This is a genomic window from Mycobacterium sp. NGS69 (assembly GCF_059812165.1).
Genome location: NZ_JCALCD010000004.1, coordinates 230,686 through 288,356, shown reverse-complemented (window position 1 = coordinate 288,356; position 57,671 = coordinate 230,686). Strand labels below are relative to the sequence as shown.

The following is a 57,671-nucleotide window of genomic DNA, read 5'->3' as shown; positions in this document are numbered from 1 at the left end:
GATCGACCCGGTGCACTCGTCGATCAACTTCTGGGTACGTCACCTGATGGTCAGCAAGGTACGAGGCAGCTTCGATAACTTCAGCGGCGCGATCGTGATCGCCGACGACGGCACGCCGTCAGTCCGGGCAGAGATCGCGGTGGATTCCGTCAACACCGGCAACGGCCAACGCGACGCCCACCTGAAGTCGTCCGACTTCTTCGATGTCGACAAATTCCCCGTCGCGACATTTACTTCCAGCTCGGTGGAGTCGAACGGCGACAGCTACGTGCTCCGCGGCGACCTCACCATCAAGGGCGTGACCAAACCGGTCGCCTTGGACCTCGATTTCTACGGTGTGAATCCGGGCATGGGCCACGGCGAAGTCGCTGGCTTCGAGGCCTCGGTCGTATTGAACCGCAAGGACTTCGGCATTGACATCGACCTGCCGCTGGAAACCGGAGGCGCGGTCGTCGGCGACAAGGTCACCGTCACACTCGAGATCGAGGCGCTCAAGCAGGCCTGACACCGCGCTGGTGAGGACGCCGGGCCGGGAATTCACGTCGAATGATCGGCCCGGCGGCTCCAGAAGCGCCTAATGTGGGCGCATGCCGGGTATTCACCACACCGCGATCTGCACCGCGGACGTCGAACGCTCGACGAAGTTCTGGCGCGACGGCCTGGGCTTTGCCGAGCTGTTCGACCACACCTTCGCCGGGGACTGGCCGGAACTGTTCGGCGCCAAGACCGATCGCCTGCGCTCGATATTCCTCGGGGATCCGCGGACCCCCGACACCGGGATCGTCGAACTGGTCGTCTTCGAGGGCGGCCCGGACGCCGACGACGCCCCTGCCGCCCCCGAACGCCCGCGGCACGGCTTCTTCCTGCTCTCCCTGCAGCGCGAGGTCGACGAGACTCTCACGGCCTTGGCGGCATTGGGTTTCGCCGACGGCGTGCGTCGCATCAGCGTGCCGGCCCCGGGCGGCAAGACCGTGCCGATGGCGGTGATCACGGCGCCGGACGGTGTGCTCGTCGAGTTGATCGGGCCCCCGCAATGACGGCGCTGGTGACCGGCGGCGCGTCGGGGATCGGACGTGCGGTCGCGGCACGGCTGCGCGAGGCGGGTCACGCCGTCGTGGTGTGGGACCTGTCCGGCGGCGACATCGCCTGCGACGTCAGCGATCCCGACGCGGTATCGGCGGCGATGGAACAAACCGTGCGCGACCACGGTGTGCCCACCCGCATAGTCACCTGCGCCGGGATCGGAGCGTCGGGCATGCTGCTCGAACAGCAACCCGCGGCCTGGGAACGGGTGTTGGCCGTCAACCTCACCGGCACCTGGCTGACCATCCGCGCCGGGGCCCGGGCCATGATCGACGCCGGCGCGGGCGGCTCCATCGTCGCGGTCTCGAGCATCAGCGGCACCCTCGCCGACCGCGACATGGGTGCCTACTGCGTGTCTAAGGCCGGCGTGGACATGCTGGTGAAGGTCGCCGCGGTGGAATGGGGCGTGCACGGCGTCCGGGTGAACGCCGTGGGGCCGGGCGTCACGCGGACACCGATGCTGGCGAAGCCGGAGCAACTCCCGGGCTGGGTCGAAGGCCTGTCCGAGCGGACGGCGTTCGGCCGCCTGGGCGAGGCCGCCGACGTGGCCGGGGCGATCGTCGGAGTCCTCGAATTGCCTTGGGTGACGGGTCAAGTCGTGCACGCCGACGGCGGCTTGGCGCTGCACAGCCCGATCGACGCGTACGGTCAGATGCAGCGGGTGATCGGCCGCAAGGGCAATTAGTTGCGCCGAGAGTGCGTTCAGGATTTTGAATGTGCGGTGGCGGCTTTCGGCGTGTGCTCAGGGCGGGGTTTCGGCGATTTGTCCGCCCAGCACTCACTTACAGTGCCCACGATTCACAATCAACGTGATGGGCCGCAGGGATTAGCTGATCCCGTAATCGATGATGCCGCGGACGATCTTGCCGTTGAGGAGGTCGTCGTAGGCGTCGTTGATGTCGTCGAGGCGGTAGCGCCTGGTGATCATTTCGTCGAGCTGCAGCTGGCCGGTCTCGTAGAGCCGGGCCAGCCTGGCGACGTCCGCCTTGGGGTTGCAGGAGCCGAATATGGTGCCGGCCAGGGTCTTGTTCATCAGGATGAAATCCTGCAGGTCGATCTTGACCGATCGGGTCAACTGCGAGGTCATGCCGGTGAGCACGCAGGTCCCACCCTTGCGGGTGAGCTGCACCGCGTCGCGCACGTCCTCCGGCGTGATCAGTGACGGCGACAGCACGACGGCGTCGGCCATCACGCCGTAGGTGAGGCCGCGCACCAGGTCGAGCGCTTCGGCGACCGTCGACGCGCTGTGCGTCGCGCCGAATTGCAATGCCGATTTCTGTTTGAACTCAACGGGATCCACGGCGACGATCTGTGCGGCGCCGTTGATTCGGGCGCCCTGGATCGCGCCGGTGCCGATGCCGCCGACGCCGATCACGACGACGGTGTCGCCCGCGCGCATGTTGGAGCGGTTCGCGACGGAACCGTAGCCGGTCGGGATGGCGCACGACAGCAGCGCGCTGGGCGCCAGCGGCAGGTGCGGTTCGATCTTCACGAGCGAATTCGTCGACACCACGGTGTGTTGCGCGAACGCACCGACCTTGGCGATGTGGCCCAGGTTTCGACCGTCGGCGGTGTGGTGGCGAAAGGTGCCGTCGGTGGGCATCCCCGGGACCATGGTGCCGATGCCGACGTCGCAGAGGTACTCGACGCCGGTCGCGCACCAGCGGCATTGCCCGCACACCGCGACGAACGACATCACCACGTGGTCGCCCGGCTCGAAATCGGTTACGCCCTCGCCGACTTCACGCACGATGCCCGACCCCTCATGGCCGCCGATCATCGGGAACATGGTCGGCAGGCCGAGGGATCGCATCACCTCGTTGGGCGCCGACATGTCGCCCTTGAGGATGTGGTCGTCGGAGTGGCACAACCCGGCGGCGGCCAGCTGAACCAGGACTTCGCCGGCGCGCGGCGGGTCCAACTCGAATTCCTCGACGGACCACGGGCCGCCGACGTCGTGCAGGATCGCGGCGCGGCTTCTCATGCGGCCGGGGCGAAGGTGACCGGAAGCTTGTTGGGCGAGCGGAAGGTGAGCCCGACGATCCTGGACTCCTCGCCGCTTCCGTCGTCGGGCAGCAACGCCAGATTCTTGACCCGGTCGAACAGGCTGTTCAGCATGACCCTCGTTTCCAGCCGCGCCAGGTGCATGCCGAGGCACATGTGAATGCCGGCCGCGAAGGCGATGTGGGCGTGGCGCGGGCGGTGGACGTCGAACGTGTTGGGGTCGGACCAACGGCTTTCGTCCCGGTTGGCCGAGCCCATGCACATGTCCACCTGTGCGTCGGCCGGGATTGTCTTGCCGCCTATTTCGATTTCCCGGGTGGTGGTCCGCATGACCATCGTCAGCGGAGTTTCCACCCGCAGGCCCTCCTCGATCGCGGCCGGAATCAGCGACCGGTCCCGCTGGACCATCGCCAGCTGCTCGGGGTGGGTCAGCAGCAGGTACAGCAGGTTGCCCGACGAGCGATATGTGGTTTCCAGGCCGGCCGGCAGCAGCAGGCGTAGGAACGCGATGATCGCCTCGTCGCTGAGCTTCTCGCCGTCGATCTCCGCGGCGACCAGGTCGCCGATGATGTCGTCGGTGATCTTGCGGCGCCGCTGCTCCACCTGATCGAGGAAGTAGCCGTGCAGCTCGGCAGCCGCGTTGAGCCCGGCCACGATGTCGGTCGGAATCGAGATCAGGTCGAGCGACAAACGCCGGAACATGTCGAGATCCTCAGGGGGCAGCCCGAGCAGCACGGAGATGATCCGGGTGGGAAATTCGAACGTCAGCGCCTTGACCAGGTCGGCGTGGCCTTCATTCTTGATCTCGTCGATCAGCCGATCGCACACCGGCCCGATGACCGACGGCTCCCACCGCTCCAGCGCGGTGGCCCGAAAGGCCTTGGCCACCAGGCTGCGATGGTCGTGGTGTTCCTTGCCGCCCATCGCCAGGATGGTGTGGCCCATCACCAATCCAATGGTCTTGTCGTAGCTCGCCGAGGTGAAGACGCGGTCGTCGCGAAACGCTTGGAACAGGCCGTCGTAGCCGAACAGGACCCATTCGTCGTTCGGCCGCAGCTCCTCCGGCATCTGCGAGTGGTCCGCCAGGGAACCGTGCCAGACCGGATCCGTGCGCCTCATGTATTCGAAGAACGGGTAGGGGCTGGTTTCCCCGGTGAGGTCGAGGGTGACGGGCTGGCCGTCCGGGTCCGTGCCGAGCGTCATTCGCGCTCCTCCTGAGCCACCGGTAAGGGCGGATACGTGTGCCGAGGGAATATCGCTATCATAATATAAATAGCAACGAAGCCCAACGGCTTGTGGTCTTTACCGTAATGCGCACAGTATTGACCCGAGGAGGCGGTGATTCTCAGGTGCCCAACCGGCGATTCGTGTGCACGCTCGACGAGCTGCCGCCCGGCGGGATGAAACTTGTCGACGTCGGAAAGTTCGGCGTGGGCGTCTACAACGTGCGCGGTGAGCTCTACGCGATCGTCAACTACTGCTCACACGAGGGCGCCCCGTTGTGCCTCGGCCTGATCGGTGGCACCAACGAACCGGCCCCCGAATCGCCGGACGGGATGCGCCGGGTTCGTGACGGCCAGATCGTTCGATGCCCTTGGCACAATTGGGAATTCGACGTCACCACCGGTCAGAACGTCGCCGATCCTCGGCGTCGCGTCCGCACCTACCGGGTCGATGTCACCGACGGTGAGGTGTATCTGACGGCATGATTATCGACGCATGCGTGCAACCGCACTTCCGGTCCAACGCCGAGATACGCCGCTATCTCCCGGCCGCGCACCAGCTGCGGTCGATCCCCGACGTCGAGCAGCAGTGGTATCAGGCGCCCGGCGGCGACTACCGGGAGGACCTCTACGGCGAGCACTACCCGGGTTCGGATCCGGAGACCGTGAGCCGGCACCTGTTCGATGACATGGGCGTCAATTACGCCATCCTCAACCCGCTGACCCGGGGCAACATCGCCGATTACCTGCTCAACAGCCGAATCTGCGCCGCGGTCAACGACTGGTTGCTCGACCGTTGGCTGGAGCCCGACACCACCGAGCGGTTCCGCGGCACCATCCGCGTCAACCCCGAGGACGCCCGGGGCGCGGTCGCCGAGATCGAGCGCCTCGCCGGCCACCCGAAGCTGGTGCAGGTCGGCGTGCCCATGCAATCCCGCGAGCCGTACGGCAAACCGATGTTCGAGCCGATCTGGGAGGCCGCCGCCGCGCACGGGCTGCCGGTCGCGGTGCACATCAACGGCGGCAACGGCGTCGACCACCCGCCCACCTTCGCCGGCCACGCGCACACCTACCCGGGATACGCGGCGTTCATGCCGCTGAACTACTTCGTGCACCTGGCCACGCTCATCATCGAGGGCGTGTTCGGCCGGCACCCCGATCTGAAATTCGTGTTCGCCGACGGCGGCTACGACATCCTCACCCCGCTGATGTGGCGGCTGGACACGTTCTGGCTGTCGATGCGCGACCAGACGCCCTGGGTGGACCGCTATCCCAGCGAATACCTGCCCGGCCACGTCCGGTTCTGCTCGTCGGCTTTCGACGGGCCGACGGAGGCGGACGCGGTGCAGCGCTGGATGGACTTCACCGGCAAGTCCGACCTGCTGATGTACGGATCGAGCTATCCGCACTGGTCCACCTCGGCGCCGGACGCGATCGCCGAGGGGCTGGATGCCGCCCAGCGTGACAAGGTGTTGTGGCGCAACGCCAGTGAGCTCTACGGGCTGAAGGAGCGTGTCTGATGACAACGATCGAGCGACTCGACTCGCCAACCGGTCAAGAAGACGAGATAGCGGTCACCATCGTCGACACCGATGTGCACCCGTTGCCGGTCTCGAGCGACGTGCTCAAGTCCTACGCGCCCGCCGAATGGGTGGACCAGATCTGGCCGACGGGCAACGCCGTCAGCCCCGTCCCGCATTTCTACGACACCCCGGATTCGTACAAGACGTCGTCGCTACGGATGGACGCGTGGCCGCCCAATGGCGGAGCCGCCGGCAGCGACCCGGATTTCGCCGCCAAGCAGTTGCTGCTCGATGCCGGTGTCAGCATCGCGACGCTGGAGCCGATGTGCGACGCGCAACTGCCGCAGGCCGAACACGTGCTCAAGTCGACCTACAACGACTGGCTCGCCGACGTCTGGCTGGACAGGTACAACTGGCACGGCCGCTGGCGCGGATCGATCAGCGTCAGCGCCCAGACCCCGGAGCGGGCCGCCCGCGAAGTGGAACGATGGGCGGGACACCCGTACATGGCCCAAGTGCTGATGACACCCCAGACGCGTGGAATCCCCTTCGGCAACCCGCATTTCGACCCGCTCTACGAGGCGGCCGCGCGGAACGGGTTCCCCATCGCCACCCATTTGATGGGCCAGACTCCTTTCGAACTGATACCGCTGTACCCGGTCGGCAACCCCGCGCACTGGCACGACTTCTTCGCATCCTGGCCGCTGCTGTACGTCTCGCACCTGATGAGCCTGGTGTTCGACGGCGCGTTCGATCGGCACCCGGACCTGCGGGTGGTCTTCGTCGAAGGCGGCTTCACCTGGGCGATGCCGGTGATGTCGCGGATGGACCGGATCTGGGAGGCGCGCCGCGGCGACCTGCCCCACGTGCGTCGCCTCCCGTCGGAATATGTGCGCGAACACGTCCGGTTCACCACCCAGCCGCTGGAAGACGCCGACACCGTCGAATTCCGCGAGTACCTGGAGATGATGGACTTCGGCGACAACCTGATGTTCTCGACGGACTACCCGCACTGGAGCTACGACTCGCCGACCTACGCGATCAACCGGTTCCCCGCCGACCAACGGGAGCGGATCATGCGCGGCAACGCGACGGCTCTGTACGGGCTACCGGCGACCGTGAAGGCGCTTCCCGGCGAACGGTGACACGGTGGCCGATCTGACGCAGACCAACATGACGCGGCCGCAAGGTCTTAACCGGATCGACCCGGTGCTGCGGGAGGCAGCGATCGAGCTGGGCGTCGTCGAGTTCCGCGCCGAGACGCTGGCCGTCGAGCGGAAAGAGGCCAATGCCCGCGCCGCCCAGCGGGCCGCGGCCGCCGAAACCGACGGTGTCACCGTGGAATCGCGAGCCATCGCCGGCCCGGGCGGCCAACCGCTGCGCATTCGGTTGTATCGTGGGGGCACGGGATCCCGGGCGCCCCTGGTGGTCTACGCCCACGGCGGTGGCTTCGTGACGGGAAACCTGGACACCGATCACGCGCATTGCGTGGAGCTGGCCCGTGCCGCCGACTGCCTTCTGGTCTCGGTCGACTACCGGCTCGCACCCGAAAGTCCATGTCCGGCCGCGCTTGACGACGTGGAAGCGGCCTTCCGCTACGCCGTCGACAACTGCGCCGACCTGGACGTCGACCCCAGCCGCATCGCGGTGATGGGCCGGGACGCGGGTGCGGCGCTGGTCGCGAGCCTCACCCAGCGCATGTTCGACGAGGAAGGGCCGCCGGTGCTGGTGCAGATCCTGCATCAGCCGATGCTCGATTCCGATGCCACCCCGTCGCGACGAGAGTTCCAGCGCACGCCGGGTCTCAACGGTCCGGCAGTGAGCCGGGCCTGGGGCCACTACCTCGGCCACGCGACCGCGAGCGGTCAACACGTCCCCGCGCACCGGGCCAACCTCGAGGGGCTGCCGCCCACGTTCGTCAGTTGCTCAGAGATCGACCCGTGCCGCGACGAAGCCATCGACTATGCCAACCGGCTACTGCACGCCTACGTCCACACCGAATTACACGTTATTGCAGCGACATTCAACGGCTTCGATTCACTGGTTCCCGATTGGGTTGTTTCCGAGGAGAACCGGGCGCTGCACGCCCAGTCGTTGCGCCGCGTGTTCGCCATGTAGCGGCCGCGTCTAGACCGGGGTGAACTTGGTGATCAGCCATTTGCCGTTGATCTGGGACATCCGCACCAGGATGCTGCTGACGGCCACGGACGGTTGGGCGCTGTCCTTGGTCGTGGTGACCTGGTCGACGAAGACCAGAACGGCGGCCGAATCGGGATGCAGTTCGGATACCGCGGCGCCGGTCACCTTGGCCTTGGTCTTCATCGACTTCTGCCTGGCCATCGGTGCAACCGTCTGCTGACTGAATTGGTCGAAGTACGAAAGGAATTCCCCGGCGAGGTGTGACTTGGCGGTGGCGAAGTCCTGGTCGAGTGAGTCGGCCGAATAGGACAGCACCGCGGTCGTTGCATCCGAGGCGGCGCTGGCGACCGAGCGGGCGACGGTCGCATCGGTCTGCTGATCGGGCCGGTACCACTCGAAGTACAGCCAGGTCGCCACGACCCCCGAGACCAGCAGGAGCACAACCAGCACCGCCGCAATGACTTTGCGCGCCCTGGGCGAGAGGGCACGGCGCCGGCGCTCGGTCGGCGCGGCCTCGTCGGCCTCGGCGTCATCGGCCTCGTGGGCCTCGTCGTCGGCGCCGTCGTCGATGGGCTCCTCGGCCACGGAGTCTTCTTCGGCTGGTTCGGTGCTGGGTTCCGTTCCGGCCGAATCGATGTCGCGCACGTCTTCGGTCACGGCACGTACTCAACTTTCGACATTTTGTACTTCCCGCCTACGTCGGCGACCGTCACCCTGAGGCGCCACATTCGCGGTGGTTCGTCCTTTCCGGGCGGGGAATTGGTGACTTGCGATGTCGCCGAAACCAATACCACCGCCGAGTTGCCGTTGAGGGACTCCAGGGCGGCGGCGTGCACCGTTCCTTCCGTGACCGCCTTCGATGCGATGACCACCGATATGAAGTCGTTGGCCCGCTGCTGGAAATCGGCTTGGAATTCGCCGGTGGACCCGTCGATCACGCGCTGGACATCGGCTTTGGCCTTGTTGAAGTCCAGCGAGATCATGTTGAGGACACCCTGCTTGGCACCTGCGACGAACGCCGCTTCCCGCTGCTGGTGCTCGGTGGTATCGCGATGTTGAAGGACCATGTACGCGCTGGAGCCGGCGAAAGCGATGATGCCGATGACGGCGGCGATCGCGGCGAGCAACGGCATCCGTCGTCGCCATCCGGCTTGCTCGGTTACGGACTCGTCGTACTCGTCCTCGTCCCAATCCTCGCCGTATTCTTCGTCGTCCTCGTAGTCGTCCTCGTCCTCGTCCTCGGCGTAATCCTCATCCGCGTCGTCGTACACGTCGGGGTCCGGCAAGCCGAGGGCCTCGCGTCGCAGCCGGGCGGCGCGGGCGCGGGCTTGGGCCGCGGCGGCAAGCGCCGCGGCCGCGGCGGCCTCCGCCTCGGCCTCTTCGAGCAACGCCTGCGCGTCGGCCTCCGATGGGGCCGAATGATCGGGCGTTTCGTTGGCCTCAGCCACCGCGATTACCGCTCGTCATGGTCATTATCGATTGGGCTCCGGTATCTCTTACCGTACTGCTCATTGCTAACATCAGAATCCCCAGTGAACTCCGACGAGAACCGACCAGGCGGATGACCAACCTCGCACACTTCCTCCCGAATCCTCCGGCATCATGACCGCTGTCGACTCTCCCGAAAAGATACTCTTTGCTTCCACAACCCAGGCCTTTCTGCAAAAAGAAGCGCCGCTGAGCCGCGTCCGCGAACTGCACGCCGCGGGACTGTCCTTCGACCCGGCGTGGTGGCGGCGCGCCGCCGAACTCGGGTGGACCGCCCTGCTCGTTCCGGAGGAACTGGGCGGCGGCAGCGTCTCGGACAGCGGCGTGGTGGATCTGGCCATGGTCGCCGAGCAGCTCGGCAAGACGGTGGCGCCCGGACCGCTGTATCCGGTCAGCGTCGTGGTCGCGGCGCTCGCCGAGTGCCCGGATCCGCGGGCGCACGCCGAGACCATCGAATCGCTGATGTCCGGTGAAACCGTGGCCTCGTGGGCGGTTTGCGAGCCGGGCAGGGGCTGGGCGCCGCTGGATCCGTCGGTGACGGCCACTCGGACCGAGGCCGGCTTCCGCATCGACGGCGCCAAGGACCGCGTCGAGGCCGGCGCCCAAAGCGGGGTGCTGTTGGTCGTGGCGCGATGCGACGAGGGCATTCGTCAGTTCCTGGTGCCAACGGACGCGCCGGGTGTTCGGATCGCGGCGCAGCAGTCGGTCGACCTGGTCAAGCAATACGCGAGGGTGGATTTCGACGGGGTGGTCGTGGAACGGTCCGCCGCGGTCGCCGGCCCAACCGAGGCCGCTGCCATGATCGGTCGGCAGAGTCAGCTCGCCCAGGTGCTGCAGTGCGCCGAGGTGGTCGGCATCCTGCAAACGGTCTTCGACCTCACGGTCCAATGGGCGCTGGACAGGCATACATTCGGCCGCCCGCTGGCGTCCTACCAGGTCCTCAAACATGGCTTCGCCGACATGAAGTTGTGGCTGGAAGCGTGCCGTGCCACCACGTCGGCGGCCGTCGCCGAGGTTGCCGCGCGCTCGCCGAAAGCGGGCTTGTCGGCGAGCATCGCCAAGTCGTATGTCGGCGAGATGGCGGGCCGGATCGTTCAGGCCTGCGTGCAGATGCACGGCGGCATCGGCGTCACCTGGGAACACGACCTGCACCTGTACCTGAGGCGGGTCACGTTGTACCGCTCCATGTTTGGCACGCCCGAGGAGCACAACCTGAGGGTATACGAGGCGGAGAGAGCGGCCCGATCGGTGACGAACGCCCGATGACGACGCCCTCTGAGTCGATTGCCGAATTCGCCGCCCGGGCCCGAGTGTGGTTGGCGGACAACCTGCCCGCCATCGACCCCGAGTTCCCGCCGCCCGCGCCGCGCGACGACGAGAGATCCTGGAACCGGGCCCGCGAACTGCAAAAACGGCTCCACGAAGGGGGATTCGCCGGCATCTGCTTTCCCCGTGAGTACGGTGGCCTGGGCCTGGACTACGAATACCAGAAGGCATTCGACGCCGAATCCCTCGGCTACGAGATGCCGCTGATCCTGAACACCCCGACGTTCACCATCTGCTGCGCCACCCTGCTCGACACCGGAACCGAGGAGCAGAAGAAGCGCCACATCGCCGCAGCCCTGCGCGGCGATGAAGTCCTGGTGCAACTGCTGTCCGAGCCCAGCGGCGGGTCGGACCTGGCCGGTGTCATCACCCGGGCCGAGCGCCAGGGTGACCGTTGGATCATCAACGGCGCAAAGACGTGGAGCACAAGCGCTTTCGCCGCCGACTATGGATTGTGTCTGGCGCGCACCGACTGGGACGCGCCTAAGCACGAAGGCCTGACCATGTTCCTGGTGCCCATCGGCCACCCGGGAATCACGTTGCGGCGCATCACCATGCTGAGCGGGTCCACCGAGTTTTGCGAGGAGTTCCTGGACGGGGTGGACGTCGGTGACGACGCCGTCGTCGGCGAGGTCAACGGCGGCTGGGCGGTCGCCTCGCGCCAGCTGTACCACGAGCGCCGGGCGGTTGGGCAGGGTTCGGAGTTCGCCAGCGGCGCCGGCCACGAAGGCGGCCACACGACGCCGGTCGACTACGTCGCCCTTGCCGAGAAGATGGGGCAGGCCGACAACGAACGAGTCCACGAGATGGCCGGCCGGGTGCTCGTGCAGCGCGCGGTGGGCGAGCAACTGATCGATCACGTGTACCGCAATGTCCGAGATGGCGTGCTGCCCGCGGCCGCGGGAACCCTCATCAGGCTCTTTCACTCCGAGACGGTGACCATGGACATGGACACCGCGTTGGCGATCACGGGAAGCGCCGGTGTGGTGGGAGAAGTCGGCGAAGGCCTGGAGGCCGGACTGCGGTACCTGTCCCGGCAGAATGTCGCCATCGGCGGTGGCACCACCGAGATGGCCCGCAACGTGATCGGGGAACGGGTGCTGGGCTTCCCCCGCGAGTACGCCGCCGACCGCGGGGTGCCGTTCAGCCAGGTTCGGCACGGCCAGGGCCGCTGACCAGCCTTAAGGATCGCTGTTGGCCACCGGCATTTGGACCAGTGACAAGACGTGGTGCGCCGGGGTCCCGGGCGCGGCCACCAGCACGAGGCCACCACCCTGCGTTTGGGCTCGGTCGCGGGCGGCGGCCAGGGCGCTGACGCCCGCCGACCCGAGGTGGGTTACCCCGCTGAGGTCGACCGTCAACGACGCTATGCCGGAACGGCTTTCGACCGCGATCTGTCGGTCCAGGGTAGCCGCGGTGGCCGCGTCGACGTCCCCGCTGACCACGATGCGGCCGGCCTCGCCGACCATGGCGACGAATTCGGCGTTGACCGATCGTGGGCGGGTTGAGCGACTGACGGTCGTGTCGGTGATGAAGTTCGCCGGCCGCGACAGGCGGTGCGTCAGGGTTGCCGTCGTCCCGCCGTCGCCATGGGTGACCTGAGCCCTGTCCACCAACGCTTCGGCCATCGCCAGTCCGCGCCCCCGGCCCCCCTCGCCCTCGCGGTGGTCCTTCCACCGCCCCTGGTCGACAACCGAGGCGTGCAGGTTGCCGTCGCCGGTCAGCGCCGTCTCGACCACGATCCATTTCGAAAGCCGGTCGGAAACCGTTGTCGCGTAACCGTGCTCGATCGCGTTCTCGACGAACTCCGAAACCGCGTGGACGACGTCACAGATGTCGTCGAGGTCGGCGCCGATTTCCGACAGCCACTCACGAAGCTCGGCGCGGACGGCGCGCGCGGCATGGATAGTCGCGTCCAGCGTGATCCGCAGAGGTTCGGGCGGTGTGCGCCGTTGCGCCGCAAGCAGTGTGACGTCGTCCTTGTAGCCCGTCGACCGGAGCAGCAGTTCCAATGTCTCCGAACAGATGCGGTCGATCGGCCGGCCCGGCGCATCGATGACGAAGCCGCCGGTGCCGCCCGCGATGGTCGCGGTGAGCTCGGCGAATTCCGCGGTGCTGGCGCCCAGCCGCCGGCCGGGACGCTCGATCAGGCCGTCGGAATACAGCAAGACCGAGTCGCCCACCTCGAGGACCTCGGTGCGCACCGGGAATCCGGTGCCGCTGCCGAGCGGACCCGCACCCGTCGGCTCCGCGTACCGCGAGCTCGCGCTGGCGCTCACCAGCAGCGGCGGTGGGTGTCCCGCTGTGCAGTACTGGAATTCGCCGGTGGCGAAATCTAGCGAACCGACGCACACGGTGGCCGACTTCGACCCCGGAACCTGTTCGTGAAAGCGGTCGACCGCCTCGAGCGCTTCAACGATGCTGTGGCCCAACAAAATCTGCATCCGCAGCGCGGTGCGCAATTGCGACATCACCGCGGCGGCTTCGACGCCGTGGCCGACGACGTCGCCCACGACAAGCACCAGCCGATCACCGAGGGCCATTGCGTCGAACCAGTCGCCACCGGCCGCGGTGTCCTCCGCGGCGACGAGGTACTCCGCGGCGATGTCGGCGCCGGGAACGATCGGCACCGACGGAGCCAGTAACGCCTGCTGCATCACGGTGGCCGAATCGCGGGCGTTGCGGTAGCGCTGGGACAGCTCCTCGATGCGCTCCTCGGCGGCCAGCCGCGCCCGCACCCGGCCGGTGACATCGTCGAAGACGATCTGCACACCGTCGACCGATCCGTCGTCCCCACGGCGAGGCGTGACGACGAAGTCGAAATACCGCTCCTCGATTCCCGATCCGTCATAGTCGGCCTGTAGCCGCCACTCCGTGCCGGTTTGCGGTTCGCCGGTTACGTAGACCCGGTCGAACATCTGGTAGATCTGCTGGCTCTCGAGCTCGGGGAAGACCTCGCGCGCAAGCTTTCCCACGGGATTGCCGGTCGGGTTGAAGCTCCGGTAGGCCGCGTTGACCGCGACAAACCGGTGATCTGGCCCCTTCAGCCCGACCAGCATTGCGGGGACATTCTCGAAAATGCGGCGAACCTCGTCGGCCGCCCCAACGGTTTTGTCCCAGTCCTTTTCGGCGACCACCCGGCCGTCCCTTCTCGGGAACCCTTTTTACGGAGCCATAACCAGAGTCACATAACCCGTCGAAATACATGACGTCCGCACACTTCTATACCCAGATTATCAACGCGCGGTAGGAGTCGACGGCAACAGTTTGCTAACAGCTGCCGCGGGCGGCGTCACCCTCAGGCAGGGAACCGGCCACGCTCAGGCTGAAACGGGCTTCTTCGAGGACACCTTCATCAGCCTCATCAGGTTGCCCCCCATGATCTTGGCGACGTCTTCCTCGTCGAAGTCGGTCAGCTCGTCGACGAAGCTGATGGGGTCTTTCAGGCCCTCGGGATGCGGCCAGTCCGACCCGAACAGCACCCGGTCGGTGCCCACCATCTTGACGATCTCGGTGAAGCGGTCCTCCCAGAACGGGGTGATGTAGACGCAGCGCTTGAACGCCTCGATCGGGTCCTCGCTGAACGACTGCGGCATCTTCTTGTAGACGCCCTTGAGGCCCTTGAACAGGTCCGGCACCCAATCTGCGCCGTTTTCGATGGAAAGGATCCGCAACTCCGGGTTGCGCGACAGCGCACCGTGGCACACCAGCGCGCCCATCGCGTCCAGGATGGGCCGATGGCCCATCGCGAAGCTGCGGAACGCGGTCGGCTTGAACGGCAGGAACTCGTCGCCCGGCTCCCACACGTTGGCGAACTCGGAGTAACCGCTGTCGGAGGCGTGCATCGAGACCGGGATCTCGGCCTTGATGCAGGCCTGCCAGAACGGGTCGAACTCCTCGAGCCCGAACGAGCGGCTGCCCTTGTAGCCGGGCACCGGCGCCGGTCGCACCAGCACGGTGCGGGCGCCGCGCTCCAGGCACCACTGCAGCTCTTCCAGCGCGCGGTCCACGATCGGCAGGGTGATCACCGGGGTGGCGAAGATGCGCCCCTCGTAGTTGAACGTCCACTGCTCGTGCATCCACTCGTTGAGCGCGTGGATGACGTCGTGGGTCATCTCGGGGTCGTCCTTCATGCGCTCCTCGACCAGGCTGGCCAAAGTCGGGAACATCAGTGCGTAGTCGATGCCGAGCTCGTCCATGACCTCCAGCCGCGCGCCCGGCTCACGGAAGGCGGGGATGGCCTTCATCGGCTCGCCGAGGATCTCGCGGTAGCTCTTGCCCTGCGCGCCGTGGCGGAAGTAGTCCTCCTGGGCGCCGGGGCGGGCGACCACCTCGAACGTCGGGTTGGGGATGTACTCGCTGATGTGGCCGCGCACCACGATCTTGGTGCGACCCCGCACCTGCACATAGTCGATGACGTTCTTGCGCTTGTCCGGGAGGAACTTGGTCAGCGCCTCCTGCGGCTCGTACATGTGGTTGTCGGCGTCGAACACGGGGAAGGGAAGTTCGCGAGACGGCATTGCGATCTCCTTGGCAGAAGTCTGGGATTCTCGGTATGTGGTAATGACGTTACCACTTCCGCGCGGCGAGGAGTACCGGGACCTAAATGTCCGGCTGGAGGCCGGTCGGCGTCGCCCCGTTGATGATCGCGAAATTCACGGTCGCGGTGGCGGCGAGCTCGTCGCCGTCGCCGTATATGTCGACCTGCATGACCATTGCCCTACGACCGGACCGCAGCATCCGGGGGACCGCGCGCGCCATGCCCTGCCGAATCGGGCGCAGGTAGCGGACGAAGAGGTCGGCGGTGGTCATGGTGGTGCCCGGCTGCAGATAGTCCAGGCCGTATTGCCCGCCCGCCACGTCAACCAGCGTGGCGATCAAGCCGCCCTGCAGCGCCCCGGAGGTGTTGACGACGTTGGGGCTGACCGGCATCGTCATCGCGAACTCGCCCTTGTGGGTGCCCGGCCGCAGTCCGATTTGCGCGAACAGCTCGGCCAGCGAGGGGGTGGCCGACTCCTCGTCGGTCTCCCGGATGCCGAGCGCGCGGCTGCAGTAGTCGTACAGCTGGCCGGCGTCGATCGGTTTGCCGATCAATTCGGTGCCGAGCCAGTGCAACCGCTGGGCGCCCATGATCGTCTGCATGACGATCGCGGCCGCGGCCCCGACATCGAGTCCGGGGTTGAAGACCCCTTCCGTGATGCCCTGCCCCACGATGTCGCGAATCAATTGATGCATCGAGGAGAGGATGCGGGTGTATTCGCGGGGGCGGGTTTCGGCCAGATGCTGGTTGTACAGGCTCAACGCCCTGTTGAGGCTGTCCTGGGTGCTCGACTCCGGTTGTTGGCTGACGCGGTCGATCACCAGCTTCAGCGCGGCCGTGCTGTCCAGCCCATTGATTTCGGCGCGCCAGCCCTGCACCGATTGCGCGATGGTCCTGTCGAACAGCGCGAGCAGCAGCTCGTCCTTGCTGCTGAAGTGCTGGTAGAAGGCCCGAAGCGAGGTCTTGGAGCGTGCCACGACCTCCTGCACGGTGAAGTCGGTGCGTCCGGTTTCGCCCAGTATCGCGACGGCCGTCTTGATGAAGCGATCGCCGCGCGTCACCTCGGGGTTGTCGTCGGCTTCGACGCTACGGCCGGCCGTGGACATCGGGCCTCCTCGGTTGCGGACCGGTCACCTTTGAGAACGAGGTTACCGCACCGGCCCCGGGCGCCGGCGCAGGTGCGCGGTCGAGGAGCCGAACTACCGCACTCCTTCCATCTGCACGGCACCGGTCGTCGATTCGAGGTTGGCCGGGCGGCGCGCCTCCTTCGAAACCAGCCACCACACCATCGGGTAGGCGGTGGCAAACCCAAGCCACATCCCGGCCCACATGATCAGCCAGAACGCCATCGACATGGGGGAGTAGCGCAACACGAACGCCACGAGCAGCATCGAGGCTCCCATGCCGATGTCGAACGCGATGATGGCCAAAGCGGAGATGCGCGACGCCGCCCAAAGGCGTTGGCCCACCGACGCGGTGCCGTCGGCCACTGACATCGCGCGGTACTCGAACGCGATGAGCAGCGGCAGGGCGATCGCGGCGATGATCAGCATCATGGGCCAGACGCCCTGCCCGGCGATCTTCATTCCGGTCCGCATCACCAAGGGCATGGCGATCATGTGACCGACGAACGAGACGGCACCGCCAGGGATGGTCTGGACGGCCGCCACGGCGGCCGGTCCCATTCGGGGAGGCTGGCCGTGTCGTTCCTGCCACCGTGCGGAGGCCGGCCGGCCCCAGCGGTGATACGCCCACCACGCCAGCGGGCCGGCGTAGACGGCGGTGATTGGCCAGACCGCCTCCATCGCGCGCAGCGGCTGCCGATAGCCGCGCAGATATGTGTCCGCCAGCATCACGCCGGCAACCACGACTCCGAGGATGGTCACTATCCAGGCCACGAGTGTGACCCACTGGGGGGCGGGCATTGCCATCATCATTTTGGTCCTTCCTGGTTGGGATGTTGAATCCCGTTGAATTTGTGGGCTTCTCGCTGTGTAGCCGGTCAGCGGCCGAACCCGACGCCACCGGTCGTGGCGCCGGGCCGGCCGTGTTCGTTCAGGCGACCCCCCGGCCGGCGAGGAGGATGTCGGCCAGCTCGGTAACCTCCTGGGCGCAGCCCCAGGACAAGGTGACGCCGGCGCCGCCGTGACCGTAGTTGTGCACGATGCGGGTGCCGGGCTCGATGTGCAGTCGTACGCCGCCTTCGCGGAAGGGCCGCAGACCGACTCGCACCGGGTCGACCACGTCGAGCTGCGCGCCCCGCAGGCTGGGCAGGAATTCGCGGCAGCGGTCGAACATCTCCCGCAGCGGCGGATAGCCGTCCAGGTTTAGGTCCGTGCCGTATTCGCCCGGCTCGACGAGCCCGCCGAGCAGCAGCCGATTGGCTCCGCGCGGAACGATGAACACCATGTCCTGGTGCTCGGTGCCGGTGTCGTTCGCAACGGCGTGCACCGCGGTCACGCGTGACATCGTGGTGCCGTCGTTCACCACGCGCAGTAGAGCCCCCCGGTGCGGCTCCATGGCCGGGTCGCACGCCAGCTCGCGTGCTCCCAGTCCAGAGCAGTTGACGATCAGCTGAGCGTTGTACTCCGACATCAGCTCTCGTTCCTGCTCGGCGAGCGGCCCGCGGATGCTGCGCCTGGCCATGGTGACGCCGGCCGTCCCCACCTGACGGCCCAGCCACGCCAGGTACCAGTCGGTGTCGATGGTGGGCGCCAGATAGGAATAGGCGTCGACCATCCCGGCGGCGGGATTGATCTCGTGGGCGTCGATGAGTTCGGGATTGTGGACGAAGCCCGGCACGAACCGTTCGACCGCAAGCATTTTCGCTCGTTCGGCCGGATCCTCCTCGATGGGGCGGGAGAAGTAGAACACCGCCGGGCGCAGGCTCACACCGGTGCGGGGGTCGGCCGCGAGGCGGGCGAAGCGGGTGTAGGAGAAGCGCGCCCAATCGGCCGAGCGGGCCAGTACCGCCTGATCGTGGTGGCGACCGCACACCGACGGTGGCCACTCCCACACCGCACCGGCGACCGTCGACACCGTGTCGGCGTCGAACCCGTCGGCCGCCACCACGACCCGCCAACCGCGTCGGGCCAGCATCAGCGCCGTGGTCAATCCGCTGACACCGGCCCCGACCACCAGAGCGCCGGGCTGCTCGGTCCGGGCCGTCATGACCGAACCTCTCGCAATGCGTTACGACATATGGACAGGACAAAGCTCATCGATTTCTCGTTTCTGATCTCCGCGCGTCCGCGCGGCAAGGGATAGGGCCAGGCGACCACAAGCCGGGGCGACGACGCGCGACGGCTTGGCGCTGACCGATCAGATACGCGCGATGCAGTGCCGGGTGAGAATCACCCGGCCCGGGCGGTGGGAAATGAGGCCGGAACGCCGAGGCGGTCCGCGGGATACCGACACCACCCACCAGACCGCCGAGCCGGCCATGGCCACGACGGCGACGAAGACCGTGAGTGCAACCAAATCAGCTGCCGGGCAAGCCTGCGCCACGTATTTGCACTCGTGGCCCATCGGCGCGCACGAGCCGGCGCCCAGGTGGCCACGTTCGGCGAGGGCGGTGGCTTCGTGACCGATGGCGCTTGTGGACGCCGCCAAGCTCGTGGCGGTGTGCATGGGTGCCGTGGCCGCGTGCGGAAGGTGGCAGCCGGCGGCCATGCCCAGTGCCCAGAACAACGCAGCGACCGCCGCGGCATAGCGCGGCCACTGATCGACACGGACAGCATCACGGCGCATAACAACGGAGAGGCTAGCACCCCCCGGGGGTATATGCCACAAACGACGCCTCGGCGAGCACTTCGCATCCATGGCACTTCGAAAAATGCTCTACCACAGGGTCTTACTGAGAGATGGGCCGCGGCATCCAAAACCGGCCGACTTGTCGGTACGGGTACGGGGTACCAATGAACGCTCAGCCGCCCCGGGACGCGATCATCGCCGAGCGATTGACCTTGGTCGCCGCGGTGCGCGGGATCGCGTCGACGAACTCGACGGTCTTGGGCGCCTTGTAGTGGGCGAGCCGGCTCTTCGCGTACTCGATCACATCTTCTTCCGTGAGGTGCACCCTGTCGGCGAGCTGGACCACCGCATGCACGCGGCGCCCCCACTGCGCATCGGAAAGCCCGATGACGACGACGTCCGCGATGCCCGGATGGCCCGCCAGCGCCGACTCCACCTCCGCCGGAAAGACATTGGCGCCGCCAGTGATGATCATGTCGACGCGGCGGTCGACGATGTACAGGTAGCCGTCCTCGTCGAGATACCCGATGTCGCCGGCGGAGCGGAAGCCGTCCTCGGTCGACGGCAGCGGCGGCGCCCCGCCCAGGTAGCGGGAACCGGCGCTCATGGGCGCGCGCAGGTAGATCTCGCCGTGCTCACCGGGGCCAAGCGGTATCTTTCCGGCATCGAGAATCCGGATCTCGGTGTCCCGGAAGCCGCGGCCGACGCTGCCCGGGTGGGCGAGCCACTCGTCGCCGCGCAGCGCGGTGAGTCCCAGGTTCTCGGTCATGCCGTACGCCGTCACGATCTGCTCGGGGCTCAGCAACTCGAACCAAGTGTGCATGAGCGACGGCGGCATCACCGCGGCGCCCTGCAGGACGAAGACCACGCTGGACAGGTCGCGCTGCCGGACGTCGGGCCGTGCGGCGATCCGCGCCAGCATCGTGGGTGTGGCCGTGAAGTTGGTGATCCGGAAGCGTTCGATCACATCCAAAACGAGGGCCGCGTCGAACTTTTCGAGCACCACCAGATGGTCACCGGTCAACAGGAAGAAGAATGTGGCGAAGCCGTTGGTGTGATACATCGGCGCGGGCACCATGATCGTCTGCGGCTGGGCCACCGGCGTCCAGTTCGACAGGAATGGCTCCCCGTGCTGCGGGGTCCACAGCGACGGCGCGAGGCTGAGGATCACCTTCGGCACGCCGGTCGAACCGCTGCTGCAGATGCCATTGGCATTGGGGGAAACGACCGGGGGCAGCGGGCTTTCGGACTCGGCGGCCGCGCGGGCATCCAACTCCCACCGGGTTTTTTCGTCGACGACCACCGCGGGTTTGATGACCTCGCGCACCCGGTCTCGTTCCCACTCGGGCAGGTCCCAGTGCATGGGGACGGGAACCGCACCGATCTTCCAGCAGCCCAGCGCCGCGAGCATCAGGTGCTGCGAATTCGGGATCGCCAGCGCCACAAGGGATCCCACCCCAGCGCCGTCGGCCGCCAGCGCACGGCCCCACTGGTTGGCACGGGCGTCGAGTTCACCGAACGTCAGCGTGCTTGCGGTGCCGTCGAGCGCGACCACCGTCACCGCCTTCGCGTCGGGGCGTTCCTCCGCGAGCTGCTGGAGTTTGATCCCGAACGGGATCCCTTCCTCCAGCGGATCGGGCGCCGCCTCTGACGCGATTCGTTCGGTGGTCACGCCGGCACCGGCCCGGAAAACAACGTCTCCAGGTGGCCGTCCCGGACGTCGGGTATCAGGCGCAGCGCGAGCGCCTCGGCGCCCAGCGGCAACCGGATCAGCGGTTGGGTGTGCCGGTCAAGCACGCTGACGTCGGACTCGTCGCAGAAGCCCAGCGCCCCGAGCAGTTGGTGCGAGGTCCGCAGCACCTGCCGCGCGGTATCGGCGGCCTTGCACCGCAGGACGAGTGCGTCCGCCGAATGAACCTGTGCCGGCAGCGATTCCGGCCGGCAGATGGTGTACTTCGCGAGCTCGTGAAGGCCGCGCACGCCGACCGCGGCGTCGGCGACCGCGAACCTGACGGCCTGGAAGTCGGCCAGCGGCTGGCCGAACTGGACCCGCGCGCGCACATGTTCGGTGACGACGTGCAGCGATTGCTGCAGGGCTCCCAGAATCCGCCATGATCCCAGCACGAGATGAAGGTTAACGTCGTTGGCCGGGACGGTTCCGTCGGGTGCGCTCAGGGTGGCCGGCACCAGAAACGGCCCCAGCTTGGCGTTGGTTCGCAACCCCGGTTGCGGGTGATACCGCGCGCCATCCAGGTCGGCCGCGATCCAGTCACCGGGCAGGTCGCCGTGGTCGATGCGCGGCGCCTCGGGATTGACCAGGCTCAGTCGGGCGCCGTCGATCGCCAGCAGCTCTTCCACGACGGGGTAGGGGAGCGCGTTCGCACCGGCGGCCTGGCAGAGCACGGCGGCGGCAAGCAAGTCATCCGACTCCGACCGCACGTCGAGCTCGAACGCGCCGACGTCGCTGAGGGCGGTGCGTGCGGCGTCGCGTACGCCGTCGTCCGTCTCGGCGCGCAGCGCCGCCGGTGGGCCGCCCAGCCGGGCGAGCCGCTTGGCGGTGACGGCGGCGAAGTCGCTGATGTCTTGTGGCAGTTCGGTTTTCACCGCTGTCCTCCCAGAATGTCGCGTGCCACCAGCATTCGCTGCACTTCGATGGTGCCCGACGCGACGGTGGCGGCCTGTGCGTAGCGCCAATGGTCTTCGATCGCCCCATGCAGGGGCGCGGACGCGCCGCTGTCCAGTGCGGACGGCCCCAGCACGTCGAACAGCAGCTCGGCGACCTGCTGATCGCACGTGGTGGTGGCGATGCGGGCCGCGCTGGCGGCCGCACCCGCCGACGGGTCGTCCTGCAGCGAGACGGCCCGGTACGCGAGCAGCCGGGCCACCCGCAAGTCGACCAGCGCCCGGGTCCACCGGGAGCGAATCGATTCGGGCAACTCGTCCCAATCGTCGCCGAGTTGCCTTTGCAGCCGGTCGAGCAGGGACTCGCAGCGCGCGTAGCGCGCGATGCCGACCCGCTCGAACGCCAGAGCCTCCCGCATCACCCGCCAGCCGTCGCCGACCTCGCCGAGGACGTCGCCGGGGAACGCCTGCACGCCGTCGAGGAACATCTCGTTGAGATGATGCGGCCCCAGCATCGACGGGATCGGCCGCACGGTGAACCCGGGCCGGTCCATGGGTATCAGAAAAAGGGTGAGCCGCTTGGCCTTCGGGGCGTCGGGATCGGTGCACGCCGCCAGCACGCACCAGGATGCCATCTGGGCGTACGACGTCCACACCTTCTGGCCGGTGATGCGCCACCCGTCCCCGTCCGGCACTGCGCGGGTGCGCAGCGAGACGAGGTCGGTTCCGGCCTCCGGCTCGGAAAAGCCCTGGCACCAGATCACATCGCCGGACGCGATGGCGGACAGGTGCTTGGCCTTTTGCTCGTCCGTGCCGTACCGCATCAGCGCCGGGCCGACCCAGTTGATTCCCATGTACTGCGGACCGCGCGGCTCATGCTGGGCCCACATCTCCTCGCGCAGCACCGTCTGCTGCCAAACCGAACCACCGCCCCCGCCATGCTCTTTCGGCCACGCCAGCGCCAGCAGGCCCTCGGTGGCGAGCAGCTTGCAGAACGTCTCGGTTGTGGCCAGGTCGCGCGGGTCGTCGGTGCAGGCGCCAAGAAAGCCGGCCGGAATGTGATTGGCGATCAACTCCCGCAGGTGATTCCGGAGTTGACCGGCGTCCTCGCCCAGCTCGTAATCCATCCGATTCATCCCTTCGGAAGCCCGAGCAGGCGCTCGGCGATGATGTTTCGCTGCACCTCCGACGTTCCGCCGTAGATGGTGGCGGCCAGCGCGTCCTGACGTTCGAACAACAGATCCGGATCGCTGACCCAATCTTGTCCCTTCGCGACGGCGGCTAGTTCCCAAACCCGTTGCAACGTCACCGATCCGAGTAGCTTCATGATGTCGGCCTCGGGGCTCGGCCGACCCGCCAGTTCATTGCCCAGCGCCCGGTACCCGGTGGCGCGCAGCGCCTCGGCATCGGCCAGCAGCGAGCCAAGCTCGGCGCAGATGTCGTCGGTCGGACGCGCCTCGCGCACCGCGTCGAGGCCGCGCTTGATCTCGACCCAATTCATGATCCAGATCATCTGGCGTTCATGGTGCAGCGACGACAACGCGACGTTCCAGCCGCCATTGAGCGGCCCGAGCAGGTTTTCCGCAGGCACCTCGACGTCGTCGAGGAAGACCTCGCAGAACGTCTCGTCGGAGATGGATGCCATGCGGATCGGCTCGATCCGCACGCCGGGCGCTTGCAGGTCGAGGATCAGGCAGGAGATTCCGCGATGTTTGGGCGCTTCGGGGTCGGTGCGGACGTAGAGCGTGCACCACTTCGACAGGTGGGCCTGGGTGGTCCAGATCTTGTGGCCGTTGACCCGGAATGCGTCGCCCTCACGCTCAGCCCGCGTGTGCAGGCCCGCGAAATCGGAACCCGCTTCCGGCTCGGACATCCCCAGCGCCCACCACTCGTCGCCGCGCAGCAGGGGAACGAGGAGCCGCTCGATCTGGGCGGGCGTGCCGAACTGGCGGATGCCGGGCGCCGCGACGTTGGGGCCGGCGATGTTGGGCAGCTTGGGCGCGGACCGCAGCGCGGCCTCGATCCGGACCTCCATCGCGTCGCGCAGGCCGAGCGAGCGGCCGCCGTGCTCGCGCGGCCACGTCGGCTGTATCCAGCCGGCCTCGAAGGCCGCACGCTGGTAGTCACGCCGCAGGGGCAGGTCCCAGCGGAATTCGCGGTAGTTCTCGTAGTAGTCCTTCGGCAGGAATTCCGTGAGCCACGCGCCGAATTCCTCGACTGTGGATTCCACGGCGGTCACCCGCTGCCTCCGGCGAACCGGCGGCCTACCTCGTGGTAGAGCGCGCGGCTGTCGCCCAGCATCGCCGCGCCCTGCCAGGCGTGCCGGACGTAGAGGTGAATGTCGTGCTCCCAGGTCTGCCCGAGCGCGCCGTGCACCTGAACCGCGGTTCGCGCGCAATTGACCGCCGCGTCGCCGGCCGCCGCCTTGGCCAGCGCGGCGACGGTCCAGGCGTCACCGGGGTCCGGATCGGAGAGCCGGGCCGCGGCCGCATAAGTGAGGCTGCGCGCCCGTTCCAGGCCGACGTGGTTGTCGGCCAGCGCGTGTTTGATGCCCTGGAAGGCGCCGATCGGAGTGCCGAACTGCCGCCGCGCCTTCGCGTGTTCGACCGCGCGGTGCAGGGCCGCGTCCGCGACGCCGACGAGGTCGGCGGCGACGGCCACCAGCGGCGCGGCCAGTGCGCACTCCAGTTCCACCGGCGCGGCGGTCACCGGCTCGGCGTCGATCTCGACATCGGCCACCGGTTGTGCGGGGTCGGTCGACTCGCCCGCGAGTACCGTCACCCCGTCACCGCAGCGCGCGACGGCCGCCATGACGCCGCCGTCGGCGTGGGCCAGCGTGACGATCAGCTCGGCGCGCGACAGGTTGGGGACCGCGACCGCCCGCCCGCGCAGCCGCCCACCGCGCAGTGTCATCGGTGCGCCGGGCAGCCGGGACCCTCTCGAATGGACCGCCAGGGTGGCGACGGCGCCTCCGGCGATGTCGGCGAGCACCGAGTCGAGGCCGGCGGCCCGCACGGCGCCCGCCGCGAGCCCGACGCTGCTGAGAAACGGGATCGGCGCCATCGCGGCGCCGCATTCCTCGAGGACGACCGCCAGCTCGACGGGCCCGTAGTCGGTTGCTTCCGGGGACGCGAGTTCCGTCCAGCCGAGGTCGACGACCGTCTTCCACGGGGCGCGCCAGCGCTCGGGGTCAACCATCGCCTGGCGCGCGACATCGGGCGGACACTCGCTGCGCAGGATGCCACGCACGGTGTCGCGCAGCGACAGCTGCTCCGAAGTCAGTCCGACATCCATAAGACCCCTAACATAATAAAAATAGTAAACTAGCGCCGCTGTTGCAATCGGCGCGAGCATAGGTGGGCGCATGGTCGAGTGGTATCTGTTCCTGCCGCAGGTACGGCTGCCGGCCGCCGACATCACGGAGCGGGCGCGTCATGCCGAGGCCAGCGGTTTCGACGGGGTGGCGTTCATCGATCACCTCGAGGCGCCGGGGCTGCCCGACGAAATCATCTGGGAGGCAATGGGCATCGCCGCCTGGGTGGCGGCCAAGACGGAGCGGCTGCGGATCGGCCACTTGGTGCTCTGCGACGCGTTCCGGCACCCGGCCGTGCTGGCCAAACAGGCCGTCACCCTCTCGGACGCGTCGAACGGCAGGTTCGACCTCGGCCTCGGCGCGGGCTCCTGGCCCGCCGAGTTCACCAGATTCGATGTGGGGCAGCAGGATCCGAAGGCCAGGGTCGAACAACTCGGGCGCCACCTCGAGCTGATCCGGCAGTATTGGGGCGACGAACCGGGGGAGGCCGCGCAGGTCCCGCGCCGGTCCCATCCGATACCGCTGCTCCTGGGCGGCACCGGACCCCGGATGATGGAACTCGTTCGCAAATACGCGGATTGGTGGAATCTGCCCGCCAACCACCTCGACAAATTGCCAAAGCTGGCCCCCGCCGCGGGCAGCGCGCGCGTGTCGATGCAGCAGATGGTGGGATTTGTCCGGACAGGCAGCGACCCGGACAAGGTGCGCGAGGTGAGCACCCGGCGTTTCGGCAATCTGGGCTCCGGGCTGGTCTGCGGCGACGCCGACGAGCTCATCGCGCACTTCGGCGGTCTGGCCGCTCAGCGCGTCGAGCGGTTCTACGTGTGGTTCGCCGATTTCGCCGCCCCCGAGTCCCTGCACGAGTTCGGTGAGTCGGTGATCAAGGGGTTCGCTGGCGCCGGCGGCGGGCTTCCGTAGGCACGACCGGCGGTCGCGCGAACGGACCGCGCTGCACGGCCGACAGCCGGATCTCCGGCAGGTCGACCGATGGGTCGACGGTGTCCAGCCAGGCGACCGCCTCGGCGACGTCGGACACCTGGATCGCGTACATCTCGAAGGGAACGTCTTGCAGCATCTCGGTTTCCACCGGGCCGGGCGTCACGATGTGCACGGCGATGCCGTCACGGTCCACCTCGAGCGCCAGCGCGCGGGCGAACGCGTTCATGCCGGCCTTCGACGCGGAGTAGGCGGTGCGGGCCATCATCGGCTCGTGCGCCGCCGACGACGAGATGAACACGAACCGTGAGCCTGCCTGCATCCGGGGCAGGGCGGCGGCCGTCACCACGAAGCAGGAATCCAGGTTGGCCGCGATGATGGTCCGCCACTGGTCGAATGTCTGCTTGCGCGCGTAGGTTCCGCCGAGCGTGCCGGCCGCGTGTACGACGAGGTCGATCCGCTCCAAAACGCTTATGGCAGAGGCGAACCCGTCGGGGTCGGATGCGTCGGCGACGATGTGTCGGGCGCCGAGCTCCGCGGCGGCCGCGCGTAGCGGGGCCTCGCGCCGCGCCGCGAGCACCACGTCGTAACCGAGCTCGCCGAGCTTGCGGGCGCATCCCTTCCCGATCCCGCCGCTGCCGCCGGTGACTAGTGCGGTTCGCATCGGCGTCAGGGGCGCCGGATGTCCCGCGGGCGCGCCAATGCCTGCGGCGACAGCGCATGGATGCGTTGATCCGGCCGCCCCGACAGCACGTAGGTCTGCGCGTCGGCCAGGTGGCGGCCCGCGATGCGGCGGGCGCGGTCGACGTCACCCTCGGCGATGGTCTCGGTGAGCTTGACATGGGTGGCGAGCACGGCACGGCGCTGGGTCAGCGACGGGTAGGTGCCGCGCGCCGAGCTCTCGTCGGCCCACTGCTGCTCGTGACTGGTCCACAGCGTCTCCAGGCTGCCGACCACCGCGATGATGGTGTGGTTTCCGCAGCCGCGGACCACGAGATCGTGGAACTCACGGCCGATTTCGGTGAAGAGCCGGCCATCGTCGAGATTTTCGGCCATCGAGTCGTTCACCCGCTTGAGTTCCGGCACCAGTGTGTCCGCCCTGTCGGGCCGCTGGGCGGCCAGTGCGGCGCAGGCGGGTTCGAGTTCCCGCAGCGCGAAGCCCAGGTCGGCCACCGGGACGGATTCGCTCTGCAGCAGTAGGCCGAGCATGTAGGCCGCGCTGGTCTTCGCGGGCGCGTGCACCACGGCGCCGCCGCGGTTTCCCCGCCGCACCGAGACCAGCCCCTCGGTCTCCAGGATCCGCAGCGCCTCGCGCAGGGAGACCAGGCTGACGTTGAACTGCTCGACGAGCACCTCCTGGCGCGGCAAAAGGTCGCCGTCGGCGAGCTCGCCGTCGATGATCTGACGGCGCAACTCGTCGGCTACGATTTCGGCGATCCTCGGCGCCGACAGTCGGCGACGGGCATCTTGGCCAATTCCCAGGGCGGTCATCCGTTCCTCGCGCGTGCTCGACTGGCTTAGCTATTTTAGCAGTAATGGTATAAATAGCCGCGTGAGGCGCGAGCCCGACAGCCGGCCGACACCGCTTGACGAATTGCGTGTCGTCGAGATCAGCGACCGGATTGCCGGCGACTACTGCGGCAAGCTGCTCGTCGATGCCGGGGCGCAGGTGCGCAAAATTGAACCGCCACAGGGGGATTGGCTGCGGCGGTACACCGCCAGCTGTTCGCCCGTGCCGGATGGCCAGGCGTCCCCGTTCTTCAGCTACCTCAACGCCGGCAAGCGCAGCCTGACCGTCACTCCGGACTCCGAACGGTACCGCGCGGAACTCGCCGCCGCCGACGTCGTGGTGGTCACCGTCGGCCGGTCGCAGGCGACGACGCTGGGCGTCGATCCGCAGCGGCTGCTGGCTGACTCCCCGCGGGCGATCGTCGTCACGATCTCCGACTTCGGCTGGGCCGGACCGTATGCCGATCGCGCCGCGAGCGAGTTCACCCTGCAGGCGTGGGCCGGCTCGCCCGGCTTTCGCGGCGATCCCGCCGGGCCTCCCATCGCGATCGGCGGTGATCTGGGGGAGTACATGGGCGGCGTCTACGCCGCGTTCGGCGCGCTTGCCGTGCGCCGTCGCGTCGAGCGCGGCGGGCCCGGCGAGCATCTCGACCTGTCGATGCTCGAGGCGATGACCGCGATGCAGAGCAGCGAATGGTTGCACTCGCAGCTGCTACGCGTTCCGCCCGTCCGGCGCACGTTGGAGGTGCCCTCGATCGAACCGGCCAAGGACGGTTACGTCGGCATCACCATGGTGACCGGGCAGCAATGGCTGGACTTCTGCGCGATGGTCGAGTGCCCGCAGCTGGAGGAGATCGAACAGCTGCGGTTTCAGATCGGCCGGTGGGCCTACCGCGATCTGATCCGCGAACAGATCGGCCCGTGGCTGGCCGAACGAACCGTGGCGGAGATCGTCGAACTCGGTCAGCTGTTCCGGCTTCCGATCGCGGCATTGGGCAACGGTTCCACGATCCGCGACATGGAGTACGTGCGGGAGCGCGAGGTGTTTACGCCCAACCCCGCCGGCTTTCACCAGCCGCGCGCGCCGTGGCTGATGGCCGCGTGCGCGCCGGCGCGCCTGCGCGCTACTCCCGCGCCGGGTGAGGCCAACGACGAACCAGCCTGGCAGAGAGGCGAATCCGGCCTCTCTCCCGGCCTAGGGGGTCTGCCGCTGGAGGGCCTGCGCATCGTCGACCTGACCGCGTTCTGGGCGGGGCCGGCCGCGACCCACCTGCTGGCCGCGTTCGGCGCCGACGTGATCAAGGTGGAGTCCATCCAGCGGCCCGACGGCATTCGCTACTCCGGCGGGATGCGCACCGACGTGGACGACTGGTGGGAGTACGGCTGGGTGTTCCACGCGATGAACACCAATAAGCGTTCCGTCACACTGGATTTGGGGTCCGACGAGGGTCGTCGCCTGTTCAAGAAGTTGGCGGCCGGCGCCGATGTGGTGATCGAGAACTTCTCGCCGCGGGTGATGGATCAGTTCGGCCTCACCGGCGACGTCCTGCTGGAGGTCAACCCGAAACTCGTGGTCGCCCGGATGCCCGCGTTCGGGCTGGGCGGTCCGTGGCGCGAACGCGTCGGATTCGCCCCGACCATGGAGCAGATCGCCGGCCTGGCCTGGGTCACCGGGCTGTCCGAGGCCCCGCCGGTGACGCCGCGCGGAGCGTGTGATCCGCTGGCCGGCGTGCACGCCGCGTTTGCCGTGCTGGCCGCGCTGGACTTCGCCGAGCGCACCGGAACCGGCCAGCTGCTCGAGCTGCCGATGCTGGAAACGGTGCTCAACGCCACCGCGATACAGGCGATCGAGGCCGAGGTCTTCGGGGTGACGCTGGGCCGGCGCGGCAACCGCGGTCACGGCGAGGCGATCCAGAACATCTACCGGTGCGCCGGCGACGACGACTGGATCGCGGTCACGGTGCGCGACGACCGGCAGTGGCAGGCCCTGGTCGATCTCATGGAGCGACCCGCCTGGTGCGACGAGGGTCTGGCGACCGTGAGCGGGCGGCGGCAGCGGGCCGACGACATCGATCGCCGGCTGGCGGATTGGTTCGCCGCGCAATCACTGGAATCGGCGGTCGAGCGCCTGGCCGGGGCGGGCGTTCCCGCCGCGCCCGTGGTGTCGCCTTCGTTGGTGACCGAGAACCCCCAACTGCGCGACCGGGGATTCCTGGAGACCCTCGACCATCCGAGCACCGGGGCGGGCCTCTATCCGTGCCCGCCGTTCGCGAAGCTGGCCGGCCAGGACAGGTGGCTGCTTCGCCCGCCACCGAGGCTGGGCGAGCACAATGGGGAGGTATTGCGCGATCGGTGTGGAGCGACCGACGAAGAACTGGACAACCTGGCCAACGACAAAGTGATCGGGACCCGTCCGGCGGGCCTCAAAAAATAATGGTTGAGGAGGACGCCTGATGCGCGTGACAGTCGACGAAGACTTGTGTGAGGCCAACGGCTTCTGCGAATCGCTCGCCCCTGAGGTATTCGAACTGGGCGAGGCCGACGTCGTGCAGATCGCCGACGGCCCCGTGCCGGCGCGGCTGGAGATCGACGTGCGCGCCGCGGTGGACCAGTGCCCCAAGGCCGCGCTGCGCCTGATCGATTGACCTAACGCCGCTCGCCTAGCGAGATCGCCATCCCGTCGTAGATCGACATGTTGGTCAGCAGGTTCGGATAAGCCACGGTGGCCGGGCCGAGGGCGATGTCGTCGCAGCGCAGCAGCAGTTCGTCGAAGACCGCGCGCAGTTCGGCGCGCGCCAGCATGGCGCCCAGGCAGTGGTGCGGTCCGCCGCCCCCGAAAGCCACCTGCGGGTTGGGCTGTCGCCCGATGTCGAAGGTGAACGGGGAGGGGAACACCTCCTCGTCGCGGTTCGCCGACCGCAGCATGGACACCACCCGCTCGCCCTTCGCGATCTGCTGGCCGTCCATCTCGACGTCGACCTTGGTGGTGCGCGTCCAGTACGCCACCGGTGACGCCCAGCGCAACACCTCCTCGACGGCGCTCGGGCGCACCTCCTCCCGCGCGCGGTACCGCTCGATTTGCTCCGGGTTCTCGACGAACGCCTGCAGCCCGATGGCCAACGCGTTCTTGGTGGTGTCGCTGCCGGCGAATGTCAGCACGAAGAAAAAGAACTCGAGTTCGTTGGCGGGCAGGCTGAATTCCTCGCCGTCCTCGCCGGTGATCACCGCGGAAGCCAGGGTGCTCCAGATGTCGTCGGTGGGGTTGCGCCGCTTTTCCGCGGTGAGCTCCATCGCGTACCCAAAGATGGTGGCGTACAGATCGGTATAGTCCTGCTGCCTCGGCCGCGGCCCGGGCGCGTTGGCTTTCAGGATGCGGTCCAGGCTGTCGAAGATGCGCGGCCGGTCTTCGTCCGGGATGCCGATGATGTCGCCGATGACCGTCATGGGCAGCGCGTCGGCGACGTCCTCGATCCAGTCGCCGCCGCCCTCGGCCAGCAGGTGGTTGATCATCCCGGCGGCGCGCGCCCGGATTCCGTCCTCGAGTTTGGCGATCGCGCGCGGGTTGAACGCGCTGGAGATGAGCTTGCGGCGCTTGTTCAGTTCCGGCGGGTCCATGTTGATGATCGTCGGGTACGACGAGAACATCCCGACCGGTTGGATGAGCGGGCCGTCGACGGCGGTGAAGGACTCCGTATCCCGATGCAGCCGGACCGCGTGCCGGTGCTTGGTGGCCACCCAGAATTCGCGGTGCACGGTCTCGGCGACGCCGGGCGTCATCTCGTGCCGGAACAGCGGCCGGGTGTGTCGCAACTCGGCGAACAATTCGTCGGGAAAACCGTTGCGCCACAAGGCGAAATCGGATAGGTCCACTGCCGCAGCCGTCATCCGGAACCCCGCTTCGTCGTGACAACAGGCACCTTGCGGGCGCCGCGTTGACGTTCAATGCTTAAGATAGTAAAAATAGAGCTTAGCGTCGAACCCGCTGGGAGTGGTCGTGACGGATACAGTTTCGGACTCGGCATCAGATTTGGCCGCAGATCCTTCGGAGCGTGAGTTCGGACAGGCGGGCATCGCGCTGTCCACCTACCGGTTCCCGACGGGCTGGTTCATCGTCGCCTTCGGCTCCGACCTGCCCCCCGGCCAGGTCAAGCGCGCGCACTACTTCGGCGAAGAGCTGGTACTTTTCCGCACCGAGTCCGGCCAGGTGCACGTCATGGACGCCTACTGCCAGCATCTCGGCGCCAACCTCGGCGTCGGCGGCACCGTCGAGGGCGAGAACATCGTCTGCCCCTGGCATGGCTGGCGGTGGCGCGGCGACGGCACCAACGCCCTGATCCCGTACAGCAAGATCGGCTGCAAGAACAACGTCCGCATCCGCACCTACCCGAGCATGGAGTGGTACGGGTTTATCCTCGCGTGGCACGAGCGGCACGGCCGGGCGCCGTACTGGCAACCGCCGGTGCTGCCCGAACTGGAAACCGACGAGTACTACCCGCTGCACCCGCACACCCAGATGCTCAACCGGGTCAAGGTGCATCCGCAAATGATCATCGAGAACGCCGCCGACCCCTACCACGTTCAGTACGTGCACAAGGCCGCCAACCCCGCGACCACCTCGTCATTCGAGGTATCCGGCTACCACCTGCACGCCACGGTCAACGCCCATTTCGGCGGCGGCCGCGCCTCGACCTGGCTGACCCCGAACGGGCCGGTCGACGCCAAGATCATCTACGACAACTACTCGTTGGGCTTGGGCCTGGTTCGTTTCCCCAGTGAGTTGGTGGCCACCCTGCAGGTGACCGGGCAGACGCCGGTCGACGAGGACTACACCGACTACTTCTACACGCAGGCGTCCGTCCGTGAGCCCGGCGACAGCGGCGACGCGCCCACCGGCCGCGCCGCCAGGTTCCTGGCGCTGCAGCAAGAGGTCATCAAGCAGGACTTCTTCACGTGGGAGAACATGAAGTACCTCGAAAAGCCCAACCTGGCTCCCGAAGAGGCGCACGACTACGCCGCCCTTCGCCGCTGGGCGCACCGCTTCTACCCGGGTCCGCAGCCCTCGCCGTCCGACTTCGGCTACACCGCCGACGGTGAGCCCGACCCGGCGGCCGCGAAAGCCTGATGCCGGGGCCGTCGGATTTCGGTGTCGACAGCTTCACCGTGCCGGCCGTGCTGGACGCGCGGGCCGAGCAGCACCCCGACCGGGTGATGATGTCGATCGCCGGCGTCGACGTGACCTTCGAGCAGATGCGCCAGCGGTCCCGCGCGGCGGCGCACATGCTGACCGGCCTGGGCGTCGGTCCCGGCGACTGCGTGGCGCTGTTCACCGCCACCTGCCCGGAATGGGTCTACTTCTGGCTGGGTGCGGCGCGTATCGGCGCGGTCAGCGCGGCGGTGAATGCCGCGAACAAGGGCGATTTCCTGCTGCACACGCTGCGATTGTCGCGGGCCAAGGTGATTCTCACCGACGCCGAACGCCGATCCCGGGTCGACGAGGTCGCCGGGCAGCTGGATGCGGTGATCGGCGTTGTGGTGCAGGATGATGCGCTCACCGCCACGTTGCACCTCGACCTCGACGTTCCGCTGGCCGAAAACCCCACGGGGCCCGCCGACGTCGGGGTGCTGTTCTTCACCTCCGGGACGACCGGCCCGTCGAAAGCGGTTGCCACGACGTGGCATTACCTGTTCTCCATTGCCGCGACCGCCGCATCCGCCTGGGAATTCGGCCCGGGGGAGGTGTTGTGGACGGCCATGCCGCTCTTCCACCTGAGTGCGGCGCCCAGCGTGCTGGCCCCGATGCTGGTCGGCGGAACGACCGTGTTGGCCAAGGCGTTTCACCCCGGCGAGGTCTGGGATGACATCCGCGCCCACGGCGCCATCGGTTTCGTCGGGGCCGGTGCGATGGTGTCGATGCTGCAGAACCTGCCCGCGGATCCGCGTGACGGGCAGCTGCCGCTGCGGTTCATCTCCGCCGCGCCCATCGACGCGGGCTCCTACCGCGAGATCGAAAAGCGTTATGGGTGCCGCATCGTCACGATGTACGGCATGACCGAGGCCTTTCCGATCGCGGTCAAGGGCGTGTCCGACGAAGGGGTGCCCGGGACGTCGGGCCGGCCGAATCCCGATTTCGACGTCCGCATCCTGGACGAGCGCGGCGACCCGCTGCCGCCCGGTGCGGTGGGGGAAATCGCCTGCCGCCCAAGGCGCCCGCACGTGATGAGCGAGGGCTATGTGAGTCAGGGCTCACGGGTGGAGCCGCACCCGGAGTGGTTTCGCACCGGCGACTTGGGCCGTCTCGACACCGATCGGAACCTGACCTACGTCGACCGCATCAAAGACTCGTTGCGCCGGCGCGGCGAAAACGTTTCCTCGGTCGAGGTGGAGGCAGTCGTCGCCAGCCATCCCTCGGTTGCCGAGGCCGCGGCGGTCGCGGTCCCGAGCGAGTTGGGCGAAGACGACATCCTGTTGGTCGTGACGCTGCGCCCCGGGGCCGCCCTGGACTGCGCGGAGTTGCTGGACTTCTGCGCCGCCCGGATGCCCTACTTCTGTGTGCCGCGATTCGTGGAGACCGTCGATGAACTCCCCAAGAACGTCATCGGGCGAGTTCGTAAAGACGTGTTGCGGGGCCGCGGCCTGGGTCCGACGGCGTGGGATCGCGAGAAAGAGGGGTATATCGTTCGCCGGTAAGTTACCTTGATGTTACGGAATCGCCGGTAAGTTAATTTAGTGTTACGTCACCAACCCTTGTTGGGCGTCATTCCGCAGAGAGGCTGCAGAGCAAGATGACCATGACCTATCAGGAACAGCAGATGCTCCAGGCCGCGACGGCCCGCGCTGCGATCCTGGATTTGACCGCCCGCCACAACAGGGCCTACTCCGACGGTGATCGCGATCGCTGGATCGCCACCTTCCGCCACGCCGGCGCGAGCTACTCCCGCGACGGCGACCTGTTCACCGACCTGCGCGCGGCGTTCGACGGCGGCGACGGACAGCGGCTGGTCACCCTGGACCACGAGATCCGCGTCGACGGCATCAACGCGAGCATGCGTTGCGTCGCGGTGCTGTTCGCCGCGATGTACGGCGACACCACCCTGCGGGCCACCGGGACGTACCGGGACACGCTGACCTACGAGCGCGGCGCCTGGTACTTCACTTCCCGTGCGCTCGAATGGGATTCGGTGCCGAGCCGCCACCCGCTCGTCATGTGAGCGAGGGTCGGGACCTCAGCTACCAGCTGGCCTTTGGCAGTTACGAAGACGCGCTGCGCATGGTCGGCGCGAAGAGCGAACCCCGCACCGCGGCGACGCCCGTCAGCGGCGCGCGCATCCAGTTGTTCGCCGCGATGGTGCGCGACGGCAATCGATCGTATTGGGATGCCGAGTTCGCCCGGCAGAGGTGGGGCGGCCTGCTCGCCCCGCCGGCCCTCCTGATGGGTTGGCTGATCCCCCCGCCGTGGGAGCCGACGGGCCGACCACCGGCTGCCTCGGTCGTGCTGCGGGTGCCGCTGCCGGGCACCACGTTCATCAACGCGGCCAACGACGTTGAGTTCCTGCGGCCGATTGTCGAGGGAGACGTGCTCACCGCCGTCGAGGAGCTGGTGTCGGTGTCACCGGAGAAGCGGACCCGCCTGGGGGTCGGTCACTTCGTCGAGACGCTGGAGACCTATACCCGTCAGGACGGCGCGGTGGTGGCGACGTGCCGGAATACGTTGTTCAGGTTCACTCCTGGTGACGCCTCGTGACCGATCTGGACTGGAATACGATCCAGGTTCCCGTTGAGTTGCCCGAGGTGGTCGACCACATCAGCTATCAGCGGGTGGTGGAGAACGCCGGGGCGACATGGGACTATTTCCCCGGCCATTTCGATCCCAGCTATGCCCAACGTCAGGGCAACCCAACGATTTACGTCAACACCATGCACCTTGCCGGCTTTGCCGATCGGGTCGCCACCGAGTGGGCGGGTCCGAGCAGCCGCGTGGTGCGCCGATCGATGCGCCTGGTCGGGTCGGTGTACGCGGGGGACACGATGATCGGGCGCGGGCGGGCCTTGGCCAAGCGGCGGGACACCTCGGTGGATCCGCCGCGCTGCCTTGTCGACATCGAAATCCAGGTGACCAATCAGCATGGCGCCCTTTGCTGTCCTGTCGAGCTCACGCTGCAGATGCCCGAAGACCCGTGGTGACGGATGAGGTAGTTGAACTGCACCTCGCCGTATGCCGGCGGTTCGGCGAGGCGGTCGCCGCGGCGGACGGCCGGTGGGACCGTCGCTCACCGTGCGACGCCTGGGACGCCCGAGGGGTCCTCGAGCACGTGATCGGCTTCCATGACGTACTCATCCTGCGGCCCCTCGGGCTGAAACCCGACCGGCCCCGGGACGATCCGCGGGCGCGTTGGCAATTGACCTATGACGCGCTGACGGAGGCGCTTGAATCGGGCGCCGCGGCGCAGCTGGACGCCTACCGGCTGATGCCAAACCTGACCCGCGATGTCGTGGTGCACACCTGGGACCTCGCCCGCGCGGTGGGCTCCGACGATCGGCTGGATCCCGGCTGGTGCGAACGGTTTTACTCCGCTTTGCCGACGGACCCCCAGGCCTTGACCGCGCCGGGAATGTTCGAGGCGCCCGTCGCGGTAAACGACGAAACCGATATCCAGGCAAGGCTTCTCGCGCGGCTCGGCCGCGATGCCGCGTGGCGGCCGCGCGAGCTATAGCGGCGGCAGCTTGCCCTTGCACACCAGCGTCTGAAGCTCGACGTACTCGTGCAGGCCCTCCGGGCCGAACTCGCGCCCGATGCCCGACTGCTTGAAGCCGCCGAACGGGGCGCCGATGTCGAGCGTGTACATGTTGATGCCGTAGGTGCCGGTGCGGACACCGGCCGCGACCTCCAGGCCGTGGGCGATGTCAGAGGTCCATACCGAACCGGCCAGACCGTAGTCGCTCTCGTTGGCGATGCGGATCGCGTCGTCCTCGTCGCGGTAGCGCAGCACGGTCAACACGGGACCGAAGATCTCCTCGCGGGCGATGCGCATGTCGTTGGTGGCGTCGGTGAACAGCGTCGGCCGCACGTACCAGCCGCGGCCGGACGGACTGTCTTCGCCGCCGAGCACGACGCGGGCCCCTTCCGATTTGCCCGACTTGATGTACTCCTGCACCCGACGTTGTTGGCGTTGCGCGACAAGGGGTCCGATATCGGTGGCCTCGTCGGCCGGGTCGCCGACGTTGAGGGCCGACATCATGTCGGCCAGCGCGTCGACCACCTCGTCGTGACGGCGATCGCTCACCAGGATGCGGGTCTGCGCGACGCACGCCTGACCGTTGTTCATCAGGCCGGCGGTTTTCAGCCCGGCCACCGTCTTGCCGATGTCGGCGTCGTCGAGAATGATCGCCGCCGACTTACCGCCCAGCTCGAGGCTGTAGCGCTTCAGCTGCTCACCGCAGAGCGCGGCGATGCGGCGCCCGATGGCGCTGGAGCCGGTGAACGCGATCTTGTCGACACCGGGATGGCGCACCAGCGCCTCCCCGATGTCGGGTCCGCCCGGCAGCACCGAGACCACCCCGTCGGGCAGGTCCAGCTGCTCGATCATTTCCGCCAACCACAAAGCGTCCAAGGGCGTTTCGGGTGCGGGCTTGATGATCACCGTGCAGCCGGCGATCAGGGCCGGGATCAGCTTGGGCATGATCAGGAACTGCGGCACGTTCCACGGCACGATCGCCCCAACCACCCCGACCGGGGCCCGGCGCAGGTGCACTTCGCCGAGCACCCCCTGGCGGCGTTCCACCCAGGGGAAGTCGCGCGCGGCGGCCAGCGCGAGGTGGATCAGTGAGGCCGCGGCGGCCGCTTGGCCCAGCCGGCTGAAACTGCGGGGAGAACCCATCTCGTCGGTGATCAGGTCGGCCATCTCCTCGATGTGCCCGGCGTAGATCCCGGCGAGTTGTTCGACTTTTGCCATTCGGTCGGCATGGGTCATGCGGGGCCAGGGGCCGTGGTCGAAGGCGCTTCGCGCGGCGACGACGGCGGCGTCGACGTCCTCGGGCCCGGCCACCTGGACGTGGCCGACCGGCTCTTCGGAGTGCGGCGAGATCACGGCGAGCTGTTGCGGGTTGGCGGGCTTGCGCCACTGCCCTCCGATGAAGAGTTCGTTGTAGGAACGATGGCCGGGATTTTCTGTCATCGGGCACTTCCTCGGGGAATCGGACCGCGACCGCAATTCGCTATTGACGCTAACATAGTGAAAAAAGCAAGATGGCGCCGTGGCAAGGAAGCGACATGGATAGCGACTGGCGCACTTACCCGTTTCGGTTGGTCCCCGGCGATCCGCAGCTGGACTTCCCGGCCGCCGAAGGCGAACACGCCGACCAGGAATCGGACACCTGGTTCATTGCCGGCCAGCTCGATGCCACCGAAAGCGGCCGTTCGTTTGCCTTCCTGACCATCTTCAACAAGAACCGGCCCGGGGGAACGATCGTCGCGGATTTCTACACGATGGCGCTGTTCGACCTCGACACCGGTGACTACGGCACCTATACGGATTACGACATGCCGCCCGCCAACATGGAGCCGGGGGCTCAGCGCAAGCTGGCCATGGCGTCGGGCTACCTCGACCTCAGCTACCACAGTGGCGCGGGAACCGCGTCCTGGAGCGCCTGCCGCAGCGGCGACGGGGAATTGCTGCCGTTCACGTATCGCCTCAGCCTGGTGGGCCAGGACCACTCAGGCCGGCCGATGCGGCTCGACCTGGCCGTAACCCCAACGCGCGCACCGACTCCGGTGGGTGCGTCGACCTACAACGGGAAGATCGTCTGCTTCGGCCAAAGCGACACCTACTCGTATTTCCAGACGGGAATGGCGATGACGGGCACGCTGCGGTGGGGAGACGTCGTCGAGCAGGTCTCCGGCAGCGGTGGGCACGTCGACCGGCAGTGGTTCCCGAAGTACGCCGGCGGCGGGGGAAGCGGGGGAGACCCACGGGCCAGGTCGCACGAATGGCGCACCATCAACTTCGACAACGGCGTGGACTTGAGCATCTGGCGGCAATTCGATCGCACGAACGGTAATGCACTACAGCCGTTTAGCGGCGTCACGACCAGCTATCCCGACCCGGCCTTGCCGCCCGACTGCGCCGAAGACGTCGAGGTCACGATCAGCAGCTACGTGCGCTGGCCGAACGCGGTCCGACCGCTGGTGCGGCCGGTCGCCCCCGCTCGATACATGCCGGACCGCCACCGGATCAGCTGCGCCACACTGCAACTGGACATCATCGGGGAACCGTTGGTGGCGGCCCCGGCGCATGGGCTGCCGATCGAGTACATGGAAGGTCCCTACCGCTACCACGGAACGCTGTGGGGCAAACCCGTGACCGGGTTTGCCTTCAACGAGCGCTCGCTCGCGCTGTATCGCGACTGGGAGCTGGTCGAGGTGCTGGCCACCACCGTCGCGAACGTCGAACCACCCGCCCCGGAGCTGCAGACGATCGTCGATCAGGTGGTGCCGCTGGTTGCCGCCGGCCGTCGCGGCGAGGCGGTCGAGTTGTTGACCGGCGCGGCGCCGGCCGAAAACGATTTGTTGGCAACGATTCTCGAGGATCTGATCGCCGTCCTGTCAGAGGAGAATTGAGGGACTCCGCGTCGAGCCTGTAAATTCGCAGGTGTTCACTCGCACTTTCGCTGCATATTTACAGTCTCGGCGCGAGCGCTTCGGCCCAGGTGATGTGGCGGTGCTGCAGCCCAGGTTCGTTGCGGCCGAACACCAGATGATCCCGAGCGCCCGACTCGAGGTTGGCCTGTAGGCCCTCGACCAGCCGGTAATCCTCGTCGCGGACGGTTGCGTGCGCATACTCGAAGACGGCTCGAGCGCCGGCGGCCACCGATTCGTCGGACAGGTCCAGCGGTGTCGAGTTCTGGTGCACGGTAATCGACCGGCCGGGTCGGTCGCCCGGGTAGATGCGGAAGAGCTCGCCGTTGGCGATGGTCACCGACAGCACGATATTGGGGAACAGCGCGTAAATCACGACCATGTTGTGGAACGGGTCCCACTGCTCTTCGGGAACATCGTCGAGATCCAGGATCGTGTTGAGCGGGAAGATCAACCGGTGATGGGGCCCGTACGAGTCGAACACCGTGCAGTTGCTCCGAGCGATGGTGGCAAAGGTTTGCCGGTGCACGGTGGCGAAATGGTAGTTCTCCGCGAAGGTGTCGGCCGCCAGCTTCCAATTGATCGGAAAGTCGAGCACCTTCTCGCCGAGTGGGGACCACCGGCCGATGCCCCACGAATCGAGCTCGTCGGCCAACGGCCCCAGGTGCGCCGCGACGTCCAGGGTCGCGCCGGGATCCAGCGCGATCCAAAGGAATCCGGCGTACTCGGCCGCCGGAAGTTCGGTCAAACCGTCGGACTTGATCGACGCCTCCGGGAACCCCTCATGTCCCGGAAGCGCCACCAAGCGCCCCGTGTTGTCGTACGTCCACGCGTGGTAGGGACACGTGAACCGCTTCGCCGTGCCGCACCCCGTCGCGACCGGCGATTGGCGATGCAGGCAGACGTTGTCGAACGCCTTGACCGAACCCTCGGACGTGCGGGTCAGCAGGATCGATCGGCCCATCACCTCCTTGGTGCAGTACGCGCCCGGACCTGGCAGCTCCGAGACGTAGCCGACGAGCTGCGGGCTGGCCAGGAGCATGGCCCGGTCCAGCTCGTGTCGCTCGACCGACGTGTAGTCCCGTGCGTTGACCCGATGTTGTGACGCGGCGAGGTCGGTCGTCTTGTCGCGCGCCAGCTTGCACGCCCGCCTGGTCAGGTCGATGAGCTGGTCGCGCTCCATATGCCCAGTACAGACCTTGTGACAGTTGTAAGGTCAAGCCGTGGCTGAGCAGTTGCTGATCGGCGACGTCGCGGCCCTGACCGGAATCGCCTCGGGCCGCATCCGCCACTACGAGAAAATCGGTTTGCTGCACGCCGAGTACCTGAGCAACGGCTACCGCGTGTTCGACGTCGACCAGGTGCTCGAGCTGCTGCGCATCGACCTGATGAGAAGCCTCGGCGTCGGCATCAACGACATCCAGCGCTTGCTCGACGGCGGTCAGACCACTCTGGCGGCGCTGCTGGACGAGCACCGCACCTTGCTGGTGCGCGAACGCGACCGGCTGGATCAGCTGATCGCGGCGATCGACACCGCCACCGGGATCGCCGACGCGACCGACCTTGACGAGAACCTCCTGCGCAGGCTGGCGACGAGGCATCGCGACAGCATCGGCGTCATCGGCAGGCTCACCGAACCGCTCTCCGCGCCCGTCACCGCGATGTACGCCAGCTTGTTCGACGAGTGGGAGCTGCCGGTTCCCGCCTTGTTCGGGCAGATGGCGTTACCGCCCGCGGCCAGCACGCTGCTCGAGCAACTGGCCGAGACGCCTGGACATCAGGTGCTCTTCGACCGACTGCGTAAACTCGCCAACGACGTTGTTTCGTTAGACGAAAGCGATTCCGCGGCAACGGAACTCGCGTGCTCCTGGATCGACGCGCAAGTGGCCGACCCGTTGCCCGACGACGTGGTCAGCGTGCTGCGGCGGGTGCAACCGTTGCTCGTGAACGACCCGGTGATGGTGCAGGGATTCCGCGCCTGGGCCGGATCCATCAGTCCGGCGGCCGCCCGTTTCCTCGAGGAGATATCGCGGCAGACCACCCGCCGCGGCCTGGAGGCCATCATCGTCATCGTGCTGCCCGGCGATGCGCCGCCGTGACGCATATGTGACCGCTGTGACGTAAGTGGTTCATGGGGCGCGTGATGTTCCTGTCGTACCCTGTGGCATGTGTCGGTCTCGCGGCGTGACGTGCTCAAATTCGCGGCCGCGACCCCGGGTCTGGTAGGGCTCGGCGTCGCGGCGGCGTCGTTGCGCGCCGCGCCCGCATCGGCGTCGCTCGGCACCCTGCTGGACTACGCGGCGGGGGTCATCCCGGCCAGCCAAATCAGGGCCGCCGGGGCGGTCGGTTCCATTCGCTACGTCTCGGACCGCCGGCCGGGCGGCAACTGGATGCTGGGCAAGCCGATTCAGGTCGGCGAGGCCCGTGACCTGAGCAGCAACGGGCTCAAGATCGTCTCGTGCTACCAGTACGGCAAGGGGTCCAGCGCCGACTGGCTGGGCGGCGCGGGTGCGGGCCTGCAACACGCGCAGCGCGGGATGCAGTTGCACGCCGCCGCCGGCGGTCCGGCGAACGCCCCGATCTATGCGTCGATCGACGACGACCCGTCGTACGAGCAGTACAAGCAGCAGATAGTTCCGTATCTGCGCTCCTGGGAGTCGGTGATCGGGCACGAGCGCACCGGCGTGTACGCCAATTCCAAAACCATCGACTGGGCCCTCCACGACGGCCTCGGCTCGTACTTCTGGCAGCACAACTGGGGCTCGCCGAAGGGCTTCGCCCATCCCGCCGCGAGCCTGCATCAGGTCGAGATCGACAAACGAAGCGTCGGCGGCGTCGGGGTCGACATCAACGAAATCCTCAAACCCCAGTTCGGTCAGTGGGCCTAGCGGCCGGACGGTCCAACTTCCAGCAAACACTCGTTCGCTCATTTTCGGGCAAGCTGGGTTCGCCGGACCGGACTGACGCGGTGTCAGTGGCCGTCAAGCGAGTCGGTTTTTTTAACATAACGATTACATAACAATCGTGCCTTGATCAGCGCAGTTATGGCTACTCGACCGTAACCACCTGCATGCAGCAGGTTTGTTCGCCGCGCCCGCGCGGGCGGTTAAACCCGGTGTTACCCACGACACGGTTACCCGCGCGTAGAACTCACCAGTAACCAATCAACATGCAAAAAGGGCACTGATCCTTATGACACTCTTAGTACAGCCGATGCCGTCCGCCGCGTCGCTCCACCCATCGGGGCGTTCCGCCGACAGCACACCGGCCAGCCGTCCTCCGGCTGTGATTCGACGGGGAATCGACTGAGACCGACCAGGCCCCGACCCGCGGGGTCGACCGGCCGAACGAAACCGAGACGTAAAGACGCATACAGGGGAGATACAGAACGTGACGATCCACGAGCACGACCGGGTGTCCGCCGACCGCGACGGAAACGAGGGCCCGCACTGGGGGCACCACCCGCTTGCGGGGGACGCCCATGCTCTGGTCGACCGTCTGACCGCCGGCGAGCCGTACGCCATCGCCTTCGGCGGCCAGGGCAGCGCCTGGCTGGAAACCCTCGAGGAGCTGGTGTCCTCTGCCGGGATCGAGACCGACCTGGCAACGCTGGTCGGTGAGGTGGAACTGCTGCTCGAGCCGGTGGCCAAAGAGCTGGTCGTGGTGCGTCCGATCGGTTTCGAGCCGCTGCGGTGGGTGCGCGCGCTGGCGGCCGAGGATCCCATCCCGTCGGACAAGCACCTGACGTCGGCCGCGGTGTCCATCCCGGGCGTGCTGCTCACGCAGATCGCGGCGGCGCGCGCACTGGCCCGGCAGGGCATGGATTGGACCGCGACGCCGCCGGTGGCCGTCGTGGGGCATTCGCAGGGCGTGCTCGCCGTCGAGGCGTTCAACGCCGCGGGCGCTCGTGACATCGAACTGCTGGCGCTGGCGCAGCTGATCGGCGCGGCCGGGACGCTGGTCGCCCGTCGGCGCGGAATCTCCGTGCTGGGCAACCGCCCGCCGATGGTGTCGGTGACCAACGCCGACCCCGACCGCATTCGCCGGCTGCTCGACGAGTTCGCGCAGGATGTCCGGACCGTGCTGCCTCCGGTGCTGTCCATCCGCAACGGCCGGCGGTCGGTCGTCATCACCGGCACCCCCGAACAGCTCTCGCGCTTCGAACTGTATTGCCAACAGATCTCGGAAAAGGAAGATGCCGACCGCAAGAACAAGGTCCGCGGCGGCGACGTCTTCGCACCGGTCTTCGACCCGGTCCGGGTCGAGGTGGGCTTCCACACGCCGCGGCTGGCCGACGGCATCGACATCGTCGGCGGCTGGGCCGAGAAGGTCGGCATCGACGTGGCACTGGCCCGCAAGCTGACCGAGGCCATCCTGGTGAACGGCGTCGACTGGGTGGACGAGATCACGAGCGTTCACCAGGCCGGCGCACGCTGGATTCTCGACCTGGGCCCCGGGGACATCCTGACCCGGCTGACCGCGCCGGTGATCCGCGGCCTCGGTGTCGGCATCGTGCCCGCCGCGACCCGCGGTGGTCAGCGCAACCTCTTCACCGTCGGGGCCACCCCCGAGGTCGCGCGCGCGTGGTCGACCTACGCCCCGGGCGTGGTCCGCCTTCCCGACGGCCGGGTCAAGCTCTCGACGAAGTTCACCCGGCTGACCGGGCGCTCGCCGATCCTGCTCGCGGGCATGACCCCGACCACCGTCGACGCCAAGATCGTGGCGGCCGCGGCCAATGCCGGGCACTGGGCCGAGCTGGCCGGCGGCGGGCAGGTCACCGAGGAAGTCTTCGCCGACCGCGTCGAGGAGCTCTCCGGCCTGCTCGAGCCCGGCCGCACCTATCAGTTCAACGCCCTGTTCCTCGACCCCTACTTGTGGAAGCTGCAGGTCGGTGGCAAGCGGCTGGTGCAGAAGGCCCGCCAGTCCGGCGCGGCGATCGACGGCCTGGTGATCAGCGCCGGCATCCCGGATCTCGAGGAAGCCGTCGAGTTGATCGACGAGCTCAACGACGTCGGCATCAGCCACGTGGTGTTCAAGCCCGGCACGGTCGAGCAGATCCGCTCGGTCATCCGCATCGCGACCGAGGTGCCCACCAAGCCGGTGATCATGCACGTCGAAGGCGGGCGCGCCGGCGGGCACCACTCCTGGGAGGACCTGGACGACCTGCTGCTGGCGACCTACTCGGAGTTGAGGTCGCGGCCCAACATCACGGTCTGCGTCGGCGGCGGCATCGGCACCCCCGAGCGGGCGGCCGAATACCTGTCCGGGCGCTGGGCCGAGGCCTACGGCTTCCCGTTGATGCCGATCGACGGCATCCTGGTCGGCACCGCGGCGATGGCGACGCTCGAGTCCACCACCTCGCCGTCGGTCAAGCGGATGCTCGTGGAAACCACCGGCACCGACCAGTGGATCAGCGCCGGAAAAGCCCAGGGCGGCATGGCTTCCAGCCGCAGCCAGCTCGGCGCGGACATCCACGAGATCGACAACAGCGCCTCGCGGTGCGGCCGGCTGCTCGACGAGGTCGCCGGTGACGCCGACGCGGTCGCCGAGCGTCGCGACGAGATCATCGCGGCGATGGCCAACACCGCCAAGCCGTACTTCGGCGACGTGGGGGAGATGACCTACCTGCAGTGGTTGCGCAGGTACGTCGAATTGACCATCGGCGAGGGCGATTCGACCGCGGACACCGCGTCGCCCGGCAGCCCCTGGCTGGCCGACACGTGGCGTGACCGTTTCCAGCAGATGCTGCAGCGCGCCGAGGCGCGTTTGCACCCAATGGATTTCGGCCCGATCGAGACGGCCTTCGATGACGCGGCCCTGTTGGAGAGCCCCGACGAGGCGATCGCGACGCTGCTCGCGCACCACCCGGACGCCGAAACGGTGCAGCTGCACCCGGCCGATGTGCCCTTCTTTGTCACGTTGTGCAAGACGCTGGGTAAGCCGGTCAACTTCGTGCCGGTCATCGACAAGGACGTGCGGCGCTGGTGGCGCAGTGACTCGCTGTGGCAGGCCCACGATGCCCGCTACGACGCCGACCAGGTGTGCATCATCCCGGGGACCGCGGCGGTGGCCGGCATCACCCGGATGGACGAACCCGTCGGCGAGTTGCTGGACCGCTTCGAGCAGACCGCCATCGAAGAGGCCTTGGCCGCGGGTGCGGAGCCCCGAGCCGTCACGTCGCGCCGGCGCGGTCGCACCGACGTGATCGGACCGCTGGCCGTCGTGCTCGACGCCCCGGACGTGCAGTGGGCCGGCCGGACCACGACCAACCCCGTTCATCGAATCGCCCAGCCGAGCGACTGGCTGGTGCACGACGGACCCGAAAGCCAGCGCGCCACCCACTCCTCGACCGGTGCGCGGCTCCGGGTCAACGGCGACGCCGTCGTGCTGAGCGTGCCCGTGTCGGGCGCGTGGGTCGACATCCCATTCCGGTTGCCCGCCAACACCGTTGACGGCGGCACCCCGGTCGTGTCCACCGAGGATGCCGCCACAGCCATGCGCGCGGTCCTGGCGATCGCCGCGGGTGTCGACGGGCCGGACTTCCTGCCCGCCGTCACCGACGGGACGGCCACCCTGACGGTGGACTGGGATCCCGAGCGGGTCGCGGATCACACCGGGGTCACAGCCATCTTCGGCGAGCCGCTGGCACCGAGCCTCACCACCGTCCCCGACGCGCTCGTCGGCCCTTGCTGGCCCGCCGTTTTCGCGGCGATCGGCTCGGCGGTCACCGATTCTGGCGTCCCGGTGGTGGAGGGCCTGCTGAGCCTGGTGCATCTGGACCACGCCGCCCACGTGGTCGGCTCTCTGCCGACGGAGCGGGCCCAATTGACGGTCACCGCAACGGCTTCCGGCGCGGTCGACACCGACATGGGCCGGGTGGTTCCGGTGTCGGTGACTATTTCGGATGCGGGCGGCGCGGTAATCGCCACGCTGGCCGAGCGTTTCGCGATCCTCGGGCGCACCGGTGCGGCCGAGCTCACCGATCCGGTCCGGGCCGGCGGCGCGGTCTCGGAGAACGCGACCGACACCCCGCGCCGTCGCCGCCGCGACGTGACGCTGGCCGCGCCGGTCGACATGCGCCCGTTCGCGGTGGTGTCCGGTGACCACAACCCCATTCACACCGATCGGGCGGCCGCGCTGCTGGCGGGCCTGGAATCGCCGATCGTGCACGGCATGTGGCTGTCGGCCGCGGCGCAGCATGCGGCGACCGCCACCGACGGCAAGGCCCGCCCGCCCGCTAGCCTGGTCGGCTGGACCGCGCGGTTCCTGGGCATGGTCCGCCCGGGCGACGAGGTCGATTTCCGGGTGGATCGCGTCGGAATCGACCAGGGCGCCGAGGTTTTGGAGGTGGCCGCGCGGGTCGGCTCGGACCTGGTGATGTCGGCTACCGCGCGGCTGGGCTCGCCGAGGACCGTCTACGCGTTCCCCGGCCAGGGCATCCAGCACAAGGGCATGGGCATGGAGGTGCGCGGCCGGTCCAAGGCGGCGCGCAAGGTGTGGGACGCCGCCGACAAGTTCACCCGCGACACGCTGGGCTTCTCGGTGCTCCACGTGGTGCGCGACAACCCGACCAGCATCATCGCCAGCGGCGTGCACTACAACCACCCCGAGGGCGTGCTGTACCTGACCCAGTTCACCCAGGTCGCGATGGCGACGGTGGCCGCCGCGCAGGTCGCTGAGATGCGCGAGCAGGGCGCATTCGTCGAAGGCGCCATCGCGTGCGGTCACTCGGTCGGTGAGTACACCGCCCTGGCCTGCGTGACGGGCATCTACGAGCTGGAAGCTTTGCTGGAGATGGTGTTTCACCGCGGGTCGAAGATGCACGACATCGTGCCCCGCGACGAGTTGGGTCGCTCCAACTACCGGCTGGCGGCGATCCGGCCCTCGCAGATCGACCTGCCCGACGAGGAAGTTCCCGCGTTCGTCGCCGGAATCGCCGAGAGCACCGGTGAATTCCTCGAGATCGTGAACTTCAACCTGCGCGGCTCGCAGTACGCGATCGCCGGTACGGTCCGCGGCCTGGAGGCCCTGGAGGCCGAGGTCGAGCGCCGGCGCGAGCTCACCGGCGGACGGCGCTCGTTCATCCTGGTGCCGGGCATCGACGTGCCGTTCCACTCGCGGGTGTTGCGGGTGGGGGTGGCCGACTTCCGGCGAGCGTTGGAGCGGGTCATGCCGCGCGACAAGGACCCCGGCATCATCATCGGCCGCTACATCCCGAACCTGGTGCCGAGACCGTTCACACTGGACCGCGACTTCGTCCAGGAGATCCGGGATTTGGTGCCCGCCGAGCCGCTCGACGAGATCCTCGCCGACTACGACACCTGGCGTCGCGAGCGGCCAGCCGAGCTGGCCCGCAAGGTGTTGATCGAGCTGCTGGCCTGGCAGTTCGCCAGCCCGGTGCGCTGGATCGAGACCCAGGACCTGCTCTTCACCGAAGAGGCCGCGGGCGGTCTCGGTGTTGAGCGGTTCGTCGAGATCGGTGTGAAGTCGGCGCCGACCGTCGCCGGCCTCGCCACCAACACCCTCAAGCTGCCCGAATACGCGCACAGCACAGTGGAAGTGCTCAACGCCGAGCGCGACGCCGCCGTGCTGTTCGCCACCGACACCGACCCGGAGCCGGAGCCAGAGGACGAGGTCGACGACGCCGCCACAGCCACCGCGGACGTGCCGGAAACGGCCGCGGCCGCACCGGTTTCGGCGCCTGCCGCTCCGTCGGGGGCCGCCCGACCGGACGACCTCACGTTCGACGCCGCCGACGCCACCCTGGCGCTGATCGCGCTGTCGGCCAAGATGCGCATCGACCAGATCGAACAGCTCGACTCCATCGAGTCCATCACCGACGGGGCGTCGTCGCGGCGCAACCAGCTGCTGGTGGACCTCGGCTCGGAGCTGAACCTCGGCGCGATCGACGGCGCCGCGGAGGCCGATCTAGCCGGCCTGCGCTCGCAGGTGACCAAGCTGGCGCGCACCTACAAGCCCTACGGCCCAGTGCTTTCCGACGCGATCAACGATCAGCTGCGCACGGTTCTGGGACCGTCGGGCAAGCGGCCGGCCGCGATCGCCGATCGGGTCAAGAAGACCTGGGAGCTCGGGGACGGCTGGGTCAAGCACGTCACCGTGGAGGTTGCGCTGGGCACCCGCGAGGGCACCAGCGTTCGCGGCGGCGCGATCGGCCACCTGCATGAGGGCGCACTGGCCGATGGCGCCTCGGTCGACAAGGTCATCGACGCGGCGGTCACGGCGGTCGCCGCGCGGCACGGGGTCTCAGTAACGCTGCCGTCGGCCGGTGGTGGCGGCGGCGCGACCGTCGACGCGGCCGCCCTCTCCGAATTCACCGACCAGATCACCGGGCGCGACGGCGTGCTGGCCTCGGCGGCCCGCCTGGTGCTGGGCCAGCTGGGCCTCGACGATCCGGTCAGCGTGTCGCCGGCGGCCAGCGATGCAGAGCTCATCGACCTGGTCACCGCCGAATTGGGCGCGGACTGGCCGCGTTTGGTCGCTCCGGTGTTCGACGCCAAGAAGGCCGTCGTGTTCGACGACCGCTGGGCCAGCGCCCGCGAGGACCTGGTCAAGCTTTGGCTGGCCGACGAAGGCGACATCGACGCCGACTGGATGCGGCTGTCCGAGCGGTTCGAGGGCGCCGGCCACGTCGTCGCCACCCAGGCCACCTGGTGGCAGGGCAAGTCGCTGGCCGCCGGCCGTCAGATCCACGCGTCGCTGTACGGCCGCATCGCCGCTGGCGCCGAGAACCCGCTGCCGGGTCCGTCCAGCAGCGAGGTCGCCGTCGTGACGGGCGCGTCCAAGGGGTCGATCGCGGCGTCGGTGGTCGCACGACTGCTCGACGGTGGCGCCACCGTCATCGCGACGACATCCAAGCTCGACGACGAACGGCTGGCGTTCTACCGCGGGCTCTACCGCGACCACGCCCGTTACGGCGCCGCGTTGTGGGTGGTGGCGGCCAACATGGCGTCCTACTCCGATATCGACGCATTGGTCGAGTGGGTCGGCACCGAGCAGACCGAAAGCCTTGGGCCGCAATCGATTCACATCAAGGACGGCCAGACCCCGACGCTGCTGTTCCCGTTCGCCGCGCCGCGGGTCGCCGGCGACCTGTCCGAGGCCGGTGCGCGCTCCGAGATGGAGATGAAGGTCCTGTTGTGGGCCGTGCAGCGGTTGATCGGCGGACTGTCGAAGATCGGCGCCGAGCGCGACATCGCGTCGCGCCTGCACGTGGTCCTGCCGGGCTCGCCCAACCGCGGCATGTTCGGCGGCGACGGCGCCTACGGCGAGGCCAAGTCGGCGCTGGACGCGCTGGTGAGCCGCTGGCACGCCGAGTCGTCGTGGGCGGCCCGAGTCAGCTTGGCGCACGCGCTGATTGGCTGGACCCGCGGCACCGGCCTGATGGGCCACAACGACGCGATCGTCTCCGCCGTCGAGGAGGCCGGCGTCACCACCTACTCCACCGACGAAATGGCCGCGATGCTGCTGAGCCTGTGCGACGTGGAGTCCAAGGTGGCCGCGGCCAGCAAGCCGATCGCGGCCGACCTGACCGGCGGGCTCGCCGGCGCCGACCTCGACATGGCCGAACTGGCCGCCAAGGCGCGCGAGGAGATGTCGGCCGAGGCCGCCCACGACGACGATGACGCCGCCGCGGGAACCATTCGCGCGCTGCCATCCCCGCCGCGCGGCTACCGGCCGGCACCGCCGCCGGAATGGGATGACCTCGACGTCGACCCCGCCGACCTGGTGGTGATCGTCGGCGGCGCCGAGCTCGGACCGTACGGCTCGTCGCGCACCCGGTTCGAGATGGAGGTCGACAACGAGCTGTCGGCCGCCGGCGTCCTCGAGCTGGCCTGGACCACCGGGCTGATCCGCTGGGAGGACGACCCCCAACCCGGTTGGTACGACACCGAATCCGGTGACCTGGTCGACGAGTCCGAGCTCGTCGAGCGCTACCACGACACCGTCGTGGAACGATGCGGCATCCGCGAGTTCGTCGACGACGGCGCCATCGACCCCGACCACGCGTCGCCGCTATTGGTGTCGGTGTTCCTCGACAAGGACTTCGCTTTCGTGGTGTCCTCAGAGGCCGACGCGCGCGCCTTCGCAGAGTTCGACCCGGAGCACACGATCATCCGGCCGGTGCCCGACTCCAGCGACTGGCAGGTCATCCGCAAGGCCGGCACCGAGATCCGGGTGCCGCGAAAGACCAAGCTGTCCCGGGTCGTCGGCGGCCAGCTACCCACCGGGTTCGACCCGACGGTATGGGGCCTCAGCCAGGACATGGCGAGTTCCATTGACCGGGTGGCGGTGTGGAACATCGTGGCGACCGTCGACGCGTTCCTGAGCGCCGGCTTCAGCCCGGCTGAGGTGATGCGCTACGTGCACCCGAGCCTGGTGGCCAACACGATGGGCACCGGCATGGGTGGCGGCACGTCGATGCAGACCTTGTACCACGGCAACCTGTTGGGCCGTAACAAGCCGAACGACATCTTCCAGGAAATCCTGCCGAACATCGTTGCCGCACACGTGGTTCAGTCCTACATCGGCAGCTACGGCGCGATGATCCACCCCGTCGCTGCCTGCGCGACCGCCGCAGTCTCGATGGAGGAGGGCCTCGACAAAATCCGGCTGGGCAAGGCCGAGATGGTGGTGGCCGGTGGCATCGACGACCTGACGCTCGAGGGCATCATCGGCTTCGGCGACATGGCGGCCACCGCGGACACCGGCATGATGCGCGGCCGGGGCATCCACGACTCGAAGTTCTCCCGGCCCAACGACCGGCGCCGGCTGGGCTTCGTCGAGGCCCAGGGCGGCGGCACCATCCTGCTGGCCCGCGGCGACCTCGCGCTCAAGATGGGCCTGCCGGTGCTCGCGGTGGTCGCGTTCGCGCAGTCGTTCGGCGACGGCGTGCACACCTCGATCCCCGCCCCGGGCCTGGGTGCGCTGGGCGCGGGCCGCGGCGGCAAGGACTCGCCGCTGGCGCGGGCACTGGCCAAGCTCGGCGTCGGCGCCGACGACGTTGCCGTGATCTCCAAGCACGACACGTCGACGCTGGCCAACGATCCCAACGAGACCGAACTGCACGAGCGGCTGGCCGACTCGCTCGGCCGCTCGCCGGGCGCCCCGTTGTTCGTGGTGTCGCAGAAGAGCCTCACCGGCCACGCCAAGGGCGGCGCCGCGGTCTTCCAGACGATGGGCCTGTGCCAGATGCTGCGCGACGGGGTCATCCCGCCCAACCGGAGCCTGGACTGCGTCGACGACGAGCTGGCGGGTTCCGCACACTTCGTCTGGGTGCGAGACAAACTGCGGCTCGGGGAGAAGTTCCCGCTCAAGGCGGGGATGCTGACCAGCCTCGGGTTCGGCCACGTGTCCGGGCTCGTCGCGCTGGTACACCCGCAGGCGTTCATCGCGGCGCTGGACCCGGAGCAGCGCGCCGACTACCAGCGGCGTGCGGACGCGCGCTTGCTGGCCGGCCAGCGCCGGCTCGTGTCGGCCATCGCGGGCGGCCCGCCGATGTACCAGCGGCCCCCGGACCGTCGCTTCGACCATGACGCGCCGGAGAAGCGGCAGGAGGCGGCGATGCTGCTGAATCCGGCCGCCCGGCTGGGTGATGACGACGCGTACGAGGTCCCTGCCGGGTGACGTCGTCCATCGGTTAACCTGGCCAGCCATGGGCATTGTCGGTGTGGGGATCGATCTCGTCTCCATCCCTGATTTCGCCGAGCAAGTCGACCAACCGGGAACGGCGTTCTCCGAGACGTTCACTCCGGGTGAGCGGCGCGACGCCTCGGACAAGAGCTCGTCGGCTGCGCGCCACCTGGCGGCCCGCTGGGCGGCGAAGGAAGCGGTGATCAAGGCCTGGTCGGTGTCGCGGTTCGCGCAGCGGCCCGTGTTGCCGGAGGACATCCACCGCGACATCGAGGTGGTCACCGACATGTGGGGCCGGCCCCGGGTCCGGTTGACCGGGGACATCGCCAAGCACCTGGCCGATGTGACGATCCACGTGTCGCTGACGCACGAGGGGGACACCGCCGCCGCGGTCGCGATCTTGGAGACTCCTTGAGCGCGAGCAGACACAAAATCGCACGAATTCCGCCCGATCTACGCGATTCTGCGTCTGCTCGCGAGATAGAGGAGCGCGTCCGCGAGGTGTTGCCGTCGGTGCGCCGCGATCTCGAGGACCTGGTGCGCATCGAATCGGTGTGGGCCGACCCCGCCCGGCGCGACGAGGTGCACCGCAGCGCGCGGGCGGTGGCGGACCTGTTGTCGCAGGCCGGTTTTGGCGACGTGCGCATCGTCAGCGAGGGCGGGGCACCGGCCGTCATCGCGCGGCATCCGGCGCCGCCCGGAGCGCCCACCGTGTTGCTGTATGCCCACCACGACGTGCAGCCCGAAGGCGACCACACCCAGTGGGCGTCGCCGCCGTTCGAGCCCACCGAACGCGATGGGCGGCTGTACGGCCGCGGCAGCGCCGACGACAAGGCCGGTGTCGCAACGCATTTGGCGGCGTTCCGGGCGCATGGGGGCCGGCCGCCGGTCGGCGTGACGGTCTTCGTCGAGGGCGAGGAGGAATCCGGCTCGCCGTCGCTGGGCCGCTTGCTCGCCGCCCATCGCGACGCGCTGGCCGCCGACGTGATCGTCATCGCGGACTCGGACAATTGGAGCACCGACACCCCGGCGCTCACGGTATCGCTGCGCGGGCTGGTCGACCTCGTGGTCGAGGTCGCCACGCTCGACCACGGGCTGCACTCGGGCCTGTGGGGCGGTGTGGTTCCCGACGCGCTGAGCGCCCTGGTGCGGCTGCTGGCCAGCTTGCACGACGACGACGGCAACGTCGCCGTGGCCGGCCTGCACGAAACCGACATCAGCTCACTGAATTACCCCGACTATCCGCCCGAGCGGGTCCGCGCCGATTCCGGCGTGCTGGAGGGGGTGTCCGAGATCGGTTCGGGTTCGGTGCCGCAGCGGCTGTGGGCCAAACCGGCGATCACGGTGATCGGCATCGACACGACACCCGTTGCGGCAGCGTCGAATACGCTCATCCCACGGGCCCGGGCCAAGGTCAGCATGCGGATAGCGCCGGGCGGTGACGCGGAGGCGCACCTGGACGCGTTGACCACGCACCTGCAGCGGCACGCCCCGTGGGGCGCGCGGGTCAGCGTCACGCGCGGCGACAAGGGCGAGCCCTACGCCATCGACGCCAGCGGCCCGGTTTACGACGCCGCCCGAGCGGCCTTTCGGCAGGCCTGGGGCGCCGAGCCGATCGACATGGGCATGGGCGGCTCGATCCCGTTCATCGCCGAGTTCGCCGCCGCGTTCCCGCAGGCGAAGATCCTCGTCACCGGCGTCGAAGACCCGGGCACCCAGGCGCACAGTGTCAACGAGAGTCTGCACCTGGGCGTGCTGGAGCGTGCGGCGATCGCCGAGGCGCTGCTGCTGGCCAACCTGGGTTAGCTTCTCAACGGTTGCTCAGGCGCTCCGAGACGATGTTGTTGCTTCCTGTCTTGTTGATCGTCGGTGCGCCGGAGTGGTAGATCACCGCGTTGTCGTCGCCGATGATGCCGATGGTGTCCGCGCTGTCGACGGTGACTTTGTTTGCGCTACCCCGGATGTCGAGCCGCAGGCAATGGCCGGTGACGGTGTATGTGTTGTTGCCCCCGTCCAGCTCGAGGTTCCCGTTGTTGCAGTCGATCGTGCCTGTCGTGCCGGCGTTGATCATGATGAGGTGTCCATGCACGGTGTCCTTGTTGTAGTGAGTCGCCACGTAGCACCCGATCGCGAGCACGGATGCAATCGCAATCCCCAGTAGCACCCGTCCTTGCGGGGTTTTGGCCAGCTTCGCGACGCCGCGAAACGGCGGCGAGCTGTGCCCGGGTAACTGTCCACCGTTCCATGTGCCGGGTGGTGGGAACGGGTCCGTGTTGAACGGCTGGGGCGTGGGCCCCGGCGTCTGGCCGACGCCGCGCTCCAGGTCGCGGATGTACTGCTCGGGATCTTCCTCGTTCTTCATGGTCGACTCCTTACGCTTCCCCTTCTAGGAGCGTGCCGCCACTTTGTCGCATTGCCCTTGCAATATTCTTGTGCCGCTAGATCGACGAGTCGCGGCGCAGCTTGGCGACGCGGCTGGTGGCTTGACATCGAGGTGCAAATTTGACTCCGTCACCAACGATGGACCGTGGATCCGTGCCATCGCCCGCGTTGTCAGGGACAGCCTCAACCGTTCATATCTACGACGTAACTCCCTGATCGCCACCAAAGGAATGCCCCCTGATTTCGGCCAGGGACTAACTGCCTGGCGGCAAGAATTGTGTGAAGGGGTCTGGCAGCGGCGGTGTTGGCGGGAATAAGCCATCGAAAGGAGTTACGAGCGAATAGCTCGGCACCTTGTCAAGCACCCCAGTGCTTGCCCGTACGCCAAAGCCGGAAGAGGTGGTCCAAGTTATGCTGCTCGCGCTTTGGGAGGTCTCATCGTGGGCCACGTACATTTCCTGGTAGCCGAGCGGCATGGACAAACCCAAAACGTTAACGCTGTAGACCTTTGTGATCGTGTCTTGCATCCCGTTGAGACCCCAAGGAGTACCTCCGGGATCAATCGTCGTCGCGGTGATGAATCCTCCCAGATATGATTCGGTGCTCACGCTGGGAAATCCTGTTCCCGACAATGCCTCGGCCGCGTTGGCTGCCGCAGCGCCCTGCCCCGCACCAATCAACGGATGGTCGAGCAGGGCCTGAGCTGGTGCGCTTATCGCGCTGGCTAGCGTCTGTTGAGCATTTGCGACCTCTGTATGCAAGTACTGCGCCGCACCACCGTTGAGCAGTCTTACGAACTGGTCGTGGAAAGAAGCGGCCTGGGCGCTAAGTGCGTGAAACTCTTGTGCACTTGCACCAAATAGCGCCGTGATTGCCGCTGACACCTCATCTGCAGCCGGAGCCGCGATTGCCGTCGTCTGGGCCGCTGCCGCCACATTGGCGGTCCGTAATGCGGAGCCAATACTCTGCAAATTGCCGGCCGCCGCCGTGACAATGTCCGGCACCACATTGAGCAACGACATGACCAGTTCCTCCTCGAAGACGCCCCCGGCGGTGGGTCACGGAAGTGTAACAACAAGTGCTCAAACTTGCGGTGCGTCGTCCGCGCACCTTTTACCGATGTGTTTATGCCGACGCCGCGCCACAACTGGGCGTCGACATTAAGTTGGAAATCACAAGAGCTGGAAAGTAGCGGCCGATTGTGGCCGGCCCTATTTCCGCGGCGCTCTGATGTGAGGCGACCTTGGTCGACTTGGCCACCCGCTTGCCCCTGATCGAATCACCAAGTCCGGCCGCGATCCCCGAATACCCTTGTCCGACAGCGCCAACCACGTCAAACCGCCCCGGGTAAGCTCAGACGAGTTGGGCGATGATCTTCGCGATATTCGTCGCCGTGTGCGCGGCCTTCACGTTGTACTGCGCGATGGCGATCTTGCCCTTCTCGTCCACCACAAAGGTCGACCGAATCACGCCGGTGACGGTCTTGCCGTACATCTGCTTCTCCCCGTACGCTCCCCACGCCGTCAACACCTTGCGATCGGGATCGGATAGCAGCGGGAACGTCAGCTCCTCGGCGTCCCGGAATTTGGCGAGCTTTTCCGGCTTGTCGGGCGAGATGCCCACGACGTCGACGCCGGCGTCGTTGAGATCGTGCAGGTTGTCGCGGAACGCGCAGGCCTGCTTGGTGCACCCCGGTGTGGACGCGGCCGGGTAGAAGTACACGACGACGCGGCGCCCCTTGTAGTCGGCAAGCGACACCTTGTTGCCGTCGGCGTCGGGCAGGCTGAATGCGGGCGCCTTGTCGCCCGCGGCGAGCCGCGTGGTCTCGGTCAACGTGGGTCCTTTCTGTTCACCGGCGCGTTGGGGTTATCGCCGGCTGATCTAGGGTAGTGCCTCAGGTGCATAGGCGGACTTGGAGGACAGACACGTGGCGGACCGGGACCCCGAGGCCATCAAGCGGGACATCGACGTCGCCCGCGATCAGCTGGCGGCCACCGTCGACACACTCGCCGAGCGCGCCAATCCTCGCCGTCTCGCCGACGACCTGAAGGCCCGCGCGGTCGAATTCGTCAAGAAGCCCGTGGTGATCGCCTCGCTGGTGGGGATCTCTTCGGTCGTGGTGATCGTCGTGGTGCGCAGGGTCAGGGACCGCTGACTTCAGGGGCCAGCTCGCCCGTTATCTCGTGGCCTTGCCGGCTTCGCGACGAGTCTTGTCTTTCACGTGGGTCGAGCAGCAATGTGTTAAGTCGCAATGGAACCGGTCACTGCATTCATGCGAACAATAAACTGACGCGGCCGGAAGCCAGTCCGGATCGGACAGGTCACGCCGTCGGTCGTTCGGATCGAACGTATGGCCGCAATGTACGCAGGTCTTGACCTTGGTCTTGGTAGCCATGTCGGTCAGCGTACGCGCCATTGCCCTTAATCTGTGATGGTTTTCACACCGTGACAACAATCGGCGTCTTGCAGAGTGTCTGAAACAAATTCAGCCGTCTTCGATCCCCGCTATAGCCGCACGGCGACACGACAACGCGGCCATCTCGATGAGACCGACGGGCGTGAGGCCAACACACAGTAAGCCAGCGCCTCAGTGCGAAATCCCTTGTGGCGAAGACGCTTGCATGCCCATCGGCTGTTGAGCGTCGCTTCGTGCCGTCGCGCGCGAACAACCCACCCTGGCGTCACGTCGTCGCCCAGCGACCCGGGACGTACGGCGCGGGGCCGAGGCGACCGCGCACCGCTCGGAATTAACTCGGCAGTCAACGCGTTAGCTAGCGACGACCCGCGGCGACACCAGGTGTTTTCACCTGCGTTCGCCGCAAACTCCTAACCGGGGGGACGGTGTTGAGGCTTCTTAAGCGGGCGTGGGTGCCGCTGGTGGTCGCGGTGGCACTGATCATCGGCGGCGTGGCGGTGGGCCGGCTCAACGGAGTCTTCCCCGGGCCGGGGATCCCCAAGCCCGATCCCCGGGATGCGACCCCGCCGTACGCGGCCAAGACGGCCATCTATGAAATCTTTGGACCGCCCGGGACCGCCGGCGTCGTCAACTGGATGGATGCGGACGCGCAACCGCAGAAGGCCAACTTCACCACCTTGCCGTGGTCGCAGACGATAGTCGCCGAGATGCCCGGCATCTTCGCCTACGTTGTCGCCCAAGGTGACAGCCCGTCTATCGGGTGCCGGATAACGGTCGACGGCAAATTGGTCGATCAACATGAGGTCACTACGCGTGATGCGCAGGTCTCGTGCTTGGACAAATCCGCATGACCGACACCGCCACCGCCGACACGGACGAAATCCCGGTCGCGCAGCGCACCGAAGTCGAGCGCAGGCCGCGGCTGGCCCGCACCATCCGGATCCTGGCGCTGCCGATCGTCGTGGTCTGGCTGCTGATCGCGGTCGGCGTCAACGTCTTCGTCCCCCAGTTGGAAAAGGTCGCCGAGGACGTCTCGGTGCCGCTGTCGCCATCTGATGCGCCGTCCGTGACGGGGATGAAGCACATCGGGGAGAAATTCAAGGAGTACGACTCCGACAACCTCGTCCTGGT

Annotated in this window: 50 protein-coding genes (2 of these 50 only partly in view); 27 read left to right on the top strand and 23 right to left on the bottom strand. The window is 67.7% G+C overall.

Features of this window, described 5'->3' with window-relative positions:
- The 3 genes from AC5Y2S_RS14100 to AC5Y2S_RS14090 form a co-directional block, all read left to right on the top strand.
- A protein-coding gene (locus tag AC5Y2S_RS14100; protein ID WP_499956727.1) for a YceI family protein crosses the window boundary here: on the top strand, positions 1–505 show its 3' portion. It extends 44 nt beyond the left edge of the window; 505 of the gene's 549 nt are visible here — the last part of the coding sequence; its start codon lies off the left edge, out of view; the stop codon is at positions 503–505.
- An 82-nt stretch (positions 506–587) separates the two neighbouring features.
- Positions 588–1,037: a VOC family protein gene (locus AC5Y2S_RS14095; protein WP_499956726.1), complete on the top strand. Its 450-nt coding sequence runs from the start codon at positions 588–590 to the stop codon at positions 1,035–1,037.
- On the top strand, positions 1,034–1,768 hold the full coding sequence (locus tag AC5Y2S_RS14090) for an SDR family NAD(P)-dependent oxidoreductase (protein WP_499956725.1): 735 nt from the start codon (positions 1,034–1,036) through the stop codon (positions 1,766–1,768). Before AC5Y2S_RS14095 ends, AC5Y2S_RS14090 begins: the two co-directional genes overlap by 4 nt.
- A 141-nt stretch (positions 1,769–1,909) precedes the next feature.
- Here the strand turns inward: AC5Y2S_RS14090 and AC5Y2S_RS14085 are convergent, their stop codons facing one another.
- Together AC5Y2S_RS14085 and AC5Y2S_RS14080 are read right to left on the bottom strand one after the other, a co-directional pair.
- The gene (locus AC5Y2S_RS14085; protein WP_499956724.1) at positions 1,910–3,067 is read right to left on the bottom strand and encodes a Zn-dependent alcohol dehydrogenase; all 1,158 of its coding nucleotides are present in this window, start codon (positions 3,065–3,067) and stop codon (positions 1,910–1,912) included.
- Positions 3,064–4,290 carry a cytochrome P450 gene (locus tag AC5Y2S_RS14080; protein WP_499956723.1) on the bottom strand — a complete coding sequence of 409 codons (1,227 nt, stop codon included), beginning with the start codon at positions 4,288–4,290 and terminating at the stop codon, positions 3,064–3,066. Before AC5Y2S_RS14080 ends, AC5Y2S_RS14085 begins: the two co-directional genes overlap by 4 nt.
- Positions 4,291–4,436: 146 nt before the next feature.
- Between AC5Y2S_RS14080 and AC5Y2S_RS14075 the strand changes: the two genes are divergently transcribed.
- From AC5Y2S_RS14075 to AC5Y2S_RS14060, 4 genes are read left to right on the top strand one after another with little or no spacing between them, the layout of a single operon-like run.
- Positions 4,437–4,796 carry a Rieske (2Fe-2S) protein gene (locus AC5Y2S_RS14075; protein WP_499956722.1) on the top strand — a complete coding sequence of 120 codons (360 nt, stop codon included), beginning with the start codon at positions 4,437–4,439 and terminating at the stop codon, positions 4,794–4,796.
- The gene (locus AC5Y2S_RS14070; RefSeq protein WP_499956721.1) at positions 4,793–5,830 is read left to right on the top strand and encodes an amidohydrolase family protein; all 1,038 of its coding nucleotides are present in this window, start codon (positions 4,793–4,795) and stop codon (positions 5,828–5,830) included. Before AC5Y2S_RS14075 ends, AC5Y2S_RS14070 begins: the two co-directional genes overlap by 4 nt.
- Complete coding sequence (locus AC5Y2S_RS14065) at positions 5,830–6,978, top strand: amidohydrolase family protein (protein WP_499956720.1); 1,149 nt, start codon at positions 5,830–5,832, stop codon at positions 6,976–6,978. Before AC5Y2S_RS14070 ends, AC5Y2S_RS14065 begins: the two co-directional genes overlap by 1 nt.
- A 13-nt stretch (positions 6,979–6,991) precedes the next feature.
- Complete coding sequence (locus AC5Y2S_RS14060) at positions 6,992–7,951, top strand: alpha/beta hydrolase (protein ID WP_499957047.1); 960 nt, start codon at positions 6,992–6,994, stop codon at positions 7,949–7,951.
- A 9-nt stretch (positions 7,952–7,960) separates the two neighbouring features.
- On the opposite strand, the gene AC5Y2S_RS14055 is transcribed toward AC5Y2S_RS14060, so the two are convergent.
- Both AC5Y2S_RS14055 and AC5Y2S_RS14050 read right to left on the bottom strand, forming a co-directional pair.
- Positions 7,961–8,629: a hypothetical protein gene (locus tag AC5Y2S_RS14055; RefSeq protein ID WP_499956719.1), complete on the bottom strand. Its 669-nt coding sequence runs from the start codon at positions 8,627–8,629 to the stop codon at positions 7,961–7,963.
- A complete protein-coding gene (locus tag AC5Y2S_RS14050; protein WP_499904350.1) occupies positions 8,626–9,420 on the bottom strand; it encodes an Rv1363c family protein in 795 nt (264 codons plus the stop codon). The genes AC5Y2S_RS14055 and AC5Y2S_RS14050 overlap by 4 nt, the downstream gene beginning before the upstream one ends.
- Before the next feature lie 154 nt (positions 9,421–9,574).
- Here AC5Y2S_RS14050 and AC5Y2S_RS14045 point away from each other — a divergent pair, with 154 nt between their 5' ends.
- Positions 9,575–10,726 (top strand): acyl-CoA dehydrogenase family protein, encoded by a 1,152-nt coding sequence (locus tag AC5Y2S_RS14045; protein ID WP_499956718.1) that lies wholly within the window; start codon positions 9,575–9,577, stop codon positions 10,724–10,726.
- Complete coding sequence (locus AC5Y2S_RS14040; protein WP_499956717.1) at positions 10,723–11,961, top strand: acyl-CoA dehydrogenase family protein; 1,239 nt, start codon at positions 10,723–10,725, stop codon at positions 11,959–11,961. The genes AC5Y2S_RS14045 and AC5Y2S_RS14040 overlap by 4 nt, the downstream gene beginning before the upstream one ends.
- Positions 11,962–11,967: 6 nt before the next feature.
- Here the strand turns inward: AC5Y2S_RS14040 and AC5Y2S_RS14035 are convergent, their stop codons facing one another.
- From AC5Y2S_RS14035 to AC5Y2S_RS13985, 11 genes are all read right to left on the bottom strand, one after another.
- A complete protein-coding gene (locus tag AC5Y2S_RS14035; protein WP_499956716.1) occupies positions 11,968–13,923 on the bottom strand; it encodes a SpoIIE family protein phosphatase in 1,956 nt (651 codons plus the stop codon).
- 183 nt (positions 13,924–14,106) lie between these two features.
- Complete coding sequence (locus tag AC5Y2S_RS14030) at positions 14,107–15,306, bottom strand: amidohydrolase family protein (protein WP_499956715.1); 1,200 nt, start codon at positions 15,304–15,306, stop codon at positions 14,107–14,109.
- An 82-nt stretch (positions 15,307–15,388) separates the two neighbouring features.
- Complete coding sequence (locus AC5Y2S_RS14025; protein ID WP_499956714.1) at positions 15,389–16,432, bottom strand: hotdog fold thioesterase; 1,044 nt, start codon at positions 16,430–16,432, stop codon at positions 15,389–15,391.
- A gap of 93 nt (positions 16,433–16,525) precedes the next feature.
- A complete protein-coding gene (locus AC5Y2S_RS14020; RefSeq protein ID WP_499956713.1) occupies positions 16,526–17,251 on the bottom strand; it encodes a DUF4396 domain-containing protein in 726 nt (241 codons plus the stop codon).
- A gap of 130 nt (positions 17,252–17,381) precedes the next feature.
- Complete coding sequence (locus AC5Y2S_RS14015; RefSeq protein WP_499956712.1) at positions 17,382–18,497, bottom strand: FAD-dependent oxidoreductase; 1,116 nt, start codon at positions 18,495–18,497, stop codon at positions 17,382–17,384.
- Between the two features lie 150 nt (positions 18,498–18,647).
- Positions 18,648–19,076: a putative copper homeostasis (lipo)protein LpqS gene (lpqS, locus tag AC5Y2S_RS14010; protein ID WP_499956711.1), complete on the bottom strand. Its 429-nt coding sequence runs from the start codon at positions 19,074–19,076 to the stop codon at positions 18,648–18,650.
- 175 nt (positions 19,077–19,251) lie between these two features.
- A complete protein-coding gene (locus AC5Y2S_RS14005) occupies positions 19,252–20,751 on the bottom strand; it encodes a class I adenylate-forming enzyme family protein (protein WP_499956710.1) in 1,500 nt (499 codons plus the stop codon).
- Positions 20,748–21,683, bottom strand: coding sequence for an acyl-CoA dehydrogenase family protein (locus tag AC5Y2S_RS14000; protein WP_499956709.1), 936 nt, complete (start codon positions 21,681–21,683; stop codon positions 20,748–20,750). The genes AC5Y2S_RS14005 and AC5Y2S_RS14000 overlap by 4 nt, the downstream gene beginning before the upstream one ends.
- A complete protein-coding gene (locus AC5Y2S_RS13995; protein ID WP_499956708.1) occupies positions 21,680–22,837 on the bottom strand; it encodes an acyl-CoA dehydrogenase family protein in 1,158 nt (385 codons plus the stop codon). Before AC5Y2S_RS13995 ends, AC5Y2S_RS14000 begins: the two co-directional genes overlap by 4 nt.
- Positions 22,834–23,931: an acyl-CoA dehydrogenase family protein gene (locus tag AC5Y2S_RS13990; RefSeq protein WP_499956707.1), complete on the bottom strand. Its 1,098-nt coding sequence runs from the start codon at positions 23,929–23,931 to the stop codon at positions 22,834–22,836. The genes AC5Y2S_RS13995 and AC5Y2S_RS13990 overlap by 4 nt, the downstream gene beginning before the upstream one ends.
- Before the next feature lie 5 nt (positions 23,932–23,936).
- Positions 23,937–24,995 carry an acyl-CoA dehydrogenase family protein gene (locus AC5Y2S_RS13985; protein ID WP_499956706.1) on the bottom strand — a complete coding sequence of 353 codons (1,059 nt, stop codon included), beginning with the start codon at positions 24,993–24,995 and terminating at the stop codon, positions 23,937–23,939.
- A gap of 70 nt (positions 24,996–25,065) precedes the next feature.
- Between AC5Y2S_RS13985 and AC5Y2S_RS13980 the strand changes: the two genes are divergently transcribed.
- Positions 25,066–25,932: an LLM class flavin-dependent oxidoreductase gene (locus tag AC5Y2S_RS13980; protein WP_499956705.1), complete on the top strand. Its 867-nt coding sequence runs from the start codon at positions 25,066–25,068 to the stop codon at positions 25,930–25,932.
- On the opposite strand, the gene AC5Y2S_RS13975 is transcribed toward AC5Y2S_RS13980, so the two are convergent.
- Both AC5Y2S_RS13975 and AC5Y2S_RS13970 read right to left on the bottom strand, forming a co-directional pair.
- A complete protein-coding gene (locus AC5Y2S_RS13975) occupies positions 25,895–26,614 on the bottom strand; it encodes an SDR family oxidoreductase (protein WP_499956704.1) in 720 nt (239 codons plus the stop codon). The two genes, AC5Y2S_RS13980 and AC5Y2S_RS13975, sit on opposite strands and share 38 nt — an antisense overlap.
- A 5-nt stretch (positions 26,615–26,619) precedes the next feature.
- Positions 26,620–27,441 (bottom strand): FadR/GntR family transcriptional regulator, encoded by an 822-nt coding sequence (locus AC5Y2S_RS13970; RefSeq protein WP_499956703.1) that lies wholly within the window; start codon positions 27,439–27,441, stop codon positions 26,620–26,622.
- 61 nt (positions 27,442–27,502) lie between these two features.
- Between AC5Y2S_RS13970 and AC5Y2S_RS13965 the strand changes: the two genes are divergently transcribed.
- Together AC5Y2S_RS13965 and AC5Y2S_RS13960 are read left to right on the top strand one after the other, a co-directional pair.
- Complete coding sequence (locus AC5Y2S_RS13965) at positions 27,503–29,893, top strand: CaiB/BaiF CoA-transferase family protein (RefSeq protein ID WP_499956702.1); 2,391 nt, start codon at positions 27,503–27,505, stop codon at positions 29,891–29,893.
- Positions 29,894–29,912: 19 nt separating this feature from the next.
- The gene (locus tag AC5Y2S_RS13960; RefSeq protein WP_499956701.1) at positions 29,913–30,104 is read left to right on the top strand and encodes a ferredoxin; all 192 of its coding nucleotides are present in this window, start codon (positions 29,913–29,915) and stop codon (positions 30,102–30,104) included.
- A gap of 1 nt (position 30,105) precedes the next feature.
- Here AC5Y2S_RS13960 and AC5Y2S_RS13955 read toward each other — a convergent pair whose 3' ends face one another.
- Positions 30,106–31,344, bottom strand: a complete 1,239-nt coding sequence (locus AC5Y2S_RS13955; protein ID WP_499956700.1) for a cytochrome P450 — start codon at positions 31,342–31,344, stop codon at positions 30,106–30,108.
- Between the two features lie 109 nt (positions 31,345–31,453).
- Between AC5Y2S_RS13955 and AC5Y2S_RS13950 the strand changes: the two genes are divergently transcribed.
- The 6 genes from AC5Y2S_RS13950 (at position 31,454) to AC5Y2S_RS13925 (ending at position 36,170) form a co-directional block, all read left to right on the top strand.
- Positions 31,454–32,581 carry an aromatic ring-hydroxylating oxygenase subunit alpha gene (locus AC5Y2S_RS13950; protein WP_499904330.1) on the top strand — a complete coding sequence of 376 codons (1,128 nt, stop codon included), beginning with the start codon at positions 31,454–31,456 and terminating at the stop codon, positions 32,579–32,581.
- Positions 32,581–34,146 carry an AMP-binding protein gene (locus AC5Y2S_RS13945; protein ID WP_499956699.1) on the top strand — a complete coding sequence of 522 codons (1,566 nt, stop codon included), beginning with the start codon at positions 32,581–32,583 and terminating at the stop codon, positions 34,144–34,146. Before AC5Y2S_RS13950 ends, AC5Y2S_RS13945 begins: the two co-directional genes overlap by 1 nt.
- Before the next feature lie 95 nt (positions 34,147–34,241).
- Positions 34,242–34,667, top strand: coding sequence for a nuclear transport factor 2 family protein (locus AC5Y2S_RS13940; RefSeq protein WP_499956698.1), 426 nt, complete (start codon positions 34,242–34,244; stop codon positions 34,665–34,667).
- Between the two features lie 59 nt (positions 34,668–34,726).
- Positions 34,727–35,200 (top strand): FAS1-like dehydratase domain-containing protein, encoded by a 474-nt coding sequence (locus AC5Y2S_RS13935; RefSeq protein WP_499957046.1) that lies wholly within the window; start codon positions 34,727–34,729, stop codon positions 35,198–35,200.
- Positions 35,197–35,640 (top strand): MaoC family dehydratase, encoded by a 444-nt coding sequence (locus tag AC5Y2S_RS13930; RefSeq protein ID WP_499956697.1) that lies wholly within the window; start codon positions 35,197–35,199, stop codon positions 35,638–35,640. The genes AC5Y2S_RS13935 and AC5Y2S_RS13930 overlap by 4 nt, the downstream gene beginning before the upstream one ends.
- Positions 35,637–36,170 carry a maleylpyruvate isomerase family mycothiol-dependent enzyme gene (locus tag AC5Y2S_RS13925; protein ID WP_499956696.1) on the top strand — a complete coding sequence of 178 codons (534 nt, stop codon included), beginning with the start codon at positions 35,637–35,639 and terminating at the stop codon, positions 36,168–36,170. Before AC5Y2S_RS13930 ends, AC5Y2S_RS13925 begins: the two co-directional genes overlap by 4 nt.
- Here the strand turns inward: AC5Y2S_RS13925 and AC5Y2S_RS13920 are convergent.
- The gene (locus tag AC5Y2S_RS13920) at positions 36,165–37,631 is read right to left on the bottom strand and encodes an aldehyde dehydrogenase (RefSeq protein WP_499956695.1); all 1,467 of its coding nucleotides are present in this window, start codon (positions 37,629–37,631) and stop codon (positions 36,165–36,167) included. The two genes, AC5Y2S_RS13925 and AC5Y2S_RS13920, sit on opposite strands and share 6 nt — an antisense overlap.
- 95 nt (positions 37,632–37,726) lie before the next feature.
- Here AC5Y2S_RS13920 and AC5Y2S_RS13915 point away from each other — a divergent pair, with 95 nt between their 5' ends.
- Positions 37,727–39,073 carry a lipocalin-like domain-containing protein gene (locus tag AC5Y2S_RS13915; protein WP_499956694.1) on the top strand — a complete coding sequence of 449 codons (1,347 nt, stop codon included), beginning with the start codon at positions 37,727–37,729 and terminating at the stop codon, positions 39,071–39,073.
- Between the two features lie 58 nt (positions 39,074–39,131).
- Here the strand turns inward: AC5Y2S_RS13915 and AC5Y2S_RS13910 are convergent, their stop codons facing one another.
- Positions 39,132–40,274, bottom strand: coding sequence for an aromatic ring-hydroxylating oxygenase subunit alpha (locus AC5Y2S_RS13910; protein ID WP_499956693.1), 1,143 nt, complete (start codon positions 40,272–40,274; stop codon positions 39,132–39,134).
- A 40-nt stretch (positions 40,275–40,314) separates the two neighbouring features.
- Here AC5Y2S_RS13910 and AC5Y2S_RS13905 point away from each other — a divergent pair, with 40 nt between their 5' ends.
- From AC5Y2S_RS13905 to AC5Y2S_RS13885, 5 genes are all read left to right on the top strand, one after another.
- Positions 40,315–41,190: a MerR family transcriptional regulator gene (locus AC5Y2S_RS13905; protein ID WP_499956692.1), complete on the top strand. Its 876-nt coding sequence runs from the start codon at positions 40,315–40,317 to the stop codon at positions 41,188–41,190.
- Between the two features lie 69 nt (positions 41,191–41,259).
- Positions 41,260–41,979, top strand: a complete 720-nt coding sequence (locus AC5Y2S_RS13900) for a DUF1906 domain-containing protein (RefSeq protein WP_499956691.1) — start codon at positions 41,260–41,262, stop codon at positions 41,977–41,979.
- A gap of 502 nt (positions 41,980–42,481) precedes the next feature.
- On the top strand, positions 42,482–51,736 hold the full coding sequence (locus tag AC5Y2S_RS13895; RefSeq protein ID WP_499956690.1) for a fatty acid synthase subunit beta domain-containing protein: 9,255 nt from the start codon (positions 42,482–42,484) through the stop codon (positions 51,734–51,736).
- A 28-nt stretch (positions 51,737–51,764) separates the two neighbouring features.
- Positions 51,765–52,157, top strand: a complete 393-nt coding sequence (gene acpS, locus AC5Y2S_RS13890; protein WP_066928483.1) for a holo-ACP synthase AcpS — start codon at positions 51,765–51,767, stop codon at positions 52,155–52,157.
- Positions 52,154–53,548: a dipeptidase gene (locus AC5Y2S_RS13885; RefSeq protein WP_499956689.1), complete on the top strand. Its 1,395-nt coding sequence runs from the start codon at positions 52,154–52,156 to the stop codon at positions 53,546–53,548. The genes acpS and AC5Y2S_RS13885 overlap by 4 nt, the downstream gene beginning before the upstream one ends.
- 4 nt (positions 53,549–53,552) lie before the next feature.
- Here AC5Y2S_RS13885 and AC5Y2S_RS13880 read toward each other — a convergent pair whose 3' ends face one another.
- The 3 genes from AC5Y2S_RS13880 to bcp form a co-directional block, all read right to left on the bottom strand.
- Positions 53,553–54,104 carry a DUF3060 domain-containing protein gene (locus AC5Y2S_RS13880; RefSeq protein WP_499956688.1) on the bottom strand — a complete coding sequence of 184 codons (552 nt, stop codon included), beginning with the start codon at positions 54,102–54,104 and terminating at the stop codon, positions 53,553–53,555.
- A 274-nt stretch (positions 54,105–54,378) separates the two neighbouring features.
- A complete protein-coding gene (locus tag AC5Y2S_RS13875; protein ID WP_499956687.1) occupies positions 54,379–55,146 on the bottom strand; it encodes a PE family protein in 768 nt (255 codons plus the stop codon).
- 331 nt (positions 55,147–55,477) lie between these two features.
- A complete protein-coding gene (gene bcp, locus AC5Y2S_RS13870; protein WP_499956686.1) occupies positions 55,478–55,957 on the bottom strand; it encodes a thioredoxin-dependent thiol peroxidase in 480 nt (159 codons plus the stop codon).
- Positions 55,958–56,051: 94 nt separating this feature from the next.
- Between bcp and AC5Y2S_RS13865 the strand changes: the two genes are divergently transcribed.
- The 3 genes from AC5Y2S_RS13865 to AC5Y2S_RS13855 all read left to right on the top strand — a co-directional run.
- The gene (locus AC5Y2S_RS13865; RefSeq protein WP_499956685.1) at positions 56,052–56,279 is read left to right on the top strand and encodes a DUF3618 domain-containing protein; all 228 of its coding nucleotides are present in this window, start codon (positions 56,052–56,054) and stop codon (positions 56,277–56,279) included.
- 689 nt (positions 56,280–56,968) lie between these two features.
- Entirely contained in the window at positions 56,969–57,391 is a 423-nt protein-coding gene (locus AC5Y2S_RS13860) for an MmpS family transport accessory protein (RefSeq protein WP_499956684.1), read from the top strand.
- A protein-coding gene (locus AC5Y2S_RS13855; RefSeq protein ID WP_499956683.1) for an MMPL/RND family transporter crosses the window boundary here: on the top strand, positions 57,388–57,671 show its 5' end (the start). The gene runs 2,677 nt beyond the window's last position; only the first 284 of its 2,961 coding nucleotides appear in the window; it begins with the start codon at positions 57,388–57,390; its stop codon lies off the right edge, out of view. The genes AC5Y2S_RS13860 and AC5Y2S_RS13855 overlap by 4 nt, the downstream gene beginning before the upstream one ends.

Bases quoted from the DNA above. Each gene is read 5' to 3' on its own strand.
- AC5Y2S_RS14095 (WP_499956726.1), top strand. From the start codon at position 588: ATGCCGGGTATTCACCACACCGCGATCTGCACCGCGGACGTCGAACGC.
- AC5Y2S_RS14090 (WP_499956725.1), top strand. From the start codon at position 1,034: ATGACGGCGCTGGTGACCGGCGGCGCGTCGGGGATCGGACGTGCGGTC.
- AC5Y2S_RS14085 (WP_499956724.1), bottom strand. From the start codon at position 3,067: ATGAGAAGCCGCGCCGCGATCCTGCACGACGTCGGCGGCCCGTGGTCC.
- AC5Y2S_RS14080 (WP_499956723.1), bottom strand. From the start codon at position 4,290: ATGACGCTCGGCACGGACCCGGACGGCCAGCCCGTCACCCTCGACCTC.
- AC5Y2S_RS14070 (WP_499956721.1), top strand. From the start codon at position 4,793: ATGATTATCGACGCATGCGTGCAACCGCACTTCCGGTCCAACGCCGAG.
- AC5Y2S_RS14065 (WP_499956720.1), top strand. From the start codon at position 5,830: ATGACAACGATCGAGCGACTCGACTCGCCAACCGGTCAAGAAGACGAG.
- AC5Y2S_RS14045 (WP_499956718.1), top strand. From the start codon at position 9,575: ATGACCGCTGTCGACTCTCCCGAAAAGATACTCTTTGCTTCCACAACC.
- AC5Y2S_RS14040 (WP_499956717.1), top strand. From the start codon at position 10,723: ATGACGACGCCCTCTGAGTCGATTGCCGAATTCGCCGCCCGGGCCCGA.
- AC5Y2S_RS14030 (WP_499956715.1), bottom strand. From the start codon at position 15,306: ATGCCGTCTCGCGAACTTCCCTTCCCCGTGTTCGACGCCGACAACCAC.
- AC5Y2S_RS14025 (WP_499956714.1), bottom strand. From the start codon at position 16,432: ATGTCCACGGCCGGCCGTAGCGTCGAAGCCGACGACAACCCCGAGGTG.
- AC5Y2S_RS14020 (WP_499956713.1), bottom strand. From the start codon at position 17,251: ATGCCCGCCCCCCAGTGGGTCACACTCGTGGCCTGGATAGTGACCATC.
- AC5Y2S_RS14015 (WP_499956712.1), bottom strand. From the start codon at position 18,497: ATGACGGCCCGGACCGAGCAGCCCGGCGCTCTGGTGGTCGGGGCCGGT.
- lpqS (WP_499956711.1), bottom strand. From the start codon at position 19,076: ATGCGCCGTGATGCTGTCCGTGTCGATCAGTGGCCGCGCTATGCCGCG.
- AC5Y2S_RS13995 (WP_499956708.1), bottom strand. From the start codon at position 22,837: ATGAATCGGATGGATTACGAGCTGGGCGAGGACGCCGGTCAACTCCGG.
- AC5Y2S_RS13985 (WP_499956706.1), bottom strand. From the start codon at position 24,995: ATGGATGTCGGACTGACTTCGGAGCAGCTGTCGCTGCGCGACACCGTG.
- AC5Y2S_RS13980 (WP_499956705.1), top strand. From the start codon at position 25,066: ATGGTCGAGTGGTATCTGTTCCTGCCGCAGGTACGGCTGCCGGCCGCC.
- AC5Y2S_RS13975 (WP_499956704.1), bottom strand. From the start codon at position 26,614: ATGCGAACCGCACTAGTCACCGGCGGCAGCGGCGGGATCGGGAAGGGA.
- AC5Y2S_RS13970 (WP_499956703.1), bottom strand. From the start codon at position 27,441: ATGACCGCCCTGGGAATTGGCCAAGATGCCCGTCGCCGACTGTCGGCG.
- AC5Y2S_RS13960 (WP_499956701.1), top strand. From the start codon at position 29,913: ATGCGCGTGACAGTCGACGAAGACTTGTGTGAGGCCAACGGCTTCTGC.
- AC5Y2S_RS13955 (WP_499956700.1), bottom strand. From the start codon at position 31,344: ATGACGGCTGCGGCAGTGGACCTATCCGATTTCGCCTTGTGGCGCAAC.
- AC5Y2S_RS13945 (WP_499956699.1), top strand. From the start codon at position 32,581: ATGCCGGGGCCGTCGGATTTCGGTGTCGACAGCTTCACCGTGCCGGCC.
- AC5Y2S_RS13940 (WP_499956698.1), top strand. From the start codon at position 34,242: ATGACCATGACCTATCAGGAACAGCAGATGCTCCAGGCCGCGACGGCC.
- AC5Y2S_RS13935 (WP_499957046.1), top strand. From the start codon at position 34,727: ATGGTCGGCGCGAAGAGCGAACCCCGCACCGCGGCGACGCCCGTCAGC.
- AC5Y2S_RS13920 (WP_499956695.1), bottom strand. From the start codon at position 37,631: ATGACAGAAAATCCCGGCCATCGTTCCTACAACGAACTCTTCATCGGA.
- AC5Y2S_RS13915 (WP_499956694.1), top strand. From the start codon at position 37,727: ATGGATAGCGACTGGCGCACTTACCCGTTTCGGTTGGTCCCCGGCGAT.
- AC5Y2S_RS13910 (WP_499956693.1), bottom strand. From the start codon at position 40,274: ATGGAGCGCGACCAGCTCATCGACCTGACCAGGCGGGCGTGCAAGCTG.
- acpS (WP_066928483.1), top strand. From the start codon at position 51,765: ATGGGCATTGTCGGTGTGGGGATCGATCTCGTCTCCATCCCTGATTTC.
- AC5Y2S_RS13880 (WP_499956688.1), bottom strand. From the start codon at position 54,104: ATGAAGAACGAGGAAGATCCCGAGCAGTACATCCGCGACCTGGAGCGC.
- AC5Y2S_RS13875 (WP_499956687.1), bottom strand. From the start codon at position 55,146: ATGTCGTTGCTCAATGTGGTGCCGGACATTGTCACGGCGGCGGCCGGC.